Origin of the sequence: Mesorhizobium sp. M0615 (genome assembly GCF_040320805.1) — a bacterium.
Taxonomy (GTDB): domain Bacteria; phylum Pseudomonadota; class Alphaproteobacteria; order Rhizobiales; family Rhizobiaceae; genus Mesorhizobium.
Genome location: NZ_JAMYQI010000012.1, coordinates 109576 through 165599, shown reverse-complemented (window position 1 = coordinate 165599; position 56024 = coordinate 109576). Strand labels below are relative to the sequence as shown.

54 protein-coding genes and 2 pseudogenes (2 of these 56 only partly in view) are annotated in these 56024 nt (G+C 63.7%); 22 read left to right on the top strand and 34 right to left on the bottom strand.

The window, feature by feature from the left end; translation table 11 throughout:
* From NKI46_RS22670 to NKI46_RS22660, 3 genes are all read right to left on the bottom strand, one after another.
* Positions 1-123 carry the start of a DUF4304 domain-containing protein gene (locus NKI46_RS22670; RefSeq protein ID WP_352519327.1) on the bottom strand. It extends 501 nt beyond the left edge of the window, so only the first 123 of its 624 coding nucleotides appear in the window; it begins with the start codon at positions 121-123; its stop codon lies beyond the left edge, outside the window.
* Between the two features lie 18 nt (positions 124-141).
* Positions 142-1176, bottom strand: coding sequence for an L-threonine 3-dehydrogenase (gene tdh, locus NKI46_RS22665; RefSeq protein WP_023672918.1), 1035 nt, complete (start codon positions 1174-1176; stop codon positions 142-144).
* 169 nt (positions 1177-1345) lie between these two features.
* On the bottom strand, positions 1346-2533 hold the full coding sequence (locus tag NKI46_RS22660) for a glycine C-acetyltransferase (RefSeq protein WP_352519328.1): 1188 nt from the start codon (positions 2531-2533) through the stop codon (positions 1346-1348).
* A 310-nt stretch (positions 2534-2843) separates the two neighbouring features.
* On the opposite strand from NKI46_RS22660, the gene NKI46_RS22655 reads away from it, so the two are divergent.
* On the top strand, positions 2844-4910 hold the full coding sequence (locus NKI46_RS22655) for a putative bifunctional diguanylate cyclase/phosphodiesterase (RefSeq protein ID WP_023682927.1): 2067 nt from the start codon (positions 2844-2846) through the stop codon (positions 4908-4910).
* A 21-nt stretch (positions 4911-4931) separates the two neighbouring features.
* Here the strand turns inward: NKI46_RS22655 and NKI46_RS22650 are convergent, their stop codons facing one another.
* Entirely contained in the window at positions 4932-5336 is a 405-nt protein-coding gene (locus NKI46_RS22650; RefSeq protein ID WP_023672921.1) for a MarR family winged helix-turn-helix transcriptional regulator, read from the bottom strand.
* Positions 5337-5526: 190 nt separating this feature from the next.
* On the opposite strand from NKI46_RS22650, the gene NKI46_RS22645 reads away from it, so the two are divergent.
* Positions 5527-5934, top strand: a complete 408-nt coding sequence (locus NKI46_RS22645) for a hypothetical protein (protein ID WP_023824543.1) — start codon at positions 5527-5529, stop codon at positions 5932-5934.
* A 218-nt stretch (positions 5935-6152) separates the two neighbouring features.
* Here the strand turns inward: NKI46_RS22645 and NKI46_RS22640 are convergent, their stop codons facing one another.
* Entirely contained in the window at positions 6153-8198 is a 2046-nt protein-coding gene (locus NKI46_RS22640) for an oxidoreductase (RefSeq protein WP_352748012.1), read from the bottom strand.
* Positions 8199-8338: 140 nt separating this feature from the next.
* Here NKI46_RS22640 and queF point away from each other — a divergent pair, with 140 nt between their 5' ends.
* A complete protein-coding gene (gene queF / locus NKI46_RS22635) occupies positions 8339-8800 on the top strand; it encodes a preQ(1) synthase (RefSeq protein ID WP_023682931.1) in 462 nt (153 codons plus the stop codon).
* Between the two features lie 218 nt (positions 8801-9018).
* On the opposite strand, the gene NKI46_RS22630 is transcribed toward queF, so the two are convergent.
* From NKI46_RS22630 to NKI46_RS22615, 4 genes are all read right to left on the bottom strand, one after another.
* A complete protein-coding gene (locus NKI46_RS22630) occupies positions 9019-9630 on the bottom strand; it encodes a hypothetical protein (RefSeq protein WP_023682932.1) in 612 nt (203 codons plus the stop codon).
* A gap of 4 nt (positions 9631-9634) precedes the next feature.
* Entirely contained in the window at positions 9635-10114 is a 480-nt protein-coding gene (locus tag NKI46_RS22625; protein WP_023671589.1) for a DUF3828 domain-containing protein, read from the bottom strand.
* 83 nt (positions 10115-10197) lie between these two features.
* Positions 10198-11847 (bottom strand): ABC transporter substrate-binding protein, encoded by a 1650-nt coding sequence (locus NKI46_RS22620; protein WP_023734228.1) that lies wholly within the window; start codon positions 11845-11847, stop codon positions 10198-10200.
* Positions 11848-11909: 62 nt separating this feature from the next.
* On the bottom strand, positions 11910-13460 hold the full coding sequence (locus tag NKI46_RS22615) for a trimethylamine methyltransferase family protein (RefSeq protein ID WP_023694427.1): 1551 nt from the start codon (positions 13458-13460) through the stop codon (positions 11910-11912).
* An 89-nt stretch (positions 13461-13549) separates the two neighbouring features.
* Here NKI46_RS22615 and NKI46_RS22610 point away from each other — a divergent pair, with 89 nt between their 5' ends.
* Together NKI46_RS22610 and mutL are read left to right on the top strand one after the other, a co-directional pair.
* Complete coding sequence (locus tag NKI46_RS22610) at positions 13550-14452, top strand: LysR substrate-binding domain-containing protein (RefSeq protein ID WP_352747996.1); 903 nt, start codon at positions 13550-13552, stop codon at positions 14450-14452.
* An 87-nt stretch (positions 14453-14539) separates the two neighbouring features.
* Positions 14540-16393: a DNA mismatch repair endonuclease MutL gene (mutL, locus tag NKI46_RS22605; RefSeq protein WP_023739251.1), complete on the top strand. Its 1854-nt coding sequence runs from the start codon at positions 14540-14542 to the stop codon at positions 16391-16393.
* Positions 16394-16418: 25 nt separating this feature from the next.
* Here the strand turns inward: mutL and NKI46_RS22600 are convergent, their stop codons facing one another.
* On the bottom strand, positions 16419-17180 hold the full coding sequence (locus NKI46_RS22600) for a hypothetical protein (RefSeq protein ID WP_023739250.1): 762 nt from the start codon (positions 17178-17180) through the stop codon (positions 16419-16421).
* A 107-nt stretch (positions 17181-17287) separates the two neighbouring features.
* On the bottom strand, positions 17288-18181 hold the full coding sequence (locus NKI46_RS22595) for a DMT family transporter (protein ID WP_023715225.1): 894 nt from the start codon (positions 18179-18181) through the stop codon (positions 17288-17290).
* Positions 18182-18273: 92 nt separating this feature from the next.
* Between NKI46_RS22595 and NKI46_RS22590 the strand changes: the two genes are divergently transcribed.
* Positions 18274-19200 (top strand): LysR family transcriptional regulator, encoded by a 927-nt coding sequence (locus NKI46_RS22590; protein WP_023705759.1) that lies wholly within the window; start codon positions 18274-18276, stop codon positions 19198-19200.
* Between the two features lie 17 nt (positions 19201-19217).
* Here the strand turns inward: NKI46_RS22590 and NKI46_RS22585 are convergent, their stop codons facing one another.
* Positions 19218-19823, bottom strand: a complete 606-nt coding sequence (locus tag NKI46_RS22585) for a hypothetical protein (RefSeq protein ID WP_023671581.1) — start codon at positions 19821-19823, stop codon at positions 19218-19220.
* 113 nt (positions 19824-19936) lie between these two features.
* Here NKI46_RS22585 and NKI46_RS22580 point away from each other — a divergent pair, with 113 nt between their 5' ends.
* Positions 19937-20170, top strand: coding sequence for a DUF2093 domain-containing protein (locus tag NKI46_RS22580; protein ID WP_023671580.1), 234 nt, complete (start codon positions 19937-19939; stop codon positions 20168-20170).
* A gap of 60 nt (positions 20171-20230) precedes the next feature.
* On the opposite strand, the pseudogene NKI46_RS22575 reads toward NKI46_RS22580, so the two are convergent.
* The 8 genes and pseudogenes from NKI46_RS22575 to epmA all read right to left on the bottom strand — a co-directional run bounded on the left by NKI46_RS22575 (position 20231) and on the right by epmA (position 27635).
* Positions 20231-20677 (bottom strand): annotated as a pseudogene (locus tag NKI46_RS22575) (PM0630 family protein).
* A gap of 125 nt (positions 20678-20802) precedes the next feature.
* Positions 20803-21831: a tetraacyldisaccharide 4'-kinase gene (lpxK, locus tag NKI46_RS22570; protein WP_023671578.1), complete on the bottom strand. Its 1029-nt coding sequence runs from the start codon at positions 21829-21831 to the stop codon at positions 20803-20805.
* Positions 21832-23148, bottom strand: a complete 1317-nt coding sequence (gene waaA, locus NKI46_RS22565; protein ID WP_023671577.1) for a lipid IV(A) 3-deoxy-D-manno-octulosonic acid transferase — start codon at positions 23146-23148, stop codon at positions 21832-21834.
* Positions 23145-23933, bottom strand: coding sequence for a lysophospholipid acyltransferase family protein (locus NKI46_RS22560; RefSeq protein ID WP_023671576.1), 789 nt, complete (start codon positions 23931-23933; stop codon positions 23145-23147). The genes waaA and NKI46_RS22560 overlap by 4 nt, the downstream gene beginning before the upstream one ends.
* 5 nt (positions 23934-23938) lie before the next feature.
* Entirely contained in the window at positions 23939-24184 is a 246-nt protein-coding gene (locus NKI46_RS22555) for a DUF4170 domain-containing protein (protein ID WP_023671575.1), read from the bottom strand.
* Between the two features lie 68 nt (positions 24185-24252).
* Positions 24253-25059 (bottom strand): 3'(2'),5'-bisphosphate nucleotidase CysQ, encoded by an 807-nt coding sequence (locus NKI46_RS22550; RefSeq protein WP_023671574.1) that lies wholly within the window; start codon positions 25057-25059, stop codon positions 24253-24255.
* On the bottom strand, positions 25046-26389 hold the full coding sequence (locus NKI46_RS22545) for a TldD/PmbA family protein (RefSeq protein ID WP_023816274.1): 1344 nt from the start codon (positions 26387-26389) through the stop codon (positions 25046-25048). Before NKI46_RS22545 ends, NKI46_RS22550 begins: the two co-directional genes overlap by 14 nt.
* 199 nt (positions 26390-26588) lie before the next feature.
* Positions 26589-27635, bottom strand: coding sequence for an EF-P lysine aminoacylase EpmA (gene epmA, locus NKI46_RS22540; protein ID WP_023700603.1), 1047 nt, complete (start codon positions 27633-27635; stop codon positions 26589-26591).
* Positions 27636-27764: 129 nt separating this feature from the next.
* Between epmA and efp the strand changes: the two genes are divergently transcribed.
* From efp to NKI46_RS22525, 3 genes are all read left to right on the top strand, one after another.
* Positions 27765-28334 (top strand): elongation factor P, encoded by a 570-nt coding sequence (gene efp / locus NKI46_RS22535; protein ID WP_023682947.1) that lies wholly within the window; start codon positions 27765-27767, stop codon positions 28332-28334.
* Positions 28335-28423: 89 nt separating this feature from the next.
* Positions 28424-29884, top strand: coding sequence for a phospholipase D-like domain-containing protein (locus NKI46_RS22530; protein ID WP_352747988.1), 1461 nt, complete (start codon positions 28424-28426; stop codon positions 29882-29884).
* 26 nt (positions 29885-29910) lie between these two features.
* On the top strand, positions 29911-30711 hold the full coding sequence (locus NKI46_RS22525; RefSeq protein ID WP_023671569.1) for an endonuclease/exonuclease/phosphatase family protein: 801 nt from the start codon (positions 29911-29913) through the stop codon (positions 30709-30711).
* Position 30712: 1 nt separating this feature from the next.
* Here the strand turns inward: NKI46_RS22525 and NKI46_RS22520 are convergent, their stop codons facing one another.
* From NKI46_RS22520 to NKI46_RS22465, 12 genes are all read right to left on the bottom strand, one after another.
* Positions 30713-32680 (bottom strand): glycoside hydrolase family 127 protein, encoded by a 1968-nt coding sequence (locus tag NKI46_RS22520; RefSeq protein ID WP_352747985.1) that lies wholly within the window; start codon positions 32678-32680, stop codon positions 30713-30715.
* A gap of 38 nt (positions 32681-32718) precedes the next feature.
* Positions 32719-33576, bottom strand: a complete 858-nt coding sequence (locus NKI46_RS22515; protein ID WP_023805029.1) for a carbohydrate ABC transporter permease — start codon at positions 33574-33576, stop codon at positions 32719-32721.
* Complete coding sequence (locus NKI46_RS22510) at positions 33576-34496, bottom strand: carbohydrate ABC transporter permease (RefSeq protein ID WP_023745482.1); 921 nt, start codon at positions 34494-34496, stop codon at positions 33576-33578. The genes NKI46_RS22515 and NKI46_RS22510 overlap by 1 nt, the downstream gene beginning before the upstream one ends.
* A 329-nt stretch (positions 34497-34825) precedes the next feature.
* Positions 34826-36064 (bottom strand): ABC transporter substrate-binding protein, encoded by a 1239-nt coding sequence (locus NKI46_RS22505; RefSeq protein WP_023689585.1) that lies wholly within the window; start codon positions 36062-36064, stop codon positions 34826-34828.
* A gap of 69 nt (positions 36065-36133) precedes the next feature.
* Complete coding sequence (locus NKI46_RS22500) at positions 36134-37192, bottom strand: LacI family DNA-binding transcriptional regulator (protein WP_352747981.1); 1059 nt, start codon at positions 37190-37192, stop codon at positions 36134-36136.
* 353 nt (positions 37193-37545) lie between these two features.
* Positions 37546-38502, bottom strand: coding sequence for a Kiwa anti-phage protein KwaB-like domain-containing protein (locus NKI46_RS22495; RefSeq protein WP_352747978.1), 957 nt, complete (start codon positions 38500-38502; stop codon positions 37546-37548).
* A gap of 110 nt (positions 38503-38612) precedes the next feature.
* Positions 38613-39194 carry an ATP-binding protein gene (locus NKI46_RS22490; RefSeq protein WP_352626822.1) on the bottom strand — a complete coding sequence of 194 codons (582 nt, stop codon included), beginning with the start codon at positions 39192-39194 and terminating at the stop codon, positions 38613-38615.
* A gap of 212 nt (positions 39195-39406) precedes the next feature.
* Complete coding sequence (locus NKI46_RS22485) at positions 39407-40414, bottom strand: hypothetical protein (RefSeq protein WP_352626820.1); 1008 nt, start codon at positions 40412-40414, stop codon at positions 39407-39409.
* A gap of 119 nt (positions 40415-40533) precedes the next feature.
* On the bottom strand, positions 40534-40884 hold the full coding sequence (locus NKI46_RS22480) for a hypothetical protein (RefSeq protein WP_352626818.1): 351 nt from the start codon (positions 40882-40884) through the stop codon (positions 40534-40536).
* Positions 40874-41434 (bottom strand): hypothetical protein, encoded by a 561-nt coding sequence (locus NKI46_RS22475; RefSeq protein ID WP_352626817.1) that lies wholly within the window; start codon positions 41432-41434, stop codon positions 40874-40876. Before NKI46_RS22475 ends, NKI46_RS22480 begins: the two co-directional genes overlap by 11 nt.
* A 161-nt stretch (positions 41435-41595) precedes the next feature.
* Positions 41596-41943: a hypothetical protein gene (locus tag NKI46_RS22470; protein WP_352626815.1), complete on the bottom strand. Its 348-nt coding sequence runs from the start codon at positions 41941-41943 to the stop codon at positions 41596-41598.
* A gap of 13 nt (positions 41944-41956) precedes the next feature.
* Entirely contained in the window at positions 41957-42850 is an 894-nt protein-coding gene (locus tag NKI46_RS22465; RefSeq protein WP_352462987.1) for a LysR family transcriptional regulator, read from the bottom strand.
* A gap of 147 nt (positions 42851-42997) precedes the next feature.
* Between NKI46_RS22465 and NKI46_RS22460 the strand changes: the two genes are divergently transcribed.
* The 12 genes and pseudogenes from NKI46_RS22460 to NKI46_RS22405 all read left to right on the top strand — a co-directional run bounded on the left by NKI46_RS22460 (position 42998) and on the right by NKI46_RS22405 (position 53976).
* On the top strand, positions 42998-44188 hold the full coding sequence (locus NKI46_RS22460; protein ID WP_352747972.1) for an MFS transporter: 1191 nt from the start codon (positions 42998-43000) through the stop codon (positions 44186-44188).
* On the top strand, positions 44185-44655 hold the full coding sequence (locus tag NKI46_RS22455; RefSeq protein ID WP_352747969.1) for a cyclophilin-like fold protein: 471 nt from the start codon (positions 44185-44187) through the stop codon (positions 44653-44655). The genes NKI46_RS22460 and NKI46_RS22455 overlap by 4 nt, the downstream gene beginning before the upstream one ends.
* 19 nt (positions 44656-44674) lie before the next feature.
* Complete coding sequence (locus NKI46_RS22450; RefSeq protein WP_352543686.1) at positions 44675-45070, top strand: (R)-mandelonitrile lyase; 396 nt, start codon at positions 44675-44677, stop codon at positions 45068-45070.
* A gap of 22 nt (positions 45071-45092) precedes the next feature.
* A complete protein-coding gene (locus NKI46_RS22445) occupies positions 45093-46109 on the top strand; it encodes a zinc-dependent alcohol dehydrogenase family protein (protein WP_352510795.1) in 1017 nt (338 codons plus the stop codon).
* 56 nt (positions 46110-46165) lie between these two features.
* Complete coding sequence (locus NKI46_RS22440) at positions 46166-46600, top strand: lipocalin-like domain-containing protein (protein WP_352747965.1); 435 nt, start codon at positions 46166-46168, stop codon at positions 46598-46600.
* A 30-nt stretch (positions 46601-46630) separates the two neighbouring features.
* A pseudogene (locus NKI46_RS22435) lies at positions 46631-47407 on the top strand (MFS transporter); the annotation flags it as partial.
* A gap of 94 nt (positions 47408-47501) precedes the next feature.
* A complete protein-coding gene (locus NKI46_RS22430; RefSeq protein WP_352748010.1) occupies positions 47502-47810 on the top strand; it encodes an MFS transporter in 309 nt (102 codons plus the stop codon).
* A gap of 304 nt (positions 47811-48114) precedes the next feature.
* The gene (locus tag NKI46_RS22425) at positions 48115-52203 is read left to right on the top strand and encodes a Pls/PosA family non-ribosomal peptide synthetase (RefSeq protein WP_352747963.1); all 4089 of its coding nucleotides are present in this window, start codon (positions 48115-48117) and stop codon (positions 52201-52203) included.
* On the top strand, positions 52203-52661 hold the full coding sequence (locus NKI46_RS22420; RefSeq protein ID WP_023739225.1) for a GNAT family N-acetyltransferase: 459 nt from the start codon (positions 52203-52205) through the stop codon (positions 52659-52661). Before NKI46_RS22425 ends, NKI46_RS22420 begins: the two co-directional genes overlap by 1 nt.
* On the top strand, positions 52658-53326 hold the full coding sequence (locus tag NKI46_RS22415; RefSeq protein ID WP_023739224.1) for a 4'-phosphopantetheinyl transferase family protein: 669 nt from the start codon (positions 52658-52660) through the stop codon (positions 53324-53326). The genes NKI46_RS22420 and NKI46_RS22415 overlap by 4 nt, the downstream gene beginning before the upstream one ends.
* A gap of 200 nt (positions 53327-53526) precedes the next feature.
* On the top strand, positions 53527-53754 hold the full coding sequence (locus tag NKI46_RS22410) for a dihydrofolate reductase family protein (protein ID WP_352747959.1): 228 nt from the start codon (positions 53527-53529) through the stop codon (positions 53752-53754).
* 21 nt (positions 53755-53775) lie between these two features.
* The gene (locus NKI46_RS22405; protein ID WP_352747956.1) at positions 53776-53976 is read left to right on the top strand and encodes a dihydrofolate reductase family protein; all 201 of its coding nucleotides are present in this window, start codon (positions 53776-53778) and stop codon (positions 53974-53976) included.
* Positions 53977-54144: 168 nt separating this feature from the next.
* On the opposite strand, the gene NKI46_RS22400 is transcribed toward NKI46_RS22405, so the two are convergent.
* Both NKI46_RS22400 and NKI46_RS22395 read right to left on the bottom strand, forming a co-directional pair.
* Entirely contained in the window at positions 54145-55017 is an 873-nt protein-coding gene (locus NKI46_RS22400; RefSeq protein WP_352460528.1) for a patatin-like phospholipase family protein, read from the bottom strand.
* Positions 55014-56024, bottom strand: the 3' portion of a protein-coding gene (locus NKI46_RS22395) for a M16 family metallopeptidase (RefSeq protein ID WP_023739222.1). 366 nt of this gene lie beyond the right edge of the window; 1011 of the gene's 1377 nt are visible here — the last part of the coding sequence; the start codon falls outside the window, past its right edge — the gene reads right to left on this strand; the stop codon is at positions 55014-55016. Before NKI46_RS22395 ends, NKI46_RS22400 begins: the two co-directional genes overlap by 4 nt.

The following is a 56024-nucleotide window of genomic DNA, read 5'->3' as shown; positions in this document are numbered from 1 at the left end:
ACTTAGCCAGAAGCCGCGATCGGCGATCCAGATTCGGGACTGCCCTTTGCGTCGAAATCCGGCCGGCTTCAGTACGAGCTTTGCCTGCGAGGCAATGATACGACCGTGCTCATTGTCCGCCATCTTGCACCCACACGTGCCTCACCAATCCATCACCACCTTGCCCGAACTGCCGCTCCGCATCGCGTCAAACCCCGTCTGGAAATCGTCGATCCCAATGCGGTGCGTAATCAGACCCGACACATCCAGCGGCCCCTGCACCAGGGCGATCATCTTGTACCAGGTCTCGAACATTTCGCGGCCGTAGATGCCCTTCAAGTGCAGCATCTTGAAGATGACCTTGTTCCAGTCGATTTCGAAGCCGGTCGGCGCGATGCCCAGAATGGCGATCTTGCCGCCATTGTTCATGGTGTCGATCATGTCGCGAAAGGCGGGCGCGGCGCCCGACATTTCGAGACCGACGTCAAAACCCTCGGTCATGCCCAGCGCCGGCATAACGTCGCGCAGTTTTTCCTTCGAGGCATCGACGACATGCTGGACGCCGAGCTTTTTGGCCAGCGCCAGCCGCACCGGGTTGATGTCGGTGATGACGACTTTTCGCGCCCCCACACATTGGGCAACGAGCGCGCCCATGATGCCGATCGGCCCGGCGCCGGTGACCAGAACGTCTTCACCGACCAGGTCGAAGGACAGAGCGGTGTGGACGGCATTGCCCAGGGGATCGAAGATCGCGGCGATCTCGTCGGGCACATCGTCGGGGATCGGCACGACATTGTGCTGCGGGATCGCCAGATATTCGCCGAAGGCGCCGGGGCGGTTGACGCCGACGCCGAGCGTGTTACGGCAGAGATGCCCCCTGCCGGCGCGGCAATTGCGGCAATGGCCGCAGACGATGTGACCTTCGCCGGAGACACGCTGGCCGACCTTGTATTCGGTGACCGCAGCGCCGAAATCGGCCACCGTGCCGACGAATTCATGGCCGGTCACCATCGGCACCGGCACGGTCTTCTGCGCCCACTGGTCCCAATTGTAGATGTGGACGTCGGTGCCGCAGATCGCTGTCTTCTTGACCTTGATCAGCACGTCGTTAGGGCCGATCTCCGGCACCGGCACCTCTTCCATCCAGATGCCCGGTTCAGCCTTGGCCTTCACCAGCGCCTTCATCATGTTCGACATGCTACAACTCCTTACCCTCCCCCTTGTGGGGAGGGTGGCCCGAAGGGCCGGGTGGGGGTCAAAAACTGGCGGAGGTCGTGACCCTGCAGACCCCCACCCCGCCTCCCGCCCGCTTGCTTCGCAAGCGGTCGAAAGTCGACCCTCCCCACAAAGGGGGAGGGTAAAACTCTCAGCCAATCACGCCCAGTTCCTTGCCGACCGCCGCGAATGCTGCCACGGCGCGGTCGATGTCGGCGGTGGAATGCGCCGCCGACATCTGGGTGCGGATGCGCGCCTGGCCTTTCGGCACCACCGGGAACGAAAAGCCGATGACATAGATGCCGCGCTTCAGCATGCGCGCCGCCATTTCCTGCGCCAGGCTCGCATCGCCCAGCATCACCGGGATGATCGGGTGATCGGCGCCGGCCAACGTGAAGCCGAGTTTGCCCATCTCGGACCGGAAGCGCGCCGCATTGGCATAGAGGCGCTGGCGCAGGGCGTCGCCATTTCGGATCAGCTCGAACACCTTGATCGAGGCGCCGGCGATCGCCGGCATCAGCGTGTTGGAGAAGAGATAGGGCCGCGAGCGCTGGCGCAGCCAGTCGACCACCTGACCTTTGCCCGAGGTGTAGCCGCCCGAGGCGCCGCCCAGCGCCTTGCCGAGCGTGCCGGTGATGATGTCCACCCTGCCCTCGACGCCGCAATGTTCGGCCGAGCCGCGGCCGTTTTTGCCGACGAAGCCGACGGCATGGCTGTCGTCGACCATGACCATGGCGTCGTATTTTTCCGCGAGGTCGCAGACGCCTTTAAGATTGGCGATGATGCCATCCATGGAGAACACACCGTCGGTGGCGATCAGGCGGAAGCGGCAGTCTTTCGCCTCCTTCAGCCGGGCTTCGAGATCGGCCATGTCGTTGTTGGCGTAGCGGAAACGCTTGGCCTTCGACAGCCGCACACCGTCGATGATCGAGGCATGGTTCAGCGCATCGGAAATGATCGCATCCTCCTCGCCGAGCAGTGTCTCGAACAGGCCGCCATTGGCGTCGAAGCAGGAGCCGTAGAGGATGGTGTCGTCCATGCCGAGGAATGATGAAATCGTTGATTCAAGCTGCTTGTGCTCTTCCTGCGTGCCGCAGATGAAGCGCACCGAGGCCATGCCGTAACCGTAGCGGTCCAGCGCGCCTTTGGCTGCATCGCGCAATTCTGAGCTGTCGGCGAGGCCGAGATAGTTGTTGGCGCAGAAATTCAGCACCTTGTCGCCGCCGACTTCGATCTCAGCCGACTGGGTCGAGGTGATCACCCGCTCGGATTTGTAGAGCCCGGCGGATTTCAGCCCTTGCAGTTCGTTGTCGATATGGGAGAGGAATGCCGCGCTCATGGATCAGGTCCTGTTGAGATTGGCGCGACTGTCGCGCTACGCGCACTAAAAATCCATCGCAAAAGCGACCGTTTCGGTGGCACGGCGGGCTCAACCCTGGCGCGACCCGATCGCATGGCCCGCATGCTGGAGTAGCAGGCACGCGAATACGGCCATGCCGCGAAAGAACATGATAACCATCTCGGCAGCTTTCGTTTACTGCCGAAGCAACAGTTCCGCCGGCTTCCAGACCTGTTAACCCTTTCAAGCCAATGGTCTTCTCGCCACGAATCGGTGGCAGAATCAGTTCGACCGAGGGGTCACCTAGAATATGTCGCAGCAGCCGGCGCAAACCGTCTCGGGCAAACTCATCCTGTTGATCAAGAGCGGCTACTGGCTCGCGCTGCTGATCATCGCCGCCATGGTGATGGCCTCCTTCATCCTGCTGCAGCAGATGATGGCGGCGCAACAGCACAACCATACTCTGCTCGACATCGTCAGCACCCAGAAGGCGCTGTCGCAGCGCATCGTCTTTTTGACCAGCGCAACCGGCTCCGCCGCGCGTGACAAGCAGCCGGCCCTGGTTGCCGCGCTGAAACAGGCGACCGCCGAGTTCGAGGCGAACTACGACCTGCTCCTCAAACAGACGGGAGCCGACCCGCTGTCGCCGGCATTGTCCGACCCAAAGTCGATCGAGAGCGTCCTTTACGGCAAGCCGTTCCACCTCGACTATTTCTCGGTCGGGCTGGTCGCCAATGGCGAAAGGCTGATCTCGTCCTTCGAATCCCAGCTCTCCGGCAATGCCGCCTACAAGGGCGGCGGCGAGCGCGTCAATCTCGATGCTTCCGTCGCCAATGCGACGCTGTCGGGTTATGCCGCGCTCGGCCAACGCATCGCCGCATTCGCAGACGAGCGGTCGGAAAAGCTCCTCGATCTCCATCGCACCTTGTTCTACGCCACCATCGGCGTCATCGTGCTGGTGGCGCTTTTCATCTTCCGGCCGATGTCGAAGGCGATCCTGCGCAAGACCCATGAGCTTGTCGATGCCCGCAACTCGATGGCCTTCATCGCCGTACATGACGGGCTGACCGGCCTGCACAACCGCACCTTCCTGACCGATCACTTCGAAACGCTGATCAAGGGCGCGCATCGCCGGCGTGAGAGGCTGGCGGTGATCCAGCTCGACCTCGACCGGTTCAAGCAGATCAACGACACGCTCGGCCACGCCGCCGGCGACTATGTGCTGGTCGTCACCGCGCAGCGCATGCGTGATTCCTGCCGCGCGTCGGATCTCTGCGCGCGCCTTGGCGGCGACGAATTCGTGATGATCCTCAATGGCGCCGGCGGCCCCGAGGACATCAACATGCTGGCCCGTCGCATCCTGGAGGAGATCAACGAGCCGATTACCTTCCAGGGCACGACCATCCTTCCGGGGGCCAGCGCCGGCATTGCCGTCTATCCCATCGACGCCGACAATGCCGAGGATCTGCTCGTCCACGCCGACCTCGCGCTCTATTCCGCCAAGAAGCTCGGCGGCGGCAGCTTCTCGTTCTTCTCCGAGGAACTCAGGCGCGAACTCGACTACCGCAAGCAGCTCGAGCACGACATCAAGGTCGCGATTTCGGAGAACGCCTTCCAAGTCTATTTCCAGCCGCAGGTGTCGCTGAGCAACGGCGCCATCAGCGGCATCGAGGCGCTGGTGCGCTGGAAGCATGCCGAGCGCGGCATGATTGCGCCGGGCGAGTTCATTCCGGTCGCCGAAAAATGCGGCTTCATGCCCGAGATCGGCCGCATAGTCTTTACGAAGGCGATCGAGCAAGCAGCCGAATGGGATCGCGCCGGCATTGCCTTCGGCCGGCTCGCCGTCAACGTGTCCGGCACCGAGCTGCGCGAACCCGACTTCGACCGCTTCCTGTTCGCGACGCTGGAAAAGGCCGGCCTGGCGCCGCAGAAACTGTCGCTTGAAATCGTCGAATCCGTCATTCTCGACGATGAGAAGACGGGCATCGCGGCGAAGCTGCGCCACATCCGCGCTGCTGGCGTCCATCTTGAGCTCGACGATTTCGGCACCGGCTATGCCTCGCTCAGCCACGTCAATCCCAACGAGATCGACCGGCTGAAGATCGACCGCCGCTTCGTCCAGAACATCAACGAGAATGGCGACAACACCAAGATCGTGCGCGCCATCACCGAGCTGGCGCGCGGTCTCGGCATTTCGATCGTCGCCGAGGGCGCGGAAACCGAAGCCGAGCTCGATTCGCTGATGGCAATCGGCTGCGACCAGGTGCAGGGCTATTCCATCGCCTTCCCGATGCCGCAGGACAAAGCGCGCGAATGGCTGCTGGCGCGCAGCCCGAAGAAAGCCAAGCTGAAGGTGCTTCAGGGCAATTTAGCCTAGACTATTGCCCACCGGTGCCGGTCATTTGGCCGGCGCGACATTCGCCCGCAATGCCGCCAGCACCTCGGCGAACTCCGCCAGCCTGTCGTCCGGCAATCCCGCGCGCAGCCGCTTGTCGAAGATGAGAGCCGCCGCCCGCAGCTTCAGGAACATCGTTTCGCCCGCCTGCGTCAGCTCGACCAGATGAACCCGGCGGTTGTCCGGATCGCGGCGGCGCGTCAGCAAGCCTTGCGCCTCCATGGCGTTGAGATGGTGGGTGAGCGTGGCGCCCTGGATGCCGATCATGCCGGCAAGTTCGCGCTGGTTGGCAAGCTCGCTCGACTTGACCGAAAGCAAGGTCAGCCACACCGGCAGCGTGCCGCCGGCCTCGACCAAAGCGGCGTCAAAGGCCTGCGCCACCAGCTTGGAGGTGCGCGCGAGATTCATGCCGATCGGCGGACGGTCAAAGGGAGTCATGCGCCGACAGTAGAACAAGGCGCCGAGCGATGGAACGTGGCATTATACATTGACATCGAACCATTTGATACCTAACTATCATGCGTGTCGATCTGCCGAGTTCGTATTATCCGCGTTCGACAGGGATCCGAGGACGGGCGGCGGCAAGGAGGAAGCGGTCATGCAATATGTCTACATCGTCGTTATAGGCCTTCACGTCATGTCCGGCGTGTTCTGGGCCGGCACCACCATCACGCTTGCCCGCGACCCCGAGATCAGGGCGGAGCGCTTTATCGGACCGCAAATGGGCTCGGCCGGCATGGTGTTCGTGACCGGCGCCCTGCTCTGGTATTTCTTCCACGGCGCCTATTTCGGCTCGATGGAAATGGTGCTGGCGCTGGGCATCCTGGCCGCCTTCGCCGCTGCCGGCGTTCTCAGCGTCGTCGTCCGCAAGACCAGCCGGCAGCTTGCCGGCGCGGACGCCGCAACGGAAGCGGCGCTGCGCACCAAAATGGCCCGCGGCGAGCGCATCGCCGCCTGGCTTCTGGTACTCACCGTGCTTTGCATGGCGACGGCCAGGATGATTTGAGCCCTGCCGCGCGTTGCCTCCCAGTTGAAGCATTCCGCGTCGTACGCCGCCTGGCTCCCGGGCGGTGGCGTACGCGGCGCGCAGTTCGGACGGATGTGCAAGGTGGCTCTCCGCACAGAGGTTTGGCTGCGCGCCACCCATCACTTTGATCGATCGAGTTGCGCCCGCCGGAAGGGTGAGATCGAGTTTTGGAACAAGCCGTAGGCCGCTTGTAAAGCTCACACCCGCAAGCCGAACCTGATGCCATCATAGATGGCCGCGTGGATGTTGCGCGATGCGACCGCATCGCCGATGCGCAACAGCACGAAGCCGCCTTCGGGATTGCGTGAAGGAAAAATATCGCCGCCGCCGACCAGCCGCTCATAGTCGACCGCTCCACCATTCTTCGACAGCGGTTTCAGCCGGAGATAGAGATCGTCGAGCGGCGCCGTGCCGTGCTCGACCACCACCTGGTCGACCCGCCTTTCGCCACGCCAGCCATCGGCAAAGTCGGAGGCGAGTTCGGCGACCAGTTGGTTGCCCTCGCGCCGCACCGAGCGCAGCCTGGTGTTGATGGTGATGGTGACGCCCTTCTCCTGGAATGCGCGCATATAGGGCACGTGGTTCATGCCGCCCATTTCGGGGGCGAAGAAGCGCTCCGGCGAAACCAGCTCCAGTTTTGACCCTGCATTGGCGATCAGCTCCGCCGCGCCCATGCCCTGGTGGCCACCATTGTCGTCGAAGAGCAGCACGTTCTCCGCCGGCTTGATGCTGCCGGCCATGATGTCCCAACTCGACGTGACGAGATTGTCGCCTGATGTCAGCGGCGGGTTCTGTGGCAGGCCGCCGGTGGCGATCACCACCACGTCGGGCGACAGCGCCAGCACTTCGTCCCGCTCGGCCCAGGTGTCGTAGCGGATCCCGACGCCGAGCCGGTCGAGTTCGGCCAGCCGCCAGTCGATGATGCCGATCAACTCCTTGCGGCGCGGGTTCTGCGTCGCCAGCCGAACCTGGCCGCCGGCCTGACCGGAGGCTTCAAGCACCGTGACATGATGGCCGCGTTCGGCCATCACGCGAGCTGCCTCGAGCCCGCCAGCGCCAGCGCCAACGACGACGACGTTCCGCCTGGGCCCTACGGTCTTCAGGATGATATGCGGAATCTCGGCCTCGCGGCCGGTCGCGGCATTGTGGACGCACAGCGCCTCGCCGCCTTCATAGATACGATCGAGGCAATAGGTGGCGCCGACGCAAGGCCGGATCTCGTGCTCGCGACCTTCCATGACCTTCTTGATGATGTGCGGGTCGGCGATATGGGCGCGGGTCATGCCGACCATATCGAGCTTGCCGGTCGCGATGGCGTGGCGCGCCGTGGCGACATCGGAAATCCGCGCCGCATGGAAGGTCGGGAATTTTGTTGCCGCCCTCACCTCGCCGGCGAAATCGAGATGCGGCGAAGAGCGCATGCCGGTCACCGGGATAACCTTGGTGAGCGCCGCGTCGCTTTCGATCGAGCCGCGGATGATGTTCAGGAAATCGACCTTGCCAGAATTGGCGAGCCGTCTCGCGATCTCGACGCCCTCGGCCTTCGACAGGCCTTTGTCAAAGTCCTCATCGGCGACCATGCGGATGCCGACGATGAACTTCTCACCGACGGCCGCTCGCACGGCATCCAGCACCATGTCGGTGAAGCGCAGCCGGTTGTCGAGCGAACCGCCGAACTCGTCGTCGCGATGGTTTGTGGCCGGCGACCAGAAGCCGTCCATCAGATGGCCGTAGGATTCGAACTCGATGCCGTCGAGGCCGGCCGCCTGGCAGCGCTGCGCAGCCGACGCATAGTCGGCGACGATGCGCTCGATGTCCCAGTCCTCGATGGTTTTGGGGAACGCGCGGTGCGCCGGCTCACGCACCGGCGAAGCCGACAGCACCGGCAGCCAGTCGGCCTTGTTCCAGCCGGTGCGGCGACCAAGATGGGTGATCTGGATCATCACCTTGCAGTCATGCTCGTGGCAGGCGTCCGCCAGTTCGGCCAGCCACGGCACGATGCGGTCGTCATAGACATGCAGATTGCCAAAGGCGGCCGGGCTGTCGCGCGAGACGATCGCCGAGCCCGCCGTCATGGTCAGCGCCATGCCGCCCTTGGCCTTTTCGGCGTGGTAGAGCCGGTAGCGCTGTTTCGGCATGCCGTCCTCGGAATAGGCCGGCTCGTGGCTGGTCGACATCACCCTGTTCTTCAGCGTCAGGTGTTTGAGCTGGTAAGGCTGGAGAAGCGGGTCGTTGCTGGTCATCATCTTCCTGCCATTCCAATTTGTGTCGGAGCAGCGCGTGCTGCTCCAGTTCTTGTCTTAAGCATCGAATTTATTCGAAAATCGCTGCACACTTTTCGGTCCGGTGCTAATGAGCGCGGAAAATCCCCAGGAAAACCGCGATGATCGATACCAAAACCCTCACCCAGCTCGGCGCCCACGTCGAGACGCCACAGAGCCCGGAGACCGCGGTCCTGGAGACCGTGCCGTTCCAGCGCGGCGACGGACCGCCGGCGATCGTGCGCTTCACCTGCCCGGAATTCACCTCGCTCTGCCCGGTAACCGGACAGCCGGATTTCGCTCATATCGTCATCGACTACGCACCCGATGCCACGCTCGTGGAATCGAAGTCGCTCAAACTGTTCATGACCTCGTTTCGCAACCATGGCGCTTTCCATGAAGACTGCACGGTGATGATCGGCCGCCGCATTGTGGCGGCAACGAAGCCGCTGTGGTTGCGCATAGGCGGCTATTGGTATCCGCGCGGCGGCATTCCGATCGATGTCTTCTGGCAGACCGGCGCTCCGCCCGAAGGCGCCTGGTTGCCCGACACCGGCGTTGCCCCCTATCGCGGAAGGGGCTGAAGCTATTTTGCGGAACTTTAGCGGGACAGCGCCCCCCTCTGTCCTGCCGGACATCTCCCGCACACGGGGGAGATTGGCCGCCACATAGGCTTTAGCTAATCTCAAATGATGCGGAGCGGGCGAGACGCTGGAACTGCTGATCTCCCCCCGTGTGGGGGAGATGTCCGGCAGGACAGAGGGGGGCGCGAAGGATCGCAGGCGCTGACCCTCAATCAACATTATTCGCACTGATACTGGCTGAGCGCCCATTCACCGGTCACCGAAAGCAGATCGGATATCTTCCAGTCGCCGTCGACTTTCCTGAATTTCCATTCAAGGCGATGCGGGTTGCCGGCGACGACGAAGGCGACAATGACCTTGGCCTGGTCGCCATTGATCGCTTCGAGTGTCTTCAGGCTCTTATCGATCTCGGTCTTGTCATAGTCGGCATTGTCGAGCGCCATGTTGGGGTCGAGACATTCTCCCTGCCCGGATGTGCGCAACGCGTCGCTCTTGTCGAGAACGGTTTTTGCCGGGTCGATGAAGTGGCTGCGCTGCGCGGGATCGATCTCCAGTCCCACCTGATCGTAAAATGGCCGCACCACCGCCGTCGGGGATCCCGGCAGAATGGGTGCGGCCGGTGGGGCGTCGGCCGGCGGCCACCCAACCGGCGGTGTCGCCGGTTCCACCGCTGTCCCGGGTGGATTTGCGGGCGGTGCTGCGCCGGCCGGTGCCGTCACGGCCGGCGCATTGGCTGGCGGCGGGCCCAACAGGCCTTGTGCTGCGGCTGCGCTCATACCCACCGACAGCACGCACATGGGCGACAGCGCCAAGGCAAGACGGCGGAGCACGGGATCACTCCGGCGCTTTGTCGGGCATGCATTCCAGCGCGCTCAGCGTCCAGCTGCTGGTCTTGGAGGTAATGTCGGCGACCTTCCATTTGCCGTCGATTTTCTTCAGCGACCACAGCATTTCGCGTTTGGAATCATCGCCTTCCGCAAAAAGGCTGAAGGTGGCGGTGACTTCGGCCGTATCGCCATTGACGGTCTCGGCCAGCTTCAATGTCTTGGCAATCGACTTCTGGTCGAAATCCTGCGCGTCGAGGCCGGGATCGAAGTCGAGGCAGGCGACTTCGTCGGGCTTGTTCTTCGTGGCCTGGTCGTTGAGATCGAACAGCTTGGTCACCGGCTCGGTGAAGCGGTCGCGGTACTTTGCATCTCCCTCGAATTTCACCTCGGGCAGATAAAAGAACTTCACGGCGTTGGAAGCCGGCCCGGCCAGCACTGTCGCTGGCAAGGCAATCGAAAAGACAGCGGCAAGCACTATCGGTTTCATGCAGGATCTCCGGACGTTTGGCGGCAAGGTGCAATACCAGACATCCTGCATATCGGCTTTTTTGCGGCTCATGAAGCACCGTCTCAGCCATCAAGCCAGACGTTCTGCAGGTCCATCTCGAAGGTCTGGTGGACGCCGTAGTTCTTCACCTTCTTGTTCATGTGGCTGTAGAGCTTCTGCCAGAAGGGTTGAATGATGACGCCGGAATCCTGCAGGATCTGCTCGACATCCTTCATCACCTCACGCCGCTTCTCCACATCGATCAGCGACAGCGCCTGCTTCAGCTTGGCGTCGAAATCCGGGTTGGAATAGGCCGATTCATTCCAGGCCTCGCCGGTGCGATAACCAAGCGCCAGGACCTGGACGCCAAGCGGGCGCATGTACCAGATGGTCATCGAATAGGGATATTTCGTCCAGTCGTTCCAGAAGGTCGAGCCCGGCAGCACCGTGCGCTTGACCTTGATGCCGGCGTCGCGCAGTTGGCCGGCAATCGCGTCGCCGGTGTTCTTCTGCCAATCGTCCTCGACGGTGATCAGCTCGTGCTCGAAATCGGCCTGCCCAGCGTCGGCCATCAGTTTCTTGGCGCCGGCCGCGTCGCGCGTCTTCTTGGGCAGCGCGAAATATTCAGGATGGATAGGGCTGACATGGTGGTTTTCACCGACCGTCCCTCGCCCGGCATAGCCGAGTTCCAGCACCGCATTGTTGTCGACCGCCATCTGCAGCGCGTTGCGCACCCGCTGGTCGTCATAGGGCTTGTGGGTAACGTTCGTGCGGGCAACCAGCGTGGTTGCCGTCGCAACCTCGGACTTCTCCAGCCCCATCTTATCCAGGATGTCGATGAAGTCGGCCGGCGTCTCGAAATTGAGGTCTATCTCGCCGGATTCGAAGGCGTTGATCGAAGCGTTGAAGTCGGTGCCGTAGTCGATGAACTCGACGCTGTCGAGCGGCGCTTCACCACCCCACCACTTGCCGTTTTCACGACGCTTGACCACCGCCTTCTGGCCGACATCGTAGGAGACCAGTTCGAACGGGCCCGTGCCGATCGGCTTCTTGACCGGGTCGGCGCCTTCGGCGTCGAAATTGCGGTGGACGACGAGCGCGGGATAATCGGTGAGGTTCGGGATCAGCGAAATGTCGGGCGCGCTGAGCGTCAGCTTGACCGTATTGTCGTCGACCTTGGCGATCGCGCCTTCCCTGGCCTTGCCCGACTTTTCGTCGATCAGCCCGCCGACGCGAGCGGCCATAGAATTGCCGGCGACCTTCTTCTCGCACCAGCGGGTAACATTGAAGACCACGTCATCGGCGTTGAAGGCATCGCCATTGTTCCAGGTGATGCCCTTGCGCACATGCAATGTGTATTCCGTGGCGTCGTCATTGATGTCCCAGCTTTCGAGCAGCACTGGCTCGAAGGTGAATTCCCTGGTGTAGCGGACCAGCGGCTCCAGCCAGCAGCGCGAGATGTTGGCGAGTTCCACCCAGTCATAGGTGCGCGGATCTTTTTGGGCCTTGACCGACATCGATATGTGCAGCGTGCCGCCCTTCTTCGGCTCCTCGGCAAAAGCCTGTCCCGGCGCGGCAAGGCCGATCATGCCGTAGGCCAGCGCCGTCGATGCGCCGAACGCACTTGCCAATGCTAGAAACTCGCGCCGGTCCATGCGGCCAGCACGCGTCTCTTGCGCCAGCGCCTCGATGGCCGTTGGCACGCGATCGCCATTGCTTTTGAAAAGTGTCATGTCTTTCTCCCTTGCGGTTCCCATCGGGTCTTCGCCCGTTTATCAACTCATTCGTCGTTCTCTTAGCTAACGCTGTCGGGCAGCCTCTCTTCGCGCTGCGCGATAAAGTCCCTGAGGCCCTCGGCAATGCCCTCATCGAGCTTCGGCTCTTCATAGTCGGCCAGCATGTTGCGGGCTTTCTCGCGGCCGCGCGTGTCGTGATCCTTCGCCCCTCCGGCCTTCCATTGTTCGTAGGAGTTGAAATCCATGATGGTGGGCATGAAGAATGCCGACTCGTAATGATCGAGCGTGTGCTGGGTGCCGAGGAAATGGCCCTGCGGCCCGACCTCGCGGATCGCCGCCATGGCCTCCTTGAAGTCGTCGAACGGCAGGCCGCCGGCATATTTGTACCAGCCGACAAGCTGCTCGCAGTCGGTGGCGAATTTCGAATAGCCGCAGGTCAGCCCGGCCTCCAACCAGCCGGCGGAGTGCCAGATATAATTGGCGCCGGCGAGGATGGCGGCATGCATCAGCATGTTGGATTCATAGCCGGCCTGGGCGTCGTTGAGCTTGGAGCCGACATGGAAGCCGGAGGTGCGCCAGGGCAGCTTGTATTTCCGCGCCAGCGCGCCCATCAGATACATCATCTGCGCGGCCTCCGGCGTGCCGCCCATCGGCGCGCCGGTCTTCATGTCAACCGTCACCATGAACTGGCCGTAGATCTGGGGCGAACCCGGGCGCAGCAGCTGGGTGAAAGCGACGCCGGCCAATGCTTCGGCATTGACCTGCGCCACCGCGCCGACGGCCGAGGCCGAAGTCGATGCGCCGCACAGCGCAAAGGGCGCCAGGATCAGCGGCTGATTGCTGCGCGCATAGACCTTCATCGCGTCCAGCATGGTGGCGTCCCACACCAGCGGCGAGTTGCAGTTGGTAATCGACACCAGCACCGGATTGTCGCGAACGAAATCTTCGCCAAAGACGATGCCCGCCATCGCCATCGTGTCTTCGGCGCGGTCTTTGGAAGTAACGATGCCCATGAACGGCTTGTCGGAGTGCTTCAGCGCCGAATGGATGATGTGCAGATGCCGTTTTGGCACCGCGATCTCCATCGGCTCGCAGATGATCGAACTCGACGAATGCAGCGCCGGGGCCATGTAGGCGAGCTTGTGGAAATTGTTGAGGTCTTCAAGCGTGCCATAACGCCGGTTGTTGTCGAGGTCGCGCACGTAAGGCGCGCCATACATCGGCGCGAAGATGGAGTTCTTGCCGCCGACGCGCACGGTGCGCTCGGGATTGCGCGCATTGAGGGTGAACTCGGACGGAACCTTCGCGACCAGTTCCATCAGCAGGCCGCGGTCGATGCGGACGCGTGTCTCGGACACGTCGGCGCCCGCCGCCTTCCACATGGCGATCGCCTCGTCGTCGCGGAACTCGCAACCGACCTCTTCGAGGATAGCGAGTGACTCCTGGTGGATCAGTTCCACCGCCTCGTCCGGGACCATCTGGTAGGTGGGGATCTCGCGGACCAGCGTCGGGAACGAGGTGACGGGGGCGCTCCTCAGCGCCTTGCGTCCGAGGCGACCGCCGCCGCGGCGGTGGGTTTGCTCGGTCAGTTCAGTGGCCGGTGCGTTCATGGAGCCTCCTCATTCCGTCCAGCCAAGTTAGCGAGAGGAAATATGGATGTGATGCTGGAAAATCCTGATCTCTTGTATAAGCTCAGCTTATGCGAAGCCTGCGCCACCTCCTGCCCTCGGCCGGCAGCCTGATCGTCTTCGAGGCGGCGGGCCGGCTGTCGAGCTTCACCGCTGCCGGGCGCGAGCTCGGCATGACGCAGGCCGCCGTCTCTTATGCGGTGCGCGGGTTGGAGGAACAGCTTGGCGCGCAGCTGTTCCAGCGCCGCCACCGCCAGGTCATCCTGACAGAAGCGGGCGAACGCTTCCATGCCGACGTCTCGCTCGGTCTGTCGCATATCCGCAAATCGGCGGAGGATCTGCGCCTGCAGGCGACCGGCGGTCATGTCACGCTGGCGGCGTCGACCGCCTTCGGCTCGTTCTGGATGATGCCGCGGCTGCAGCAGTTCCGCGACGAACTGCCGGGCATCGACTTGCGCATCCAGACCGCCGACCGCGATCTCGACATCATCGCCGAGGGCATCCCGCTCGCCGTGCGCGGCGGCGAGCCGCGCGACTGGGCCGACTATCATTCGCTGCCGCTGGCCGACGAGGAGATTTTTCCGGTGGTTGGCGCCAGCTATCTCGCGAAATTCGGCATGCCAAGGAGCGTCGCGGAGCTGGCGACGCATCGCCTGATCCACCTCGAGGAGCCCTACCGCGAGGCGGCTAGCTGGGACGAATGGTTCCAGTCGGCGGGCGGCAGCCTCAACAACACCGCGCGCGGCCTGCGCATCAACGATTACGGCCTCGTGATCCAGGGCGTCATGGAGGGCCAGGGCATCGCGCTCGGCTGGCGGCATCTGGCCGAACGGCTCCTGGCGTCGGGGCTGCTGGTGCCGGTGACCGATCATGTGCTGAAGACCGGCAAGGCGTTCTATGTGGTTTGGCCGAAGAACCGGGAGTTGAGCGAGAATGCGCGGAAAGTCAGGGACTGGCTGGCGGCGCAGGCTTGAGCAGTGCTGGCGCAACTCTTGAGGTGGCGGGACAGCACCCCCATTGAAGCCTTCCGCACACTCTTCGAATCCGCCTATAGTACCCCCATGCCCATTCGCCAGCTTTCCGAAACGATGATCAACCAGATCGCCGCCGGCGAAGTGATCGAGCGTCCGGCGAGCGTGGTGAAGGAACTGGTCGAGAACGCGCTCGACGCCGGCGCCTCCCGCGTCGAGGTCGTCACTGCCGGCGGCGGGCTGAACCTGATCCGCGTCACCGATGACGGCTCCGGTATCCCCGAACAGGAACTGGCGCTGGCCATTGCGCGCCACTGCACCTCGAAACTTGCCGACAACATTCGCGATATCCGCTCGCTCGGGTTCCGTGGCGAGGCATTGCCGTCGATTGGTTCGGTGTCGCGACTGTCGGTTCGCTCGCGCACGGCCGCAGGCGACGCTGCAGCCGAGATCGCCATCGAAGGCGGCCGCGTTTCGGCGGTCAAACCGGCGGCGGCCAACCGCGGCACCACGGTCGAGGTGCGCGACCTGTTCTTCGCCACGCCGGCCCGGCTCAAATTCATGAAGGGCGAGCGCGCCGAAAGCTCCGCCACCAGCGACGTGCTCAAGCGCATCGCTATCGCCTTCCCCGCCGTGCGCTTTACGCTCGCCGGCTCGGACCGCTCGACGCTGGAATTGCCGGCGACCGACGACACGGCGGAAGGCAGCCTGCGCCGCGTCGCGCAAGTCATGGGCGCCGAGTTTCCCGACAATTCCATCGCTATCGACGCCAGCCGGGACGGCGTGCACCTGACCGGCCACGTCTCGATCCCGTCCTTCACCCGCGCCAACGCGTTGCAGCAATATGCCTATGTCAACGGCCGGCCAGTGCGCGACAAGCTGATTGCCGGCGCCATTCGCGGCGCTTTCGCCGATGTGCTGCCGCGCGACCGGCACGCGGTGACCGTGCTGTTCCTGACGCTCGATCCGGCGACCGTCGACGTCAACGTCCACCCAGCCAAGGCCGATGTGCGCTTTCGCGACCCCGGCCTGGTGCGCGGGCTGATCGTCGGCGCCATTCGCGAGGCGCTGGCCAATGCCGGCATCCGCGCCGCCACCAGCGGGGCCGCCGGGATGGTGGCGGCGTTCCGGCCGGGAGCCGCCTCCTACGCCCATGCGGGTCCTGCCAACGGTCATCGCAGTTATGACGCGGCCTACCGGGCCTCGGGCTTTTCGGGCTTTGACCGCTCGCCACAGCGGCCGCTGGATATGGGATTTGACGGCGCCGGCTTCCGCGAAAACGACCAGGCTGCATTCGACGCCGGTCCGCTCGCCAGCGCCGATGCGCGTGCCGGCTTAGCCGAGCCGGCCGAGACGCTGCTCGGCACCGCGCTGGGCGCCGCCCGCGCGCAGGTGCACGAGAACTACATCGTCGCCCAGACCAGGGATTCGCTTGTCATCGTCGACCAGCACGCGGCGCATGAGCGGCTGGTCTACGAGGCGCTGAAGAATGCCCTGCACTCGCGCGCGGTGCCCTCGCAGATGCTGCTTCTGCCGGAGATCGTCGACCTGCCGGAGGAGGACGCCGAGCGGCTGGCCATGCATTCCGAAACGCTGGCCCGGTTCGGCCTCGCCATTGAGCGTTTCGGTCCCGGCGCGGTGGCGGTGCGCGAGACGCCGTCGATGCTCGGCGAAACCAATGTCCAGCAATTGGTGCGTGATCTTGCCGACGAGATCGCCGACAACGACACGATCGAGACGCTGAAGGAACGACTGGACAAGATCGCCGCGACTATGGCCTGCCACGGCTCGGTCCGCTCCGGCCGCCTGCTCAAGCCTGAGGAGATGAACGCGCTGCTGCGCCAGATGGAAGCAACGCCGGGCTCCGGCACCTGCAACCACGGCCGCCCGACCTATATCGAACTCAAGCTCGCCGACATAGAGCGGCTGTTTGGGCGGCGGTGAGCACAAGCCAGGTCAGGCCACCCGCTCAATTCACCAACAGGCGATAATCCTTGAACCTATGAGAGAAAACGTAATCCCTTGAGTAACCGGCGCTACCGCCGCGAAAATTCACGGAGATTATCTCGAAGCTTCCCCCAACCTGTTTTAGAACATTCATGTAGATGGGAGTCATCAGCATGCCGGCATCGCAATCGTCGTCATCGAAAACGATCTCCTGAACGACCTTCTTTTTCTTCTTGTCGATGACCCGCAGCTTACTCATGCAGACGAGAAAGCCGGCTTTCTCGTAGACCCCGGCAAATCTGTGGGTGGCTGTCTGCGCCCAGAAGGGGATCTCGACGGTCCCGTCAACCTTCGCCTCACCGGTATCGTCGAGGCTTGCGACCTTCTTCAGCACGATCGGGAACTTGTCCAGGCCTCTGTTCCAGGTCCCCGTTGCGCCGCTTTCGCCAAGGTCGAGAGAAAACGGACATCGGGCGGTGTCGACCGGCGTTTTCGATCCCATGACCAGGACCCGGTCGAATTCCTTGTCGTCCGCAATCTCGCAAAGGGAGACGCTGGTACCGGTGATCTTGCCGTACACCGCTATCGGGCTTTGCTTCGCGTCGTAGAAATAGCTTCCTTCGACCGTAATCCCGCTGCCGAAACTGTCATATCTCTGCAGTGACAGATGGACTGGATTAGGCCCGATGGACCCTTCGTAGTTTTCGACCTGGTACCAGCCAGCGAAGGCTTTCCCGGTCAGCAGCAAAACGCAAAAGATTGCCGATATGAACAGTTTTCCCATTCCATCCCCCAGCCAGGCAACTCACCATACCGGTCCTTCCTCCGGGTGTCTGCATGCTGGGGATACGGTTCCCGGTTTGAGTCCGGAAACGGTTCCAACTTTTTGTTTTAACGCTTCAAATTCACCACGATCACACCGCCGAGCGCCAGCGCGCCGCCGAGGAGACCGAGCAGTGTCGGCACTTCGCCCAGCCAGAAGAAACCGATCAGGGCAGACATGGGCGAGACCAGATAGAGGAAGTTCGACGCGCGCGCTGCCGGGAGGCGCGACAGTGCGGTTGCCCATGCGGCATAGGCGATCAGGCTGGGCACGATGCCAAGAAAGATCACGGCGCCGATACCGGCCGTGTTGGCGACCGCGGCCTGCGCAAAGCCGCTTGGCAGAAAGGGTGCCAGGCAAAGCGCGCCAAGGATCATGTTCGAGGCCGAAATGGTCAGCGGGTGATGGCGGGCAAAGAGCGGCTTCTGGACGATCGTGTTGACGGCCGAGCACAGCGCGGAGCCAAGAACCAGCAGCGCGCCGGTGTCGAAACTCAAGCCATTGCCGTCGGCCACGGCGATGATGCCGATGCCGGCGAAAGAAATCGCCGTGCCGAACCAGGCCCAGCTTGAGAAGCGCTCGCCGAGCAATGCCATTGCCATGATGGCGGTGAAGATCGGGCTGACATTGATGATGAAACCGGCGGCACCCGCCGAAACCGTCAATTCGCCGAAATTGAGCATGACAGTGTAGAGCGCGACGAAGATGGCGCCGCCAAAGACCAGGCGCCACACTTCGTCGAGCCTCGGCAGCGCCGGGCGCTTGACGGCAAGAAAGATCGCCGCCGGCACCGCGGCAATGGCAAAGCGCAGCGCACCGAGTTCCAGCGGCCCGAAAGCGGCGAGGCCGGCACGGATCGCGGGAAAGGCCGAGGCCCAGCCAACCACCGTCAACGCCACGGCGATGGCTGCCGTGGTGTCCATCCGCTGTGTCGGATTCGACGTGCTGGTCGTTGCGCTCATCTGCCTGTCCTCGGGTTCCCAGAGTGTTGAAAGGCAGAAAGCGCCTTTTCGGCGCCGTTGACAAACGATCAAATCGAGGATCACCTGTGACTATGGATCACAGCTCAGACACAATGGTGCCGCTCGAGACCCTGCGCGCCTTCGATGCGGCGGCGAGAACGGGGAGCTTTTCGGCCGCGGCCGAGAAGCTCAACATCACCCACGGCGCCGTCAGCCGGCAGATCGCCAAGCTGGAGGACTGGCTGGGCTTGAAAGTGTTCGACCGCGGCGCGCGCGGCGTCTCGCTGACCATCGAGGGCAACCGCCTGCATCTGCGCACGGCGGAAGCCTTTGCGCTGATCTCCAGCCATTCCGACCGCTGGGTCGAGCCGCGCGGCACCGCCGTGGTGCGGCTGACCTCGATACCCTCCGTCAGCGGGCTGTGGCTGATGCCACGCATGGCGGCGCTGGAGAACAATCCAACCAAGCTGCGCATCGTGCTCGACGTCGACATCCGCCAGGGCGACCTTGCCGATGAAGGCATCGACCTGTCGGTCCGCTGCGGCCGCGGGGGCATTCCGGGCCGCATCTCGGTGAAGCTGTTCGAGGAACATGTCTTTCCCGTCGCCGCGCCCGGCCTTGCCCGCGAGATCGGCCGCGGCGACCCGGCCCGGCTGCTGAGGTTTCCACTGATCAACGATTCCGACGCTTCGGGTTGGCGTGCCTGGTTTGCCGCGCAAGGGATGGACTACCGCCCGCGCCCGCAGGATCGCCGCTTCGAGGACTACAATCTGGTGCTCGACGCCGCAGCTTACGGGCTCGGCATCGCGCTGGCGCGGCCGCCGCTGACCGGACACCAGTTGGAGGCAGGCCGCATCGTCGCCGTCGACGAGCGCACGGCGCTGAACCCGGTGTCGTACTGGCTGGACCGGCCGCTGGGGCGGCCGCGTACGGCTGCCGCCGAACTTTCACGCCGTATCGCTGTCGAGGCGGGGCTGGCGATGGACAAGATGGAAGCTTTCCTCGAAGCCGAGCGATAGCGGCGATCGTTCGGTGCTCAGCCAAGCACCAGCAAGGCGAGCCCGACAATGGCGACGGCCAGAAACCCGGCTGCCAGCGCCATCAGGCCGACACGCATCTGCTGCCGGCCTTCGGGCTGGACCGTGTCATTCGACCCAGACATCGCCTGCCCCCGCTTCGCCGCCGCGTCGGTGGCGGAGGCGCGGCGCGGCGGCGAAACCCCCGGTGCGAGAAGCGCAAACCAGGGCAGTCCTGCCGGCTTTGCGGCAGCGCCATCATCGGCCCTGGCCGGCGGCACCGGCAGACCGCGCTGTGCATCGTCGTTGGCTGGCGTCGCCTTGCCTGTCGCAGCCGTTGTCGGCCCGAAATCGTCGGGCGCCGCGTCACCCGGTTCGGCAAGCGCCAGATAGGCCTGCAGGATCTCGGCTGAACCCGTCTGCTGCCCCTTTGCGACGGCTGCGGACAACAGCGCCTGCAGCGCCGGCGCCGCTGCCGGCTGCAAAGGCGCACCGGATGGCGTCGGCGGCTGCACCAGCGCCTTTATAAGTGCTGCTTTCGCCGGATCGGCCTTGGCCGACGGCACCGCTGCCAATATCATGGCCTCGCGCAGCAGCGCAGTCAGGCGGGCGGATGAAATGTCCATGCCGGTCCCATAAGAATGGTTTGGAGCCGACAATAGCGCCTCAGCATTGCGTCAAGCTTGACCTTGCCGGCAATTTATGGCGATGAAATCAGCATGAACTCTGGCACCACCCCATGATGAACCGCTTCGAAGGCCCTGGCGGCAAGGAAGCCCGGATCCGCTATCTCGACGGCGACTTCCAGGTCACCAGCCCCGGCGCATTCGTGCGCTGCGCTGTGACCGGTGAGAGCATTCCGCTGGACGAGCTCAAATATTGGAGCGTCGCCAGGCAGGAGCCCTATGTCAGCGCCGCCGCCTCGCTGCGCCGCGAGATCGAAACGCATCCGGACCTGCGCAGCCGGGGCTAGATCGGCACACCGGAAAGCAAGGCTCACCGTCGATCTGATTTTCCTGGAACGCCTGCAGGACTATGGCTTTGAGGATGCCGGCGCGTTTTCGACCGAAAAGTCGAATTTATGAACAAGCCGATCTCCGACAAGCACTTTGATGGAATACGGCCCGATCGGATCACCCTCGGCCATGCACTACCCATGCGAGATCCATCCGTCCTGCGGTTTGTAGAACATGGTGGTCTCGGAGACCCTTCGATCGCCCGATAGCTTGCTCAAGCTGTATTCGTTTCCGTCGATACCACCCCACTGCCTGGGCTCCGCGGGAAGCGCGAACACCTCGGTGACCGATACCAGTCTGTCGCCTTGCGCCAGACGTACGCGCCATTCAAAGCAGGCGCTATCGGGGATAAGCGGTACAATGTTTGAGGGCCGAACGTGGGTAGCACCGTCCGCTTCGGTGACCGAGACCAGAAATTCGCTGTCGGTCGCGGTGGGTGCCTGCGCCGAAGATGGGTTCGCCATCGCCACAAGAACAAAGCCCACAAAGAGTGCCCGCAACCTAACCATTCCACCCCCCGCGCTGAAGCCGGTCTGACTTATAATTGTGATAAGCGGCGAGAAATATCCTGTGTCAACGCGGGAGCGCCCTACCCTCGCAGCCGGCGCTGTCTCCAGGCATCCAGCGTCTCATCGATGATCCGCTCCGGCACATTGTCGAGTTCGAACGTGGCGTCTATCTCCAGCACGTCGAGTTGACCAAGGAATTCAGCCGAGGCTGCGCCATGGCGCAGCCGGGCTGCGTCCTTGGCGGTGGTCACGAGGCCCAGTCCCTCACGGCGCGCGGTTGCCGCCAGTTCGGCGAGTTCGTCGGGGGCATAAAAATGATGGTCCGGAAACGACCGGCTCAGCGCCACTTCCGCGCCCGTGCCGCGCAGCGTCTCGAAGAATTTTTCGGGATGGCCGATGCCGGCAAAGGCGAGGAACCGCCGGCCGGCGAACCGCTCCTTGCCGCCCGGTTCAGCATGCGCCTCGAAGATCGGCCGGCCGGCGCGCGCCGCCTGGCGCACGACCTGGTCGGCGGCGGTGCCCTCGCCCATCTTCAACAGCCCATCGGTGAACACCAGTTGGTCGACGACGTTGGCGCGCAGCGGCCCACCCGGAATGACGCGGCCATTGCCGATGCCGTAGCGGGCGTCGACGACGACCAGCGCATAATCAATATGGATGCGCGCGCTCTGAAAACCGTCATCCATGATCAGGAAATCGCAGCCATGGGCTTCCATGAGCAGCTTGGCGCCGGCGGCGCGGTTCGGGCTTACCGCAACCGGCGCGTGCTCGGCCAGAAGCAGCGGCTCGTCGCCGACATGCTTGGCGGCGTCGTGACTGGCATCGACGACATGCGGCTGCGCAAACGAGCCGCCATGGCCGCGCGACAGGAATCCGGGATTGAGCTGCATGCGCCTGGCCTGCTTGGCCAGCGCGATGGCGACCGGCGTCTTGCCGCTGCCGCCGACGGTGAAGTTGCCGACGCAAAGCACTGGCGCGTCGATCTTTTGACGTATCGCCCGATGCATATGGCGGCCGGCGACCATGCCATAGACCGCTGATAGCGGCGACAGCGCAAAGACCCGCCAGTCCGGCGCTTCCCACCAGAAAGGTGGTGCTTCCGACGCCACCTATCGCCCGTCGGCGCCCTTCAGGCGCGACTTGACGATCAATGGCTGGATATAAGGCTCGAGCGACTTCAGCGTGTGCGCCAGCGCACCGCGCATCTGGTCGACTGTGGCGGCACCGGCCGCCATCATCTCATGGCGCGCAACTTCATTGCTCAGCAGGAAATTGACGGCGCCGGCCAGCATGTCGCGGTCGCGCACCAGCTTGGCGCCGCCACTGTCGAGCAGGCGCTGATAGGCCTCGCGAAAATTCTGGACGTTGCGGCCGGCCAGCACAGCGGTGTCGAGCATGGCCGGCTCCAGCGGATTCTGGCCGCCTTCCGAGGTCAGCGAGCGGCCGACAAAGGCGATTTCCGTCAGCCGGAGATAAAGCCCCATCTCGCCGATCGTATCGCCAAGGAGGATATCGGTGTCGGCGGTGATCCGGTCCCCCTTGCTGCGCCGCGCCAGCTTCAGGCCCATGCCGGAAATCTGTGCTGCCAGCGCTTCGGCGCGGTCGGGATGGCGCGGGACGATGATTGTCAGCAGGCCATGGTGGCGCTTGTAGAGCGTGGCGTGGACTTCCGCCGCGACCACCTCCTCGCCGTCATGGGTCGAAATTGCCGCCCAGGTCGGGCGGCCGGCGATCTGGCGCTTCAGCGTCGCCAGCGCCCGTTCGTCGACGGGCGGCGGCAAGGTGTCGACCTTGAGGTTGCCGGACACGGTGACCGGCCGGGCGCCAAGCGCGCGAAACCGTTCGCCGTCGACATCCGACTGGGCAACGACATGTGCGAGGTTCTCGAACAGCGCCTCGGCGATGTTGGCGCGCTTCTTCCAGGATTTGAACGAACGGTCGGACAGCCGGCCGTTGACCAGCACCTGCGGCACGTGTCGGGCGCCGAGCTCGAGGATGGTCATCGGCCATATCTCGGATTCGGCGATGATCGCCAGGTCCGGCCGCCAGTGATCGAGAAAGCGGCTGACGGCCGGCTTCAGGTCGAGCGGAACATATTGGTGGATGATGCGGTCGCCCAGCCGTTCGTCGGCAACCTGCGCCGAAGTGACGGTGCCCGTCGTCAGCACGATGTTGACACCGTAGTCGAGGATGCTTTGCACCAGCGGCACGACCGCAAGGGTCTCGCCGACGCTTGCCGCATGGATCCAGATCACCGGCCCTTCAGGGCGCGGCCGCCCGGCAACGCCGTAGCGCTCACGGCTGCGGCTGCGGTCTTCCTTGCCCTGCGATGTGCGCCAGGCGACATAGGGACCCATCAGCGGATAGGCGGCGGCACCGGCAAGGCGGTACGCCGCCAGGAAGGCGCGCGCCCAGCCGACGCTCATGGCCTGCCGTCCACGAGCCGATAGGCCTCGGCGGTCGCGGCATTGAGCGCGGCCGTGACTTCCTGGCGCTTGCGCTCCATTTCGGCCTCGTCGGCATTGGCCGGCACGAAAACCGGCGTTCCGATGACGATCGAGGAGCGGCCGAACGGCAGGTTGATGGTGGTCTTGTCCCAGCTTCTTTCCAGCACCTTGCGGCGGCTGGTGGCGATGGCGGCAGGCATGATCGGCCGGCCGGAAAGGCGTGCCAGCAGAACGATACCAAGCCCCGCGTCGCGCGGCGTGCCGTGGGGAATGTCGGCGATCATGGCGACGTTCTTGCCGGCGACGAGTGACTTTTTCAGGGCGATGAGCGCCTTGGCGCCGCCCTTGTCGAGATGCTTCGTGCTTTCACGCCCGCCGGAGCCGCGCACCGCCTCGATGCCGAATTTTTCGATCATCAGCGCGTTGAGTTCGGCGTCGGCGCTGCGCGAGACCATGGCGACCAGCGGCCGTCCCTTGGGATAATAGGCTGGGGTCAGCAGATGCTGGCCATGCCAGAGCGCGATGATGCCGGGTTCGAATTCGGCGTAGTCGCCGCCTGAAAATTTAGCCGAGCCTTCGACCACGCGGTTGGTCAGGCGCACCAGGCGGACGAACTGGGCGAGCAGGCTGACGATGATGCTCTTGACGATTCGCGACTGCGCCAACGGCTCGCGGATCTTGCGCCAGAACGTCTTCGAACTGCCGCCGCGTCTTCTTCGGACCGCGGCGCCGGTGGGCTGCCCTTTCACCGCTTCATGCTCCATCACTGTCAACCGGCGGCCTTGCTTTCAGGGTCGAGCAGCCGGTGCAGATGGACGACGAAATAGCGCATATGGGCATTGTCCACGCTGGCTTGCGCCTTGGCCTTCCACGCGGTGTGCGCGGTTTGATAGTCCGGATAGACGCCAACGATGTCGAGCGCGTCGAGATCGCGGAACTCGGTGCCTCCCAGTTGCTTCAGCTCGCCGCCGAACACCAGGTGCAAAAGCTGTTTCTTTCCGTCTTCCGCGGCCATTTCGGTCCTTCACATATTGTGAGTTTGCGACAGGTCTAGCCCAAAGCTGCCGACTTTGGAACCTTCGATCACGCTTCCGTATCGGCAATGACGCCGGCAAGCACGGTCAGCAGCTGCCCGCTGCCGGCGACCAGCGCGCCGTGACGGATGATCTCCCCGGCATAAAGCGGCGCGCGGCCATGGCCGTCGAGCACGGCGCCGCCAGCCTCGCGCAAGATGAGATCGGCGGCGGCGATATCCCAGTCATGCGCGTTGGGCTTGACGAAGGTTGCGTCGAGCGTGCCGTTGGCGACCATCGCCAGCCGGTAGGCGAGAGAGGGAATGTGCGCCGCGCGCCGCACCCGGCTTTGCCATTGCGCCGGCATCAGGTCGATCAACTGCTTCAGCCCGCCGATCTCGACCGTCTTACCCAGGCCGCGCACGGCAATCGGCTTGCCGTTGCGGAAAGCTCCATGGCCAGGCAGCGCCCAATAGGTTTCGCCCTTGGCCGGACATTCGAGCACACCGGTGAGCGTGCGGCCATTCTCGACCACCGCGACGCTGACGCACCACGAGCGCAGACCTTCGAGGAAGCCGCGGGTGCCGTCTATGGGGTCGACGACAAAGGTGCGCCGCGCCAGAAGCCGTGCCGGATCGTCAGTCGTTTCCTCCGACAGCCAGCCATAGTCCGGCCGCGCCGCCAGCAGGGTCTCGCGAAGATAGGCGTCCGCCGCGTGGTCGGCTTCGCTGACCGGCGAGGTGCCGCCTTTCATCCACACTTGCGGGTTCTTGCCGAAATAGCGCATGGCGATCGCGCCCGCCTCGCGGGCGGCGTCGCGCAGCAGATCGAGGTCTTCCGAGGCCCCGGCCGATATGACCGGGTCACGCTCCGGCAAGGGTCATTCCTTCGATCAGCAGCGTCGGTGCGGCAGTGCCGAAATCGCGGTCAAGATCGCTCGCCGGAACCATATTGAGGAACATCGTCTTCAAATTGGAGGCGATGGTCACCTCGGCCACCGGATAGGCAAGCTCACCATTGTCGATCCAGAAGCCGGATGCGCCACGGCTGTATTCGCCGGTCACCATGTCGACGCCCTGGCCGAACACTTCAGTGACATAAAAGCCGGATTTCAGCGACCTGATCAGGTCTTCCGGCGTCCTGTCGCCCGGCTCGATGGCGAGATTGGTCGAAGACGGCGATACCGACGAGCCGCTGCGCGCGCCGCGTCCGTTGGTGGTCAGCCCCAATTCCCGCGCGGCGGACGTCGACAGGAACCAGTGCTTCAGCACGCCGTTCTCGACCATCAACAGCTTTTCGCCCTCGACGCCTTCGCCGTCGAACGGGCGCGAGGCCTGGCCGCGACGCCGTAGCGGCTCGTCGGTGACGGTGATGGCAGCCGACGCAACCTGCTTGCCCATCATCTCGCGCAAAAAACTGGTCTTGCGCGCCACCGAAGCGCCGTTGATGGCGCCGGCGAGATGACCGGCAATGCCGCGCGCGACGCGCGGATCGAACACCACGTTGACCGGACCGGTCGCCGCCTTGCGGGCGCCGAGGCGGCGCACGGCGCGCTCGCCGGCCTTGCGGCCGATCAATTCCGGTGCGTCCAGATCGGAAAAATGCTGGTTCGAAGAGTATTCGTAGTCGCGCTCCATGCCGGTGCCTTCGCCCGCAATCACGCTGGCCGAACGCGAAAAGCGCGACGCGACATAGTGGCCGACGAAGCCGTTCGACGTGGCAAGCACCAGCCCGCCGAGGCCTGCGCTGGCGCCGCTGCCGGCCGAATTGGTGACGCCCTTGACTGCAAGGGCCGCTTCCTCGGCGGCCAGGGCCGCTTCCTTCAACTGATCGGCCGAAACCTCGGTGGCGTCGAACAGATCGAGGTCGCGCACCTTGCCGACCAGCAAAGCCGGATCGGCGAGACCCTGATAGGGGTCCTCGGGCGAGACTTTGGCCATGGCCACGGCGCGCTCGGCCAATGCCTTGGGGTCCGATGCCGCCGTCGCCGAGACGCTCGCCACCCGGTTGCCGACGAAGACGCGCAGCGAGACATCGTCGCCCTCGGACGCCTCAGTGTTCTCGACCTTGCCCAGCCGCACCGACACGCCGATCGAGCGGCCGCGCACGGCAACCGCGTCGGCGGCGTCGGCGCCGGCCCGCTTGGCAGCCTCGACCAGTGCCGCGACGCGGTCGGTCAATTTCGCTGCCTCTGGTGTATCGGTCATGCGCATGGTCCTGGCTGAAGCCGCGCCGGGCGGTAGCGGCTGTTGCACCATCTATTGTCCCAATGCGGCTTGTGCAATGGCGCACGGGCAATTGTCCCGCTGCGGCATAGCGCCCAAGCGGCCCGCAAAGCCCATCCGCGGCGGCCGCCACAGACGCGCGGCTTGACCGGTTTGTGAGTTTAACCGAGGCCGATTTCCGTCAAGGAGTGGCGACCGGCGTCCAGATCACGTCATCGATCCTCGTCGCGCCCGTTGCCAGCATCACCAGCCGATCGAAGCCAAGCGCCGAGCCGCTGGCTTGCGGCATGATGGCGAGGGCGGCGAGAAAATCCTCATCCAGCGGATAGCGCTCGCCATAGACGCGCTCCTTCTCGTCCATCTCGGCGGCAAAGCGCCGGCGCTGCTCGGCCGGATCGGTCAGTTCGCCGAAAGCATTGGCGAGCTCGACGCCGCAGCAATAGAGCTCGAAGCGCTCGGCCACGCGCTGGTCCTCCGCGCTCGGCCGGGCCAAGGCGGCCTCGGAGATCGGATAGCCATAGAGGATTGTGGCCCGCCCCTGCCCCAGCATCGGTTCGACCTTTTCCACCATCACGCGGCTGAACAAATCGGCCCAGTTGTCATCGTCGGCCGTGCGCAGGCCGGCCTTGACCAGAGCATCATGGAGTGCGGCGCGGTCTGTGCCGCCATCGGCAGAAACGGTGGCAAGAAGATCGATGCCGGCGTAACGCGCAAAAGCTTCCGCCACGCTCACGCGTTCCGGTTCGGCGAACGGATCGGCCTCGCGGCCGCGAAAGCGGAAGGTTTTGGCGCCGGCCCGCTCGGCTGCCAGCTTCAGCAGTTCGGCGCAATCGGCCATCAGGCTGTCATAGGTTTCGCCGACCCGATACCATTCCAGCATGGTGAATTCGGGATGGTGCAAGGGGCCGCGCTCGCGGTTGCGCCAGACGGCGCCCAGGCTGAAGATGCGCCGCTCACCGGCGGCCAGCAGCTTCTTGCAGGCGAACTCCGGCGAGGTGTGGAGATAAAGCGGCCGGCGCGCGCCGTCGGCGCCGATCGCCTCGGTGGCGAAGGCTGAGAGATGCGCCTCGTTGCCGGGCGAAATCTGCAATGCCGCCGTCTCGACCTCGATGAAGTCGCGCTCGCCAAACCAGCCGCGCATGGCGGCAGCTATGGCGTTGCGGGCCATCAGCCGCGGCCGGCGGTCGGCGTGAACATCCGGCGTCCACCAGGGCGAAGCGCCAGTCATGGGTTTGCCGGGCAACGGAATTGCTGACAGGGCTGGCGGTTCGGGCCAAGATGCGCTACGGCGACGGCTCTCGCAGCCGATTTGCGCCGAACGATCGTTTCAGGCCAACGAAGTCTAGGATTGAAAACCGTGGTGAAGGTCATCGCCAGTTCGCTCCGTAAAGGCAATGTCGTCGACAAGGACGGCAAGCTTTACGTGATCCTCTTTGCCGAAAACATCCACCCTGGCAAGGGTACGCCGGTCACCCAGCTCGACATGCGCCGCATCTCCGACGGGGTGAAGGTTTCGGAGCGCTACCGCACCACCGAGCAGGTCGAGCGCGCCTATGTCGAGGAGCGCGAGCACACCTTCCTCTACGCCGACGCCGAGGGGTATCACTTCATGAACCCGGAAAGCTACGATCAGGTCGCGGTGCCGGAAAGCGTGGTCGGCGACATGGCGCCCTACCTGCTCGAAGGCATGGCGGTGCAGATTTCGCAGTTCAACGGCATCGCCATAGCCCTGGTGCTGCCGCAGCGCGCTACTTTCGAAGTGGTCGAGACGGAGCCGACGACCAAAGGCCAGACGGCGTCCTCGTCATACAAGCCGGCCGTGCTTTCCAACGGCGTGCGCACGCTGGTGCCGCCGCACATCGCGCCGGGCACCCGCGTGGTGGTGATGACGGCCGATGGCGCTTATGTGGAGCGGGCGAAGGACTGAGGCGCGAGCGCCTCCGTCCTGGTTAATCCCTTGCCCGGTACTAATCCCCCACATTGCCTTCTGCGGCCGCTGGCTCGATAGTCCTGCCGATGTGGCAGACCTTTGTGACCTACTGGCCTCTGATCCTTGTGATCATTCCGATGCTGATGGCCGCCATCGGCATCGTCCACGCAATCATGACCAAGGAAGACGTGCGCGCCGCCACCGGCTGGGTCGGCGTGATGATCTTGTCGCCGTTCCTTGGCGCGATCATCTATGCCATTGCCGGCATCAACCGCATCCGCCGCGCCACGATCAGCGCCATGCGGCCCGTCGCCGGTGAAGCCGAGACAGCCAAACACGACCACGACATTGCGCTCGAAGCACTCATTTCAGCCGAATTCGGCCAGCGCTTTGCCGGCCTGAAGACGCTAGGCGACAGGGTGGCGCGGCGCGCACTGACGTCGGCAAACGCGATCACGATCCTCAGGACCGGCGACGAAGCCTACGCGGCAATGTGCGGGGCGATCGACGGCGCACGGCGCAGCATCCTGCTCGAGACCTACATCTTCGACAATGACGAGATCGGACGACGTTTTGTCGGATCGCTGGCCGGAGCGGTCCGGCGCGGCGTGACGGTTCGCGTGCTGATCGATGCGGTCGGCGTGCGCTATTCCGTGCCCAGCATCCTTGGGACACTCCGGGAAGCCGGCGTCACCGTCGATCTGTTCAACGGCAACATCGTCATGGGCCTGAGACTTCCCTATGCGAATTTGAGGACGCACAGGAAAATCCTGATCGTCGACGGCGCGGTGGCATTCACCGGAGGCATGAACATCCGCAAGGGGTTCTCGGCTGAATTCGCTGGCACTGCCAGCTCGGCGGATACGCATTTCCAGGTCACGGGGCCGGTCGTGGCCGACCTGTTCGCGGTTGCCGCCGAGGACTGGCGTTTTGCCGGCAACGAGGCCCTCAAGGACGAGGTCTGGCACGTGGCAAAGCCCTCGCCGCCTCCCGGTCAGCCGATCCTGGTGCGGGCGGTGGCGTCGGGGCCGGACGCCAGCATCGAAACCAACCATAAATTGCTGACGGGGGCATTTTCCGTCGCCCGCAAATCGATCCGCATCATGTCGCCCTATTTCCTGCCGGACCGGGAATTTGTCAGCGCGCTGGTCACGGCGGCCCGGCGCGGCGTCGAGATCGACATCGTCGTGCCCGCGGTCAACAATCTCTTCCTGGTCGGCCGCGCCATGACGGCGCAGTACGACCAGGTGCTGAAGCACTATTGCCGCGTCTGGCGGCATGAGGGGTCGTTCGACCATTCGAAGCTGTTGTCGGTCGATGGCGTCTGGGCCTATGTCGGCTCCTCCAACCTCGACGCCCGGTCGCTGCGGCTGAATTTCGAAATCGACCTGGAGGTGCTGGATACCGGCTTTGCCGCCGAGATCGAGGGGCGCATCGGAGCGGCAATCGCTTCCGCCAAACCCGTCACACTCGCAACCCTAAGAGCGCGGCCATTTGTCATCCGGGTCTTTGACCGGTTGTTATGGCTGGGATCGCCCTATCTTTAGAATCAGGACAGATTGAACGCAGGCCTATGGACATAAACGGACGCAGCCTTCCTGAAACAGTGCTCCTGTCGATCCGCGGCAGGAAAGCGCGCAAGGCGAACGCGACGCCGCGCAAGCACATTGAAGGCGCCCAGATGGTGGTCGCCTCCTACAACGTCCACAAATGCATCGGCACCGACCGCAGGTTCGACCCCGAACGGACCGCCCGCGTCATCCGCGAGATCGGCCCCGACGTCATCGCGCTGCAGGAGGCCGACAACCGCTTCGGCGACCGCGCCGGGCTGCTCGACCTTGCCCGGATCGAACACGAAACAGGGCTTGTGCCGGTGCCGGTTTCCGGAAGCGGCAAGGGCCATGGCTGGCGCGGCAACGTGCTTTTGTTCAAGCGCGGCACCGTGCGCGACGTCCATCAGATCAAGCTTCCGGGACTGGAGCCCCGCGGCGCGCTGGTTGCCGAGATCGACCTCGACGAAACGCGCACTCTGCGCGTCATCGCCGCGCATCTCGGCCTGTTGCGCCGCTCGCGTTCGGAGCAGGCCCGCGTCGTGCTCGACATCATGAGCAACCAGGATGAAAGGCCGACCTTGCTGCTCGGCGACCTCAACGAATGGCGGCTGGGCAACCGCTCGGCGCTCAAGACGCTGCACGCCACCTTTGGTTTCACGCCGGCGGCGGTGCCGACTTTCCCCTCAGGCCTGCCGGTGCTGGCGCTCGACCGGATCATGGCCAACCGGCACGGCATGGTCTCGTCGGTGGAAGCCCATGACACGCCGCTGTCGCGGGTTGCGTCGGATCATTTGCCGCTGACGGCGTTCGTCAGCCTGTAACTCATCCGTCCCGCAGCCAGACCAGCATCTCACCGGGTTCACGGTTGTCCCAGGCAAAGTACGGGACGGCGGTGATTTTCGTTTCGCTCACCGCCGGCGGATCGGTGCGATAGAGCCCGGTTTCCCAGTTTTCCTGGGCTTCCTTGCTGGCAAGTGCCGAAAGCGTGACGATGCCGCCGAGCAGGTTCGGCTCGGCATGCGCCTCGATTGTTGCCGTTCGCGGCAGAGCGATCCGATGCAACTGGCCGGCATTGTCGGTCTCCTCGACGCAATAGATCAGCGGACCGCGCGCAAGTGCGACGCGGCCGATGTCCTGACGCACCTCCGGATTGGCGAACAGACGGGCGATCGACATTTCGAGATCGAGTTCGACCCGGTCGCCCTGGCGCCACTCGCGCCGGATCGCGGCATAGCCGTCGCTGGTGATGTCATCCAGATCGACCGCGGCGCCGTTGACCTTGAGCGCCGCCTTGCCGCACCAGGAGGGGACGCGCAGGTGCAAGGTGAACTCGACCGGCGCGTCGGCTTCGATCCGAATGGAGACCGCGCCATCCCAGGGATAATTGCTGGTCTGAATCAGACTGACCGCCCGGTTCGATATGTCGAATCGCGCGGTGCTGTCGCCGTAGAGATGAACGGCCAGCGCATCATCCGAGAGGGAGTAGAAATAGCTGCCGATGGAGGCGACCATGCGGCCGATATTCGGCGGGCAACAGGGGCAGCGATGCCATTTCCAGCGATTGTGCCTGCCCCGGCTCTCCAACGGGTTCTCGTAGAAGAACAGCGAGCCGTCGAGCGACAGGCCGGAGATCGAGCCGTTGTAGAGCGCTCGCTCCATCATGTCGGCGTAGCGGGCGTTGGGGCCCAGGCCGAGCATGCGGCTGGCCCAGAACACGAGGCCGACCGAGGCACAGGTCTCGGCATAGGCGGTTTCGTTGGGCAGGTCGTAGTCGCTGGTAAAGCCCTCATTGTGCGCCGATGGCCCGAGGCCGCCGGTGACATAGAGGTTCTTGGTGGTGAGATCGTTCCACAGACGGTCGAGCGCTACCCTGAGCGTATCGTCGCCATATTCGGTGGCGATGTCGGCCATGCCGGAATAGAGGTACATCGCCCTGACCGCATGCCCGACGACCTTGTCCTGCTCGCGCACCGGCTTGTGCGACTGGTTGTACTCATAGGTCTTGAAATGATAGGCCTTCGGGTCGGCGCCGCGCGCACGCGCCTCCTCGTCGAAATAATGCGGCTGCTGCCCGCGCTGGTCGATGAAATACCTGGCCAGGTCCATGTATTTCTGCTCGCCGGTCGCCCGCGCCAGCTTGACCAGCGCCAGCTCGATCTCCTCATGGCCGCAATAGCCCTTCTTCTTGCCCGGCTCCGGACCGAAGGTGTCGGCGATATGGTCGACATAGCGGCATAGGATATCCAGCAGCTTGCGCTTGCCGGTGGCCTGGTAGTAGGCGACCGCGCCTTCGATCAGATGGCCGGCGCAATAGAGCTCGTGGCAATCGCGCAGATTGGTCCAGCGCTTGCCGGGCTGGATGCGCTGGTACCAGCTGGAGAGATAACCGTCTTCCTGCTGCAGTCTGCCGTAGAGGTCGATGACGGCATCGATCTTCGTCTCGAGCGCCGCGTTCTTGCGCCGGTAGAGCGAATAGGCCGCGGTCTCGATGGTCTTGCCCCAATCGGAGTCCCAGAACATCTGCGTCGTCACCGTCGAGCCGGTGAAGCCGGGGCTGGCCGCCTCGTCGGGCGACGGCGAATGGAACGGAATGACGACGCCCGGCGAGGGCCGGTCCGGGTCGATCTGCTCCAGCATGCGCGCCTCGACGCAGCGCTCGTAGAGGATGTCGGCGGTGCGCGACGCCACGGCATCGACACGGTCGCCCCAGAAGCCGCGGACATCGACCTGCGGCACCGGCAGTGGGCGGAAGGCGAGTTTGCCGGGCTTGGCGGATGGTTGAACGGTCATCGTGTCACTCCGTTGGATATTGGTCATTTCACGGCGGCTCATTTCACCGCGCCGGCCATCAGGCCGCGGATGTAGAAGCGCTGCAGCAACAGGAAGAGCACCAGGCACGGCACCATCATCACGGTGACGCCCGCCTGCACCGCGCCCCAGTCGATGGCGCCGAAGCGGCCCGACTGCAGCGCCGTCATCATGATCGGCAGCGTGAATTTGGACTGGTCGGTCATCAGCACCAGGGCCGCCAGGAATTCGTTCCAGGCGCCGAGGAAGGCAAACAGCGCGATGGTGACGATGCCCGGCCAGACCAGCGGCAGCATCACCTTCAAGAGCATGGTGACGTTGTTGGCGCCGTCCATGCGCGCGGCCTCCTCGATCTCGCGCGGCACCGCGTCGAAAGCGTTGCGCATCATGAAGATGGAGAACGGCAATTGCAGCGTGGTGTAGACCAGGACCAGCCCGGTCAGCGTGTTGTGCAGGCCGACCTTGGTCAGCACCAGGAAGATCGGCGTCAGGATCGACTGGAAGGGGATCATGATCGTCGACAGGATGACGATGAAGAGCACATCCTTCATGGGAAACCGGAAGCGCGAAAAGCCGTAGCCGGCCAGCACGCTGACGACGACCGACAGGATCACCGTCATCGAGGCGACATAGAGGCTGTTTTGCGCCGGCAGCCAGAGGCCGTCGCCAAAGGTGTCGAGCGTGCGGTAGTTCTCGATCGAGAAGCCGGTCGTCGGCCATGGCGGCAGCGGCGGCTGGCGCGCCTCCTGCGCCGGCTTGAAGGTCGACAGCACGGCCCAGACGATCGGCGCGATGAACAGCACTGAGGCGATCATGCCGGTCGAATGCTCGGCGATCCTGAGCCAGAGGCGGCTGCTGCGGCTTCTTGCCTGCGCCATCAGTCGATGCCCTCCGGCTTGCGCAGTAGCCACAGCTGAACCAGGCTGAGCGCCACCAGTATGGCCAGCAGGATCATCGACAAAGCTGCGCCATAGCCGAGCTTGAACGAGACGAAGGACTGGTTGAAGATCCAGTAGACGGCGGTCAGCGTCTGGTTGCGCGGGCCGCCGCGCAGGATGATGTAGAACTGGTCGAAGGCGAGGATCGAACCGGCGATCGACAGGATCAGCGCCAGCGCCAGCGTGCGGCGCATCAGCGGCAGGGTGATGGCGCGAAAGCGCGCGAACGGCCCTGCCCCGTCGATCATCGCGGCTTCCTGCAGATCGGTCGGGATCGACTGCAGGCCGGTCATCAGGATGATCATGGTGAAGCCCGCCACCTTCCAGACGACCATGGCGATGATCGACCAGAAGGCCGGCTGGAACGTCGCCAGGAGGTTGAACTTTTTCGCCGTCAGGCCGAGGTCGTAGGCGGCCGGGCTGAACAGGCCGGAATCGACATTGAGCAGCCACGACCACAGCAGGCTGGCAGAAGCGAAACCGACGACCGCCGGCATGAAGAAGGATGTCCGGTAAAAGCCGGTCAGCCGCCTGGGCTTTTCGATGAACAGCGCCAGCGGAAAGGCGACGGCGAAGATCACGATGGTGACGATCACGGTGTAGTAGGCGGTGAAGCTCAGCGCGTTCCAAAAACGGTTGTCGCGCAGGATCGCCCGGTAATTGTCGAAGCCGATGTAAAAATGCTCGCCCATCAGCGGCCAGTTGTGCAGCGACATCCAGGCGGTCATGCCGAGCGGGATGATGAAGAACACGACGACCAGCGCCACGGCCGGCGCGACATAGAGCAGGCCGATCCACTGCCGGCGGCCGGCGCCGACCAGTTTTCTGGCGCGTGGCGGGGTGGTGGTGGTGATGGTCATTTACCCTCCCCCTTGTGGGGAGGGTCGCTGCGCAGCAGCGGGGTGGGGGTGCGGCGCCGGCCTCCCACCCGGACCTGCGGTCCGACCTCCCCGCAAGGGAGAGGTAGGGCGTCGGTGCGATGATTGAGAATGCCAGGGGTCATGCTGCTCTTCCGTTGGATCTCGTAGGGCGTGGGACACACCTCCCCCACCCCGCTGCTTCGCAGCGACCCTCCCCACAAGGGGGAGGGTAAGGAGCGCCGGCCGCCCGTCCAGGGAGACGGACCGGGCGGCCGGATCAGGACCCGCGGCGGCAAGGGCGTTGCACCGCCCTCGCCGCCGGCCAGTCCTTATTTCTGCGCCTGGTCGATGATCGACTGCATGGTCTCCTGTGCATTGGCGATGGCGCCGTCGACGTCGTCGCCGAAGACGACCTCGTTGATCATCTGCGTCCACGGACCGTTGGCTGAGTTGATCAGGTCGTTGAACACCACGGAATAGGGCGTGCGGCCCTTGGCCATGGCTTCGGCGGCGATCTGGTAGCGCGGATCGAGATCTTTCAGCGCCTCCTTGGCGATGTCGCCGCGCACCGGCAGGCTGCCGTATTTGGCCAGGATGGTCTGGCCTTCGAGCGAATAGGCGAAGTCGAGAAACTCCTTCACCACGGCGAGCTTCTTGGTGCCCTTGGTGACGACGAAATTGTCGCCGCCGGCAAACGAAGACCAGCCGCTGTCCTTGCCCGGCAGGAAGGTGACGCCATAGTCGATATCCGGATACTGCGTGTTGAGCGCGCCGATGGCGAAGGCGCCGGACGGCGAAATGCCTATATTGCCGGTGGCGAAGGCGGCAAAGAAGTTGGCGCCGGTGTCGGTCTGCGCGCCGGCCGGCACCAGATCCTTCTTGACCATCGAGCGGTAGAGGTCGATGGCGCCGCGCAGCTGCGGGCTGTCCAGCGTCGCCTTCGAGCCGTCCTCGGAGAGGATGTCGCCGCCCGAGGCCCAGATCAGCGGCGTGAAGGTGAAGATGTTGCAGCCGCCGCAATTGCCGGAGAAGTAGAAGCCCTTGATGTCGCCACCAAGTGCGTTGACCTTTTCGGCGTCAGCCTCGATCTCGGCCCAGTTGGCCGGGCCCTTGTCGGGATCGAGCCCCGCCTGCTTGAACAGTTTCTTGTTCCAGATCAGCACCGAGGCGTCGGCCGAGAACGGCAGCCCGTAAATGTGGTCCTTGTAGGTGCCGGTCTTGACGTGCGCCGGCGACAGGCTGGCGAAATAGGGCAGCGATTTCGCCCAGTCGGTGATGTCCTCGAGCTGGCCGGCGGCGGCAAAGGACGGCGTGTAGATCAGGTCGAGCGACAGCGCGTCGGGCGCCGTGCCGCCGGCGGCGGCGGCGCCATATTTCGGGATGATCTCGGCATTGGGAATGATGTCGAGCTTGACCTGGTTCTCATGGCCCTTGTTGAAGGCATCGACGATCCGCGGCATGAAGTTCGAGCCGTCGGCGCGGACCCAGATGTTGGCGGTGTCGGCAGCCATTGCAGGCAAGGCAATGATGCTCGCGGCGAGCGCGAACCCGGTAATCACGGTCTTCATGGTTTTCCTCCTCATGGTTCTGTTCTCCTCCCTGTTGCGGCGCTCCCTTAGATGGCGCCGCGCGTTCTCCTAGCCGTCCAATGGGCGGCCGCAGGACTGACGCACCACCAGCCGGCACGGCAGTTTTCGAATGCCCGGCGCGGCGGGTTCGCCACCGACGAGCGATAGCAGTGTGAGGCCGGCCTCGCGGCCGAGCGCCGCCAGGTTCATGTCGACCGAGGTCAGCGGCGGGCGGGTTGCCTCCGCCACGATCTCCCAATTGTCGAAGCCGATGACGCCGACATCGCCGGGCACGCCTAAGCCGCGCTCGCGCAGCGCATCGATGACGCCGCGCGCGATCTGGTCGTTGCCGCAGAACACGGCGTCGGGTTTCTCCCCCTTCTTGTTGAAGAGCGTTGGGCCGTCGAACAGCTTTCCGACGGCTTCATGCCCCCAGGCTTCCGACCACGAGCCGAGCAAGGGCTCGGTGACCGGCAGGCCGTGGGCGGCCAGCACATCGCGAAAAGCCTGTGCCCGCTCATTCACCACGGCAAAACTGGCGGGACCGCTGACATGGGCGATGCGCCGACGCCCGAGCCGGCAAAAATGCTCGACCGCCAGCCGCGCCCCGCCGGCATCGTCGGAGACGAAGGCGATGGCATCGGGATCGGGCTGGCTGAAGGCGTAGATGACGGGCACGCCGAGATTGGCGAGGTCGACCGGCAGATGGCGGTCGATGCGCTTGCCGCTGGCGATGATGCCGTCGATGCGCTTGTCCAGCATCGCCTCGACATGCAGCTGCGCCAGCCGCGGGTCGTCCTCGACATTGCACATGAACACCGAGACACCGGCGTCGACCAGCGCATCCGAAATGCCCGACATGACCGGCAGCGAAAAGCGGCCATAGGTATCATTGGTCAACAGGCCGACGGTGAAGGAGCGCCGCCGCAGCAGGCTCTGCGCCAGGCTGTTGGGGCGAAAGCCGAGCCGCTGCGCCGTCTCGCGAATGCGCTGCCGCGTCTCGACGGTCATCCGCCCCTGCCCGTTCAGCGCCTTCGACGCCGTGGCCACACTGACGCCAGCCATCGCCGCCACTTCACGCAGGGTGACGGGGGTCTTGGCGGGTGGCGGCGAGGTGTCGGAGGGCATTGGTCGGGTGTAAGTCCTCGGGTTGAGAAAAGGTTTTCTCTTGCGGGTCTCTGGCGTGTTGATGTGGGTGGGTGGCGGATGCTGCGAGTTTGGGAAAACGTTTTCTCAGACGAGACTAGGATGAGAATTTGGGGAAGGCAAGAGGGTATAGCGGGATGCGACACGATCCGGTTGATCGTGATAGCCGCTTTGCACCAGAGGCGGTCATTGACGAGCAAATATTCTGATGTCGCCTTGTGGACGGCTCCTCTTCTACGCGCCGCGATGCTCCGGTTATGATGTTTCGCCCAGAAGCACGGGAGGCGCCAGATCATGAACGGGGAATGGCGACCGTGACTGGCCTGCTCAAGATATCAAGCTACGGCGGTAGCATCGGGCACGTCATAGTTCTGTTCGGAAAATATTGACGACAACCGGTGGTCAAGCAAGGCGCGAACAATATCCGCGCAAGTCTCCGGCGTCGCGACCAGCTTGCCGTCTTGGCCAAACACCAAGTTCAGTCCGCACTTCTGGAAATTGTCGCGCAGCCGCTGCATAAACTGCGCATCCAGATAATGGCCCTTCTGGCGGATGACGCAGGCGCGGCGCAGATGGATTTTGTTCTCCCCCACGAATGTCACGAGTGGAGCGACATCGGAGAAAATGGCGGCGAAAGCCGGTTCCGCCTGCAAGGCCACGAAATCCTCGGCATGAGCCTGCTTGTAGCTCAGCACCTTTTCAAATGATGGCTTGCTCAACATGATGATGTCCTCGCCAGCGATGAAGAAATCAACATGGCGGGATATGCTGAAGGCTGGCTCTTCATTGAGTCCAAGTTGTTCGTCCTTGAATATAACGGAAATGGCGCTCCGAACCTGCCTGGACTGCCAAGAATTATCCGTGCTTCGGACCGCGTAGATCGCGCTGTCGCCATGGGTTAGCTTCACGACATAGAACTTGGTGTTTTGTACCTCCTTCAACGATCTCACTTTCTTTTCGGCAAGTGGATCCGCCATCTGCGCAGTGATTGCGTCGGCGTGGGTCTCCAAGGCGTCGATCCTGAGAGCAATCCCATCCTGCGCCGCCGCCAAGAGTGTGTAGGGAGTAACGTCCTGAATCGAGTCCCGCGCCTGAGCGAGGGCCACCTTTAAGGCGTTGTCGAGCTCTTCGTCCGTATCGACGCGACGTCCCGTGAACCGCGGCGCACCTCCCGGCGCGATGGACTTCTTGAAGAGCCACACCGAAACCGTAGAATTATGTATGTCGAAATTGGCCAGGCTTTGCGGCAACGGCACGGTATCGAGCAGGCGCTCTCCCACACCTTCCAGCAAAGCGGGCGGTCTAGAAAAGCGTACTCGAAGTCCTGTGCGAGAAGTATGAGGCTCAAGGGTAGGTAAGACCCCAAGAATACAACTAAAGCCGAGATCACCCTGAACTGCATTTATGGTGCTCCTGGTGCTTGAGCGTCGATCTTGACCGAACAGAAGAGTCCGTCGATCCAAGCCCTCTGCAAGGTGGTAGAGGGCAGTGTTCCATCTGTTTGGCGCGCCAGTATACGCGCCCCGTCGCCGGACCTGAAACGCACTACTCGGCTAATATTGGCGAGGCCGACAAAGATGGGACGAAAACCCATTCCACGGCCCTGCTCGGCTTTTGCTGAGATCCCCTCGCTAAGCGCCAGTTCCAATGCGGTGCACGAGTCCAACACTCCGGCATAGAGGGGGTTCTTGCGAAGACTTCGCAGAACCCCGATCCCATTATCGCATACCACATATTCGAAACTGCCCCGCCGGGCGGCATACGCGACCACGCCCGTATCCGCGCGTTCGCTGTGTTCGATGGTGTTGGTGTAAATTTCCTCGAGGCTCGCGACGAGTTGCCAGGATTCTTGCTGCCCCACGCCCACTCTGGTAGCCGCGTTTTTGGCCCTGATCGAGAAATCATGCCAATTCATGGCATTCTTGACGACACTACGAACCGTGATGACACCTTGCTGTCCGTCGGCCCTAAACCAATCCGTCATCGCGATGACGTTTGCGAGTTGCTCCCTAAATCCTGGCGCCTCAAGCCATCGACCAAGGGCGTCCGGCAAATAGCCGAGACGCCAAAGCTCCAGTAGAGGACCAAGCTCGTGACCGGTTTGCGGCGGAATTCGTGCTGCCCATCCCGGTCCACTTGAGGCGGCCAGCCCAATATCGTCAACCAGTTCGAAGGTCAGACTATCTATGGCGCACCTCAGCCTGCTCTGGCTGCCAGCGGCGGCAGGCTATAGTAGGCGGCTCGAAGGTAAGCCACCTGCTCCTCTAGATTGATCCTTAGCAATGGATCGAGGAAGGCTTTGGGTAGCGTTTTGAAAGGGACCCACTCAAGAGCACTATTCGCGACTCTTTCGGCGATGCGACGCTTCTGCGTCTTCATAAAGGCCGTCGTGTCGATATAAATGACCTCGCGGAAATGCCCGCGCAGGAAAGGAATGACCTGTGGGTTGCCGCGGATGATGATGTCGAGCGGACGATTTACAGCGGCGGCGAGTTCGGCGAGGCGATCGAGATGAAATTGCCGTCGCCCAGTCCGATCTGGTCCGGTGATGAATTCGTAAGCAAGCGCCTGCACCTCTGGACGCTCGACGACGAAGGACATCCAGCGTTCGAAATCCTGAAAAGTTCGCCCATTCGGATGCAATGCGCACGCTAGACCGTTCTCTTGGAACTCGGCGAAGACCAGCGCTATACGTTTCATGGCGTGAAGATCGTCCCAGCGAGGATGATCTAGGACGAGGCTGAAATTCGGCGTGGTGACCATGTGGATGCCGAGCGCAACCAGCCCCCTAATGATCGCCGGACGGGCGGAACCGAGCGACCACCAGGACTCAATCCTGTTGTCGTGATCCACGCCGGTCAGGATGATCTTGCAATCCGGCATCAGGCGAAACGCCTCACGAAGTTGCTCCGCGCTGGAATGCTTGGGCCGTTTGCGACGGAAGTCCACGACATCCGCCAACCTCAGCGCCACGATATCCGCGTCCAGTGCCTGCGAGCGACGGCTGCCGTGATAGATCAGTTCCACGATATCCCCCTTAAGCGTGATGGATCGAATAGGCGCGCGGGGCGTGATGTTCAGGTCGAAACCTCCGATTTCCCGCGACTGCTGGGGGAACAGCACGGTGTTGTTAGCGCATACCTTTGTGCAGAACTCGGGCGTGCCGCAGCAATGATGCAGGCAATCGACAATCTGCGCCTCCAAGCTTAGGCCACCACAGACTCGTCGCTCCGGGCAGATCCCGCAACCCAGGCACATCGTATTTGCGTAAGGGTTGTCCGTGAGCATGCGCGTCTGGAGTTCAGTACTCTTGGTTGCGTGGGTCAGCACAGCGTGACATCCACTTTGCCTGAGATGGTGTGGACGCGCTGAACAACCGCGCGAGCAACCCCTCCTGACTGTTGGATGGAGGAGACTATCTGCGTTGACGGATTGTCCATCGAGCCAACGGTGTCGTTGCCACGCCTGAATGTGATTGAACCGGAGTTCCTAGATTCCACGATGAACGACTCGCCTGCCGCGACCGCGACGCCGGAGCGGATCGTTCCAAGATAGACCTGGGGCTTCTCCCCAGGAACCGCCGAGAACAGATGAGGCGTCGCCAAAGCCACCCGCTGGATGTCGATGGTCTTGCGGATCGTTTTCTTTGTCCGGCTCAGAAACTCAACGCCCATTGTTCCCTACCTCCACGACGGGCCGGTAATATTTGGCACGTCCCTTTGAAAACTCGCGGATAAGGCCACGAGCGGCCAGTCCAGCGAGTCGGTTGTTCCAAGCGGTGGTCTTCTCGGTTTCGCCGAAGCGCTCTTTCAAGGTGTTTGCGTCGGCCTCACGGAGTCTATTAACTAGGTCAAATGTAATCTGTTGTTTTGGGTCAAGTTTGCCAACAAGGCCAATATCGAAAACATGGCCGTCCTCGCTCAGCTGACAGCTTAGGATGGCATCATTCTTCGCATCTGCAACCATCTGAAATTCATCATAAACTGATTCATTCACATTTGCTGCGACTGCGTAGAACTTTGAATCTGTCAACCGTAGGTAAGACTTGAACGAGAATACGGACTCGCGAAGGTAGCTTGCAGTCGCGACCTGTACATCGCGAAAGTCCAGGAAGAGCGGAGCAGCAGTCTCTGGATTGACGTCGATGCCCTGTATCATGCGCGCGAATGCGATTTTCCCATTCAAGGCTCCTGCAAGCACGGGCTCCTGATCAGAGCGCAGCATTTGGTATCTCATGGTCATCACCTAACTCACGTTACTCACGTGAGATAGGACGGAACCTTTTCATCGTCAAGAGAGCTTCGCATTTTCCGGCTCGGCGCGCTGGCGAGGGTTGATCCCTCCCGCGAGCGCAGCACGCCCCCAAATGCCAACAAGGGGACGGGTCAGACGAGCGCCCCCAGACACACTCCAGAAACAAAATTCAACAGTTCGGAAAAACCGGCGAAAAGTTCGGGTGGCATAAGCTTCCCGGTCGGGATTCCGGATTCTTCCCTTTTTGGCAGCGTCGGTCCTCCACAAACAACGGTCAAATCGCAGCGGCGGCGCAGTGCCTGCTCCAGCGGCGGCATGAACAGCCGGGCGATGCCCGGCCAGGACGAGAGAGTATGGACATGGACTACGATATCGCCGGACTGGACAGCGACGCGGCAACGCCGATCGGCCAAATCGCAGGCATTGAGGATGCCTGGGGGCAGAACCTGCCATTCAGCAAGGTCAGCTTCATGATCCACAACAGTCTCGGGGTCAGATGCGATGGCGGAGCGCGTCGATGATCACCGCCATGGCAGGGGAGAGCTGTCGCCTGCTCGGATAATAGAGGTGATAGCCGGCAAAAGGCGGGCTCCAGTCGTCAAGCACGAGCCTGAGGCGTCCATCGGCGATGTGGTGGCTGACGAGGTTTTCCGGGACATAGGCGATGCCGAAGCCGCTTGTCGCAGCCTCGATCATGGGAATGGACGAATTGAAGGTGAGTTGGCCTTCCACCCGCACACGAAGGTCGCGGCCATCCCTGGCGAATTCCCAGGCATACAGTCCGCCGAACGTCGCCTGCCGCATATTGATGCAGTCATGATCAACCAGGTCCTGGGGCGCGGTCGGAACCGGATGGCGGGAAAAATAGTCCGGCGAAGCCACGGCCACGAGCCTCCAATCCGGCCCGATGCGCACTGCGATCATATCCCTGTCGATGCTCTCGCCGAGCCGCACACCTGCGTCGAAGCGCTCCTCCACAATGTTCTTCATGCCGTTGTCGCTGTAGAGCTCGACGCGCACGTCGGGATTGTCGTTGAGCAAGGGCTGGAGCTTCGGCCAGACGGTCGTCTGGAGCGCATGGTCGGACAGTGTGATGCGGACCGTTCCGGAGGGCTTGTCGCGAAAGGCCACCAGGCTTGCGAGGTCGGATTCGATTTCCTCGAAGCGGGGAACGAGAGATTGGAAAAGTCGCTCGCCGGCCTCGGTCGGAGAGACGCTCCGCGTCGTACGCGTCAGCAGGCGGACGCCAAGACGAGCTTCAAGCTCCTTGATTGTCGAACTCAGGGTCGACTGCGAGGTTCCGAGCTTTGCCGCCGCCCTGGTGAAACTGCGCTCCCGGGCGACCGCCACGAACCAGAGCAGATCCTTCATGCCATCGCGCTGCATAGGGCACCTCCCATCGGACATTCATATCATGAGCAGATAAGTCCATGCGGATTGCTTAGTCTACTTAAATGGGTTCCCCTGCAATATCTTCTGGCAGCGACGGGAATTTGCGGCTGATCCGTCCGGCGCTTTGCCAGGATGCCAATCATGGAAACCACATACGACACAAGGCTTGTTGAAAACCGCGCCGCATGGGGCGCGGTGTTGTCGATGGCGCTATGTGTTTTCGTGCTCATCGCATCGGAATTCATGCCGGTCAGCCTGCTGTCGCCGCTAGCGGCCGATCTCGGCATCACCGAGGGCCGGGCGGGACAGGCGATCTCGATTTCGGGCGCTTTCGCCGTCGTGACCAGCCTGCTGGTCGCCGGCCTCACGCGCCACATCGACCGCCGACTGGTCGTGACCGGCTTCACCCTCCTCCTCATCGTGTCCGGTCTGGCTGTCACCTTCGCGCCGAACTACGCGTTGCTCATGGTCGGCCGGGCGCTGCTCGGCATCGCGATCGGCGGGTTCTGGTCGATGTCGACCGCGATCGTCATGCGCCTCGTGCCGCAAGACATGGTTCCGAAGGGTCTCGCCATGCTGAACGCCGGCAATGCCATTGCGGCCACCATCGCCGCGCCGCTGGGCAGTTTTCTTGGCGCCTATGTCGGCTGGCGCGGCGCTTTCTTCCTCGTCGTGCCGTTTGGTCTCCTGGCGCTGGCCTGGCAATGGACAAGCCTGCCGCCGCTGCCGCCGCGCCGCAGGAATCGTGCCGGCAATCCGCTGGCGCTGCTCGGCCGTCTTCCCGTCGCCACCGGCATGGCGTCGATCATGATGCTGTTCATGGGCCAGTTCGCGCTCTTCACCTATCTGCGGCCCTTCCTCGAGAACGTCACGCGGCTCGACATCGCCGCCCTCTCGGCGGTCCTGCTGGCGATGGGGCTGGCCGGGGTGCTCGGCACATGGTGCGTCGGCCGGCTCTTGCGCACGCGTCTGTTCAGCATCCTCACCGTCATCCCGCTGGTCATGGCTGCGCTGGCCGCCGCGCTCATCGCCTTCGGTGCACTCCCGGGTCCCACAGCGCTGCTGCTCGTTGCCTGGGGCTTCTTCGGCATGGCCGCGCCGGTCGGTTGGGGCACGTGGCTCAGCCGAACGTTGCCGAACGACGCGGAGGCCGGCGGCGGGTTGCAGGTAGCCGTCATCCAGCTCGCCATCACCGGCGGCGCCGCGATCGGCGGCACGCTGTTCGATACGGTCGGCTGGCGGGGGCCGTTCACTCTGAGCGCGGTGCTGCTCTGCGGATCGGCGCTCGCCGCCCTTGCCGCAGCGCATATGGCCCGGAGGTCTTTGCCGTGACGAACGAACATGCGCCGCTCAGCCGCCGGACATTGCTCGGCGTCGCGCTCGCGGTGGCGGCCCTGCCTCGCACAGCCGCCAGCCAGGAAAGCCAATCTCCCGTCAGCCAGGAGCCCACCGGCATGAAGATCAGGATGGTTTTCAACGGCCGCACCATGACCGCCACGCTCTACGACAATCCCTCGGCGCGCGACTTCTTCTCCATGCTGCCGCTCGACGTCGAGATCGATGACTACGCCCATAACGAGAAGATCGCCTATCTGCCACGCAAGCTGACCGAGGAGGGAAGCGGTCCGTTCGCCGACGAGCAGCCCTATGACCTGTGCTATTTCATGCCCTGGGGCAACCTGGCCATGTTCTACGCCGACTACCGCCACCCCGGGCTGATCAGGCTTGGCCGCTTCGACGAGGGCGAGCAGGCCCTGCACGTTCGCGGCAAATTCCCGCTTCGCATCGAACGCAGTTGAGGACGCAAAGGAGATCACCATGGACATTCTTCGCGCCGGCACCAGGCCTTCCGGCAAGGGACCGCCTGACTGGTTCACCGGAACGGTGCGGATCGATCCGCTCTTCAATCCCTTCGACGCCGAGCGGGTTCAAGGCGCACAGGTAACCTTCGAGCCCGGCGCCCGCACCGCCTGGCACACGCATCCGCTCGGCCAGACGCTGATCGTCGTCTCGGGCCTCGGCCGAGTTCAGCGCGAAGGTGGCCCGGTCGAGGAAATCCATCCGGGCGACGTCGTCTGGTTCGCGCCCGGCGAAAAGCACTGGCACGGCGCGTCGCCTCAGACCGCCATGACCCACATCGCCCTCCAGGAGGTCAAGGATGGCAAGGTCGTGGACTGGCTGGAACATGTCAGCGACGCCGACTACGGCGCCTGATCTCTCCTCGAAAGGAACCAACATGCTTGCAACCGTTCTTCACAAACCGGGCGACATCCGCTGCGAGGAAATCGCCGATCCGAAAATCATGCGGCCGACGGACGCCATCATCAAGCTGTCGGCAAGCTGCATCTGCGGCTCGGACCTGTGGCCTTATCGCGGGCTGCAGCCGGTCGCCGGGCCGATGCATATGGGCCACGAATATTGCGGCATCGTCGTCGAGGTCGGCGCAGAGGTGCGCACCGTCCGTCCCGGCCAGTTCGTCGTCGGGTCGTTCTGCCTCTCCGACAATACCTGCCCGCATTGCCGCTTCGGCTTCCAGTCGTCTTGTGTGCAGCGCGAGTTCATGTCGGGCGCGCAGGCGCCTTACGCCCGTGTACCGTTGGCGGATGGCACACTGGTCGCCACCGCCGAAGTGCCGCCGGCCGAACTCATCCCTGACCTGCTGGCGGTGTCCGATGTGCTCGGCACCGGCTGGTATGCGGCCGACGCAGCCGAGGTCCGCGAAGGATCGACGGTGGTGGTGGTCGGCGATGGTGCGGTCGGCCTGATGGGCGTGCTTGCGGCCAAGGCGATGGGCGCCGAGCGCATCATCGCCATGAGCCGGCACGCCAGCCGCCAAAAACTCGCCCGCGAGTTCGGCGCCACCGACATCGTCGCCGAGCGCGGCGAGGAAGGCGTGGCCCTCATCAAGGAACTCACCAAGGGCGTCGGCGCGGACTCCGTGCTGGAATGCGTCGGCACGGGAGAATCCTTCGACCAGGCGCTGGCCTGCTCCCGCCCCGGCGGCACCATCGGCTATGTCGGCGTGCCGCATGGCGTGAACTTCGACGGCCAAAAACTATTCTTCGGCCAGAAACGCATGCTGGGCGGCCCGGCGCCGGTGCGCCGCTTCCTGCCCGACCTGATGGACCGTGTGCTGCAAGGTCGGATCAAGCCCGGCAAGGTCTTCGACCTCAAGCTGCCGCTGGCCGAGGTCGCTGAAGGCTACCGCGCCATGGACGAGCGTCGCGCCATCAAGGTCATGCTTTCGGTGTGAGCAAAGATCGAGGACCGCCTGTGCGTACCCACAACTCAGAAAAGGAACAACGACATATGACTATGAGATTGAAGATTGCCGCGCTTGCGCTTGCGCTTTCGGTCGCCACGCCGGCTTTCTCGCAAGAATCCGCGATCATCGGCGCATGGCGCATGATTTCGCTCGAGGCCGGCGCCGAGGGAAACCTCAAGCCCGTGTCCTATTCCGGCCAGGTCATCTTCACCGAGGCCGGCACCCTCTCTGTGCAGGCGCAGAACCCCGACCCCAAGGCGCCGGACACGCCTTACACGGCGAATGGCTACGAAGCCTATTACGGGCCGGTCGCCATCAACGACCAGGACAAGACCTTCGTCATCGCGATCGAGTCCTCCCTGGTCCGCAACCTTGTCGGCAAGAGCATGAAACGCAAATTCGAGGTCTCGGGCAACAAACTGGTCCTCACGCCTGACAACCCGGCCGAAGGCTGGCGCGTAACCTACGAACGCTACTGATCCGAACAGTTGGATTACCGATTGACCAAAATGGCGCGGATATCAGGCCGAAATGGCGTCATGGCGGAACTGGCGCCGATCATGGCGGCCGTCTTCGCCGGCTTCCTGCTGATCGGCCTGGCGCTACCCGTCCTGCCGCTGCATCTTCACCAGCAGCTTGGCTTCGGCCCCTTCGCAGTGGGACTGGTGACGGGCAGCCAGTTCGTCGCCTCGATGCTGTCGCGCATCGGGGCTGGCAACTATGCCGATGGGCGCGGCGGCAAGCGCGCCGTCGTCGTCGGCCTCATTGCCGCTACCCTTGCCGGGCTATTTTACCTCGGCTCGCTGGCATTGCTCGACCGGCCGGTAGCGTCCGCATCGGCGCTGTTCGCCGGACGGGCGGTGCTGGGCGCGTCCGAGAGCTTCATCATCACCGGCGGCGTCGCCTGGGGCCTCTCCGTTGCGGGCGGACAGAACTCCGGAAAAGTCATAGCATGGGTGGGCACGGCGATGTTTGCGGCGCTCGCGCTGGGGGCGCCGGTCGGATCTGCGCTTTATGCAGCGAGCGGTTTCACCGCGATCGCGCTCGCGACGATCCTACTGCCGCTGGCGACGCTGCTTGCCATCCTGCCGATGCGCGGCACCGGCGCCGCCGCGGGCAGCGTGCCGCAGTCATGGAGGAGCGTGGCGAAAGCGGTCTGGCTTCCTGGCGTCGGAGCTGCTTTCAGCAGCCTCGGCTATGGTGCTATTCTGGGCTTCGGCGCCCTGCTCTTCGCCGAGCGGGGCTGGCAGCCGGTATGGCTTCCCTTCACGGCCTATGCCGCGTCGCTGATCGTGGCAAGGCTGTGCTTCGGCCACGCCCGACAGGCTTGGGGGCGCACGCGTCGCTGTGATCTTCGTCGCGGTCGAGGCGGCAGGGCTGATGCTGATCTGGCTTGCGACCGGGCCTGTTGTCGCCGCGATCGGAGCGGGTCTGACTGGCCTCGGCTACTCGCTGGTCTATCCCGGCCTCGGCGCCGAGGCCGTAGGCCGTCTTCCGTCGCGCAGCCGCGGCCTGGCAATGGGACTCTACACCGTCTTCCTCGACGTGGCGCTCGGCTTCGGCAGTCCGGCGCTCGGCTTGGTCGCCGCGTCGACCGGGCTGCAATTCGTCTTCTTCGCCGTCGCGGCGGCGACGCTTCCGGCGTTGGGCATCGCTCTGCTGCTGGGTCGCCGTAGCGCTCCATTATAGACAGCTCGCCGACGCCGTCCGCATGAGGTTCGCTCATAGTCTCTTTCCGGGTTGCCACCAACGCTGAAGCCCTCCCCCGCAAGGTGCAGCGAGCGGCCGGCCAAGCTCCCCGCCCAGACACACTCCAGAAACAAAATTCAACAGTTCGGAAAAACCGGCGAAAAGATCGGGTGGCATAAGCTTCCCGGTCGGGATTCCGGGCACTTCCTTTTTGGAAGCCCTCCACCAACAAAATCGCAGCGGCGGCACAAGCCTGTTCCGGCGGCGGCATGAACAGCCGGGCAATGCCCCAGGACGAGAGAGTATGGACATGGACTACGATATCGCCGGGCTGGACAGCGACGCGGCAACACCGATCGGCGGCCTGCCAGGCATCGATGCGCTGGCAAGGATCGCTCGCGGCCCGGCAAGGGACGGCCAGGTCCTGACGGGCGCCGACTTTGCCCTGCAGCCGGGTGAGCGGCTCGATACGGTGTTCGAGCAGCTCGCCGTGACATTCGCCACGTTGCCGGCGGTGATCTCCGACGGACGCGTGTGGACCTATCAGGAGCTGAACAGCCGTGCCAACCGGTTCGCCCGCATGCTGATCAAGCACGGCGTGCGGCCGGGCCACCGGGTCGGGCTCATCCTCGACCGGTCGGCGGAAACCTATGTCGCGTTGCTGGCGGTGATGAAGGCGGGGGCTGCCTTCGTGCCGCTGGCCACCGCGTTTCCGCAGGAGCGGATGGCGCTGATCATCGAAGACGCCGCCGTCAGCATGATCGTCACCATCGCCGCCTATGCGTCGCGCGCCGGTCAACTGCCCGTTCCCCATGTGCTGATCGACAGCGCCGCCGCCGAAATCTCCGCACAGTCGCCCGCGCCGCTGAAGCAGCAGGCGACGGACGACATTTGCTACATCCTCTATACCTCGGGCACCACCGGCAAGCCCAAGGGCGTGGTCATCACGCACCAGAGTTTCGTCAATTTCATACACGTCGCGGCCGCCTCCTACGGCTACCGGCCGGGCGACCGGGTGTATCAGGGCATGACCATTGCCTTCGACTTTTCCTCCGAAGAGATCTGGGTGCCGTTCGTCGCCGGCGCGACGGTGGTGCCGGCACCTGGCCAGATGCCGCTGGTGGGCGAGGAACTGGCGGATTTCCTGCGCCTCCATGACATCACCTGCATGGCCTGCAGCCCGACATTGTTGTCATCGATGACATCGGACGTTCCCAGCCTGCGCACGCTTCTGGTGGGCGGCGAGGCCTGCCCGCACAATCTGGTGGTGCGCTGGTCGAAGCCGGGCCGGCAGATCCTCAACACCTACGGGCCGACCGAGGCGACCGTCACCGCAACGATGGGGGCGCTGACGCCGGACCGTCCCGTCACGATCGGCGCGCCGTTGCCGACTTACTCGATCGTCATTCTCGACGCTTCGCTGCCGCAACTTGCCGAGCCCGGTGAACTGGGCGAGATCGGCATTGCCGGCATCGGGCTCGCCGTCGGTTATCTGAACCGGCCGGACTTGACCGACCAGAAATTCATTGCCGATTTCGTCGGCCTGCCGAACAACCCGTCGCAGCGCATCTACCGCACCGGCGATCTTGGCCGGATCAACGATAGCGGCGAGATCGAGTATGCCGGGCGCATCGACACGCAGGTGAAGATTCGCGGATATCGCATCGAGCTCGGCGAGATCGAGGCGGTGCTGCTCGACCAGCCCGAGATCGCGCAGGCCGCCGTCACCACCTGGGAGATCGAGCCCGGCCGCGTCGAACTGGTTGCCTATTACGCGCTTAAAACCGGCGTAGCGGCGATTTCCCGAGGGGATCTCGCCCAGACGATGAAGCGGCGGCTGCCGGACTATATGGTGCCCGCCTATCTGGAGGAGCTGCCCGCCATCCCGATGACCGTCTCCAACAAGGTAGACCTGCGCCAACTGCCGAAGCCGACGAGCGTCCGGCTTTCGGCCGATCGCACAATGGTGCCGCCCGGCAATGAGGACGAGCGATTCCTGGCGGAAGCGCTGGCCACGGTGCTGAAATTCGACGCGGTGTCGGTCGAGGATCACTTCTTCGACGATCTCGGCGCCAACTCCTTGCTGATGGCGCATTTCTGCGCGCGCGTGCGCACCAGGAAGGAATGGGCGACGACGTCGATGCGCGACATCTATCTCTATCCCACAGTGGCGCGCCTGGCGCTGCATCTGGGGGTAGCGGAGGAGATGACGACGGCAACCAACGAGCCGGTCCTTACCCGCCGGGCCTCGAATTTCGCCTACTGGACCTGCGGCGCGGCGCAGCTTTCGTTCTACGGCCTCTACAGCTACGTGGCGCTCTGGGCGATCAATGACGGCCTCAACTGGATGTATGACGCGCTCGACGATCCGCTGCAGCTCTATATCCGGTGCGTGGCGCTTTCGGCGGCCGTGTTCTTCGGCATGTCGGGCTTTGCCGTCCTTGCGAAATGGGTGCTCATCGGCCGGTGGAAGGCCGAGGCGTTTCCGATCTGGGGCGTGCGCTACTTCCGCTTCTGGGTGGTCAAGACATTGATCCGCACCGCGCCCGTCGTGCTGTTCCGCGGCAGCCCGCTCTACAGCCTCTATCTGCAGCTGCTCGGCACCAAGCTCGGGAAAAACGCCGTCATCGAATCGAAATCCGTGCCCGTCTGCACGGATCTTATTTCCATCGGCGCCAACACCATCCTGCGCAAGGAATCGATGATCCTCGGCTTCAGGGCCCAGTCCGGTTATATCCACACCGGGCCGCTGACCATCGGCCGCGATGCCTTCGTCGGCGTCGGCTCCACGCTCGATATCGACACCAGGATCGGCAACGGCGCCCAGCTCGGCCATTCGTCCTCGCTGCATCGCGGGCAAAGCATCCCGGACGGCGAGCACTGGCATGGATCGCCGGCGGTGCCGACCACGGCGGACTATTGCAAGGTGCGCAATGTCAATCCTTACCAGGTCCGGCGCTTCCTCTATGAAGCGCTGCAGCTGGTCGGCCTGTTTGGCCTTGTCACCCCGCTGCCGCTCCTGTTCCACAGCTACTGGGAATATGTCGGCGACGACTATCAGGAGACGATCGGCCTTGTCGCAATCGGCACCACGGTCACGCTTTTCGGCTATATCGCGGCGGCTTTCCTGGCAGCGACGCTGGTGCCGCGCCTGACGAGCCTGATCTTGAAGCCGGGCCGCACCTACACGCTTTACGGTTTCCGCTACTGGCTGCAGACCGTCGCCGAATTCGCCAGCAATTCCCGCGTGCTCGGGCTCCTGGCCGGCGACAGCTCGGCAATCGTGCACTACATGCGCGCCATCGGCTGGAACCTCAACAGAGTGGTGCAGACCGGCTCCAATTTCGGCTCCAACCAGCAGCATGAAAACCCGCTTCTGTGCGAGATCGGCACCGAGACCATGGTCTCGGACGGGCTGTTCATGATCAACATGCACAAGTCCGCCTCGGCCTTCAGGCTCGAGCCGACGCGCATCGGCGAACGCAACTATCTCGGCAACAACATCTACTATCCGCCGGACGGCCGCACCGGCGACAACGTGCTGCTCGGCACCAAGGTGATGATCCCCATCGACGGGCCGGTGCGCCAGAATGTCGGCCTTCTCGGTTCGCCTGCCTTTGAAATCCCGCGCATGGTGAACCGCGACAAGGAGCTTATAGCCGGCGTCGACGAGGCCGACCGGCGCCGGCGCATCCCGCACAAGAACCGCCACAACCTGGTGACCATTCTTCTGTTCCTGGCAACGCAATGGGTCATGCTGTTCGTCACGCTGGCGATCTGGGACCGGGCGCTGAACTACTATACGGAATGGGCGGAGGTCGCCCTGTTCGCCGCCGTGCTTTTGACCTCGGCGATCACAATTCCGTTCTACATTCTGGTCGAGCGGGCAAGCCTTGGCTTTGGCCGGCTGAAGCCGCAGATGACGACGATCTACGACGTCACCTTCTGGCGCCACGAACGCCACTGGAAGCTGGCGGATTCGCCGATCGTGCGCCTGTTCGCCGGCACGCCGTTCCGGCCGATGATCCTGCGCCTGCTCGGCGTCAAGGTCGGCAGCCGGGTCTATGACGGCGGCAGCAATTTGACCGAGCGTTCGCTGGTCGAGATCGGCGACGACGTCACGCTCAACGAGGGCTGCGTGATCCAGGCCCATTCGCTGGAAGAAGGCGCGTTCAAGTCCGATTTCATCCGCATCGGCGATGGTTGCACGCTCGGACCTTCCGCCTTTGTCCACTACGGCGTGGTGATGGGCAAAGGCTCGATGGTCGACGCGGACTCCTTCGTGATGAAGGGCGAAGAGCTGGAGCCCAACTCGATCTGGCGGGGCAACCCGGCCAAGCTGCATCGCTTCGTCGAGCCGGTGCCGGAGGATAGCGTCAAGGCAACGGCTTGATGGGCGCAGACGTCCGTCTCGTTTCGCTGACTGCGGCCAACCGGGCCTTGGTCGCGGCCCTGCAACTGGCCGCGGATCAAACCGATTTTGTCGCCAGAAATGCGGAGTCGCTGGACGAAGCCGAAACCGACGGGGACGCACGGCCGCGCGTCGTCATGGCAGGGGATCGCGTCGTCGGTTTCCTGATGTACGAGGCGCCGGAGGACGACGACGAGGCGCGGATCTACCGCTTCATGATCGATCGCGTCCATCAGGGCCAAGGCTACGGCAAGGCCGCTTTGCGCGAAGTGCTGGATGAAATCATGCGGCTCGGCCAAATCAGCCGCGTTTCGATCTGCTACGAACCTGGGAATGAAGCGGCACGCCGCCTCTATCGCGCTGCCGGTTTCGTCGAAGAAGGGCCCGACGAGGACGGGGAAATGATCGCCGACCTCGCTCTGCGGGGCGGCCAGCCATGACGCGCCCGCTCGATGCCGGTGCCAGCCTGTCGGCGCAGTTGCTGGCGGCGATGGCCGCCATGGCACCGGCCGGCGTTCAGATCGGATGCCGCACGATCCGCGAAGGCGATGAGAACCATTTGCTGCCGCAGGAAGCACGCTCCATCCCGTCACGCCTGCCGCTGATGCGGCGGGCGAGTGGCGCGGCGCGGTGGATCGCGCACGAGCTGCTGGCGGATATGGGCTTGAACGACGTCGCTATCCTCCGCGGCTCCTCCGGCGCACCGGTATGGCCTCATGGAGTAACGGGGTCGCTGGCTCACGACGACGAGATGGCCGTGGCGGCCGTCGCGCCGCTCTCCCACGTCGCCTCGCTCGGCATCGATATCGAGCCCGCTTTGCCCCTGCCCGACGACATCTTCGCGCTGGTTGCAGTCCCCGCTGACCGGATCGACGCAACCGACTTGTATCTTGCCGGTCGCATCCTTTTTGCCGCCAAGGAAGCTGTCTACAAGGCCGCCTACCCGCTTGATGGCGAAGTGCTGGGCTATGAGGACATCACCGTCGATCTCGACGCAAGCGACGCTGTGACGAAGACGGGCCGCAGAGCGAGACTGGTTTACTGCGTTGCTCCGTGTGTGGTCGTTCTGGCGTTTGTCGATGGTGTCCGAAGCGCCCCCCTTTAAGCGCGATGGGCCAGCGCCCGACAGCAACGCCTGCTCAACAAAGCGCTTTTTTTCGCAGAGCGGTCGCAAAAGGCTCACACGGTTCGTCCTTTGACAGAAGAAGGAGAGCGCCATGAGAAACCTTATTATCACCGAGTTCATCAGCATCTATGGCATCGCCGAGGTCGAGAAGCTGCCCAGCGTGACCTGGAACGATTGAGATGCAAAGGTTCAAGGAGGACGAGCTTGCCGACAGCGGGGCCATGCTTCTGGGGCGCACGACCTACGAGATTTTTGCCGGCTCTTGGCCCAAGGAAACCGGAGACTTCGCCGACCGGTTCAATGCGCTGCCGAAATATGTCGCGTCGACAAGCCCGAAGGCACTCGACTGGAAACCGGCCGAGTTGCTGAAGGGTGCGTTGCCGGAAGCGGTTCGGGCGCTGAAGTAAGGCAGCGGCGGCAACATCTATGTGCATGGCAGCCTGAGCGTCGCGCGGGAATTGCTGCGCCATGGTCTGGTCGATCGCGTCAGGCTGCTGAGCTACCCTGGCTCCGTCGGGGAGGGCAAGAAGCTGTTCCCGCCCGATATGCCGGTGGCGTTGGAGCCGATCTCGACCGTACAGCTCAGCAATGGCGTGGTGGCGCTGGAATATGCGGCTGGGAGGGTGTGAGACGCCGGTGGGGTAATCTCCCCGTGAGGGGAGATGTCGCCGAAGGCGACAGAGGCGGTCGGTCCGTCCTGACGCAACCTCCTATCGACAGTAGGAGGTCTAGCTTCACGCGAGACGACCCCCTCTGGCCTGCCGGCCATCTCCCCCTCGAGGGGGGAGATCGGCAGCTCACCCTACTTTCTTCCCCCGCTTGCCCTTGGCACGCGCCTCGACCACTCTTTCCACCTCGCGCTTCAGTTCGTCCTTGACCTCCTGCGTCTCGGCAAGCAGCGTGTCGATCTTCATGAAATCGAGCACGCGGTATTTCGACACCGGCGGGCGGATCAGTATGTCGGGGGGGCGCTGGTTCAGCTTGTGGGCGATGATCGACTGCATCATCAATTGCGTGGCGCCGTACATCAGGTCGACCGTGGTCGGGTGCTTGCGCTCGGCCTCGCTCGGCGCACCGACGACGTCGATCGCGATGATGATGTCGGCGGCGTCTTCGATCAGGTCGAACGGCACCGGATTGTAGATGCCGCCGTCGATCAGCACGCGGTCGTCGCGCGTCACCGGGCGGAACACGGCGGGAATGGCAGCCGAGGCGGCGAGCGCCGAATGCAGGTCGCCCTCGTCGAAGACGGCCAGCTTGTGACCGAAATAGTCCGTCGCCGTCACCTTCAGCGGGATTTTCAGCTCGGCGAAGGTTTCCGGGATGGCTTCCGGCAGGAACGCCTTCAAGATGCGCTCTATGTTGAACTGGCTGACGCGGATGCCGCCCTGCATCGCCTCGGCGATGGTGCCGGGACGCGAGCGCCACATGCGCGCCGCCACCTCGGCGCGGCGGCCGAGGATCGAGCGGGCGTAGTCCTCGATGTCCTTGCCGCTCATGCCCGAGGCCATGCCGGCGCCCATGATGGCGCCGATCGAGGAGCCGGCGATGGCCACGGGCTTGATGCCGAGCTCGTTCAGCGCCTCGACGATGTGGATATGGGCGAGGCCGCGCGCGCCGCCGCCGCCAAAGGCGATACCGAAGGTGGGGCCCGAGGTGGAGCTCGTCATTTGCCCTCCAGCTTCGGCCCGATGCTCATGATCGCGGGCGCCGGCGTCAGCAGCTTCTTCGCCGCTGCCTTGACCTGATCGAGCGTCACACCGTTGATGAGCGCCGCGCGGCGCTGCACGTAATCGATGCCGAGATTGTCGAGTTGCAATTCCACCAGGGTCGCGGCAATGGCGCTGGAAGAATCCAGATTGCTGATAGCATAGGAGCCGACCATGTATTTCTTGGTGGCGTCCAGTTCGGCCTCGGTCGGCCCCTCCTCGGCCATCTTCTTGACCACCTCCTTGACGATGCCGAGCGTCTCGGCGGCGCGATCGGAACGCGTTGCGGTGGTGATGATCAGCGCGTTGGAATGCTGGTGATCGACCAGGTTGGAATCGACGGAATAGGCCAGGCCGCGCTTTTCCCGCACCTCGTCATAGAGGCGCGAGGTGAAGGTGCCGCCGCCGAGAATCTGGTTCATCAGCACCGCGGGGAAGAAATCCGGCGCATCGCGCTTCACACCGGGGTAGGCAAACTGCAGCGAGGTCTGCGGCAGGTCGTAGTCGACCTCGAGCTGCTGGCCCAGCTTCAGTTCGGTATCGGCAACCGGTTGCAGCACCTGCTTTTCCGGCAGATCGCCGAAGACCTCATCGAGCTTCCGTTTCAGCGTCGCGGCATCTATGTCGCCGACCACCGCGACATGCAGGCCGCTGCGGGCGAAATTGGCCTTGTGGAAGGCAGCCAGATCCGCCGCCGTGATGGTGGCGATGCTGTCCTTGGTGCCCTGGTCGGGCCTGGAATACGGATGTTCGCCATAGATCGCGCGCAGCCATTTGGTTTGCGCGACGGTGTTGGGGTCACGCTCATTGGCGATGATGCCGGACAGGATCTGGGCGCGGATGCGGTCGATCGGCGCCTGGTCGAAGCGCGGGCTGGTGACCGCCAGCCTGAGCAGGTCGAAGGCCGCGTCCTTCTGCTCGGCCAGCATCCGCATCGCGCCATAGGTGCCGTCGCGCGCCGCTTCGAA

What these genes read in the sequence shown, in the direction of transcription:
- NKI46_RS22595 (WP_023715225.1), bottom strand. Translation starts at nt 18,181, where the DNA reads ATGAGCGCAACGACCAGCACGTCGAATCCGACACAGCGGATGGACACC.
- NKI46_RS22610 (WP_352747996.1), top strand. Translation starts at nt 13,550, where the DNA reads ATGCGAAGCCTGCGCCACCTCCTGCCCTCGGCCGGCAGCCTGATCGTC.
- NKI46_RS22465 (WP_352462987.1), bottom strand. Translation starts at nt 42,850, where the DNA reads ATGCAGCGCGATGGCATGAAGGATCTGCTCTGGTTCGTGGCGGTCGCC.
- NKI46_RS22515 (WP_023805029.1), bottom strand. Translation starts at nt 33,576, where the DNA reads ATGGCGCAGGCAAGAAGCCGCAGCAGCCGCCTCTGGCTCAGGATCGCC.
- NKI46_RS22505 (WP_023689585.1), bottom strand. Translation starts at nt 36,064, where the DNA reads ATGAAGACCGTGATTACCGGGTTCGCGCTCGCCGCGAGCATCATTGCC.
- NKI46_RS22640 (WP_352748012.1), bottom strand. Translation starts at nt 8,198, where the DNA reads ATGACCAGCAACGACCCGCTTCTCCAGCCTTACCAGCTCAAACACCTG.
- NKI46_RS22460 (WP_352747972.1), top strand. Translation starts at nt 42,998, where the DNA reads ATGGAAACCACATACGACACAAGGCTTGTTGAAAACCGCGCCGCATGG.
- NKI46_RS22410 (WP_352747959.1), top strand. Translation starts at nt 53,527, where the DNA reads ATGCAAAGGTTCAAGGAGGACGAGCTTGCCGACAGCGGGGCCATGCTT.
- NKI46_RS22655 (WP_023682927.1), top strand. Translation starts at nt 2,844, where the DNA reads ATGTCGCAGCAGCCGGCGCAAACCGTCTCGGGCAAACTCATCCTGTTG.
- waaA (WP_023671577.1), bottom strand. Translation starts at nt 23,148, where the DNA reads ATGAGCGTCGGCTGGGCGCGCGCCTTCCTGGCGGCGTACCGCCTTGCC.
- NKI46_RS22600 (WP_023739250.1), bottom strand. Translation starts at nt 17,180, where the DNA reads ATGGGAAAACTGTTCATATCGGCAATCTTTTGCGTTTTGCTGCTGACC.
- NKI46_RS22580 (WP_023671580.1), top strand. Translation starts at nt 19,937, where the DNA reads ATGATGAACCGCTTCGAAGGCCCTGGCGGCAAGGAAGCCCGGATCCGC.
- NKI46_RS22645 (WP_023824543.1), top strand. Translation starts at nt 5,527, where the DNA reads ATGCAATATGTCTACATCGTCGTTATAGGCCTTCACGTCATGTCCGGC.
- NKI46_RS22440 (WP_352747965.1), top strand. Translation starts at nt 46,166, where the DNA reads ATGACTATGAGATTGAAGATTGCCGCGCTTGCGCTTGCGCTTTCGGTC.
- NKI46_RS22420 (WP_023739225.1), top strand. Translation starts at nt 52,203, where the DNA reads ATGGGCGCAGACGTCCGTCTCGTTTCGCTGACTGCGGCCAACCGGGCC.
- NKI46_RS22530 (WP_352747988.1), top strand. Translation starts at nt 28,424, where the DNA reads ATGTGGCAGACCTTTGTGACCTACTGGCCTCTGATCCTTGTGATCATT.
- NKI46_RS22585 (WP_023671581.1), bottom strand. Translation starts at nt 19,823, where the DNA reads ATGGACATTTCATCCGCCCGCCTGACTGCGCTGCTGCGCGAGGCCATG.
- NKI46_RS22480 (WP_352626818.1), bottom strand. Translation starts at nt 40,884, where the DNA reads ATGGGCGTTGAGTTTCTGAGCCGGACAAAGAAAACGATCCGCAAGACC.
- NKI46_RS22525 (WP_023671569.1), top strand. Translation starts at nt 29,911, where the DNA reads ATGGACATAAACGGACGCAGCCTTCCTGAAACAGTGCTCCTGTCGATC.
- NKI46_RS22625 (WP_023671589.1), bottom strand. Translation starts at nt 10,114, where the DNA reads ATGAAACCGATAGTGCTTGCCGCTGTCTTTTCGATTGCCTTGCCAGCG.
- NKI46_RS22590 (WP_023705759.1), top strand. Translation starts at nt 18,274, where the DNA reads ATGGATCACAGCTCAGACACAATGGTGCCGCTCGAGACCCTGCGCGCC.
- NKI46_RS22400 (WP_352460528.1), bottom strand. Translation starts at nt 55,017, where the DNA reads ATGACGAGCTCCACCTCGGGCCCCACCTTCGGTATCGCCTTTGGCGGC.
- mutL (WP_023739251.1), top strand. Translation starts at nt 14,540, where the DNA reads ATGCCCATTCGCCAGCTTTCCGAAACGATGATCAACCAGATCGCCGCC.
- NKI46_RS22490 (WP_352626822.1), bottom strand. Translation starts at nt 39,194, where the DNA reads ATGACGGATTGGTTTAGGGCCGACGGACAGCAAGGTGTCATCACGGTT.
- NKI46_RS22545 (WP_023816274.1), bottom strand. Translation starts at nt 26,389, where the DNA reads ATGACCGATACACCAGAGGCAGCGAAATTGACCGACCGCGTCGCGGCA.
- NKI46_RS22445 (WP_352510795.1), top strand. Translation starts at nt 45,093, where the DNA reads ATGCTTGCAACCGTTCTTCACAAACCGGGCGACATCCGCTGCGAGGAA.
- NKI46_RS22425 (WP_352747963.1), top strand. Translation starts at nt 48,115, where the DNA reads ATGGACATGGACTACGATATCGCCGGGCTGGACAGCGACGCGGCAACA.
- NKI46_RS22660 (WP_352519328.1), bottom strand. Translation starts at nt 2,533, where the DNA reads ATGAGCGCGGCATTCCTCTCCCATATCGACAACGAACTGCAAGGGCTG.
- NKI46_RS22430 (WP_352748010.1), top strand. Translation starts at nt 47,502, where the DNA reads ATGCTGATCTGGCTTGCGACCGGGCCTGTTGTCGCCGCGATCGGAGCG.
- NKI46_RS22475 (WP_352626817.1), bottom strand. Translation starts at nt 41,434, where the DNA reads ATGCTGCGCTCTGATCAGGAGCCCGTGCTTGCAGGAGCCTTGAATGGG.
- NKI46_RS22510 (WP_023745482.1), bottom strand. Translation starts at nt 34,496, where the DNA reads ATGACCATCACCACCACCACCCCGCCACGCGCCAGAAAACTGGTCGGC.
- NKI46_RS22555 (WP_023671575.1), bottom strand. Translation starts at nt 24,184, where the DNA reads ATGGCCGCGGAAGACGGAAAGAAACAGCTTTTGCACCTGGTGTTCGGC.
- NKI46_RS22615 (WP_023694427.1), bottom strand. Translation starts at nt 13,460, where the DNA reads ATGAACGCACCGGCCACTGAACTGACCGAGCAAACCCACCGCCGCGGC.
- NKI46_RS22650 (WP_023672921.1), bottom strand. Translation starts at nt 5,336, where the DNA reads ATGAATCTCGCGCGCACCTCCAAGCTGGTGGCGCAGGCCTTTGACGCC.
- queF (WP_023682931.1), top strand. Translation starts at nt 8,339, where the DNA reads ATGATCGATACCAAAACCCTCACCCAGCTCGGCGCCCACGTCGAGACG.
- tdh (WP_023672918.1), bottom strand. Translation starts at nt 1,176, where the DNA reads ATGTCGAACATGATGAAGGCGCTGGTGAAGGCCAAGGCTGAACCGGGC.
- epmA (WP_023700603.1), bottom strand. Translation starts at nt 27,635, where the DNA reads ATGACTGGCGCTTCGCCCTGGTGGACGCCGGATGTTCACGCCGACCGC.
- NKI46_RS22500 (WP_352747981.1), bottom strand. Translation starts at nt 37,192, where the DNA reads ATGCCCTCCGACACCTCGCCGCCACCCGCCAAGACCCCCGTCACCCTG.
- NKI46_RS22450 (WP_352543686.1), top strand. Translation starts at nt 44,675, where the DNA reads ATGGACATTCTTCGCGCCGGCACCAGGCCTTCCGGCAAGGGACCGCCT.
- NKI46_RS22520 (WP_352747985.1), bottom strand. Translation starts at nt 32,680, where the DNA reads ATGACCGTTCAACCATCCGCCAAGCCCGGCAAACTCGCCTTCCGCCCA.
- NKI46_RS22620 (WP_023734228.1), bottom strand. Translation starts at nt 11,847, where the DNA reads ATGACACTTTTCAAAAGCAATGGCGATCGCGTGCCAACGGCCATCGAG.
- NKI46_RS22415 (WP_023739224.1), top strand. Translation starts at nt 52,658, where the DNA reads ATGACGCGCCCGCTCGATGCCGGTGCCAGCCTGTCGGCGCAGTTGCTG.
- NKI46_RS22560 (WP_023671576.1), bottom strand. Translation starts at nt 23,933, where the DNA reads ATGGAGCATGAAGCGGTGAAAGGGCAGCCCACCGGCGCCGCGGTCCGA.